This is a genomic window from Candidatus Pseudothioglobus sp. Uisw_050_01 (genome assembly GCF_048085775.1).
In the GTDB taxonomy this organism is placed as follows: Bacteria; Pseudomonadota; Gammaproteobacteria; order PS1; family Pseudothioglobaceae; genus Pseudothioglobus.
This window is the reverse complement of the sequence record NZ_CP159804.1, coordinates 1,610,620-1,668,290: the sequence shown is the minus strand read 5'-3', so window position 1 is coordinate 1,668,290 and position 57,671 is coordinate 1,610,620. Positions and strand designations below refer to the sequence as shown.

Genomic DNA, 57,671 nt, shown 5'->3' with positions numbered 1-57,671 from the left:
CATATTTGGTATTATTTGCAACGGCAATTGCTTCATCAAATGACTTGACAGTTATCACCGAGAGAATAGGGCCAAAAATCTCTTCTTGTGCTAATTTTGAATCAGGATTAACGTTATCAAAAATTGTTGGAAGCACATAATTCGGTTTTTCAGTTTCTCCACCAGTAATCATGTTGTCATTTTTTAGATAACTAGTTACTTTTTTGAAGTGCTCAGAGTCTACTAATGAACCAAGGTAATTTGATGGATCCAGAGGGTCTCCAGTTTTCCAGTCTCTAAGGTGGGCAAGCATTTTTTCTAATAAGGCATCTTTGATGTTTTCTTGCACTATGAGTCGGGAGGTTGCAGAGCAATTCTCTCCCATATTCCAAAATGCAGCATTGATAATATGTTCTGCAACTAAGTCTAAATCTTCAGCATCGTCTAGAACAATTGCTGGATTTTTACCACCGCACTCAAGAACAATTTTCTTTAAATTTGAGTCCGCTGAATAGCGTAGAAAGCGACGCCCGGTCTCAGTGGAGCCCGTAAATGAAACCATATCAACGTCAGGATGAAGACCGATTGGTTCTCCGACATCAGGACCCATTCCAGGTATGACATTTAATACGCCTCTTGGGATACCCGCGTCTATGGCTAATTCAGCCAACCTTAGGGCGGTTAGACTGGTTTGCTCAGCGGGCTTTACAATGACAGAATTTCCAGCAGCTAGTGCAGGTGCTATCTTCCAGGCCATCATTAACAGTGGGAAATTCCAAGGCAGGACGCAGCCAACAACACCAATTGGCTCTCGTAAAATAACTGCTAAAGCGTCTTCACCTGAAGGCGCAGTTTGGTCGTAAATTTTGTCAACCGCTTCAGCATGCCAAAGAAGGCAAGCAATGGTCTCTGGAAGGTCAATTGTTTCGCAATCTCGAATTGGTTTTCCGGAGTCAATACTCTCCATGACTGCGAGTTCATGAATATTTCTTTTAATGAGCTTTGATAATTTAATAAGTCCTTCTTTTCTTTCACTTGGGTGGAGTTTCGACCAATGTCCTTGATCAAAAGCTTCCCTTGCTTTAGTTACAGCGTGGTCAACATCTTCTGAGTTGCATGCAGCAATATTAGCGATAACTTTTCCAGTAGCTGGATTGATTGTTTCAAAAATGTTTCCTGATTTAGACGACTTAAATTGCCCATTGATGAACGCATTTGTCGGGAAATCAAGTGACTTTTCAATAGCTTTGTATTCTTTGTGGGTTAGTAGGCCTGACATTTAGCTATCCTCCTGTGTAATTAAATTAATAGTATGATTCATAACTCTGATAACCTGTTCAAGTTGACGCTTATCATCTTTATTAAGTGGTTGTAATGGTTTTCTTGGAGGTCCAACTGGAAGTCCTCTCATGGTTGCACCATGCTTTATACATTGGATAAATTTACCACCTTGCTCTAGCACTCTCATTAGAGGCAACATTGTAGACATGATTTGCCTACCTTTATCAAAGTCACCTTCAACTCTGCAGGCTTTATAAAGGGCAACATGAGCTTCGGGCGCAAAGTTGGATCCAGCACATACCCATCCACTCGCGCCCCAAGCAAAAAATTCTAATGCTTGATCATCCATTCCACAGCAAAGCTGGATATGGGGGTAATCTCTTGCTAACAAGTGAAGGCGATTAATGTCACCACTACTTTCTTTGATCGCACAAAAATTTGATGATCTTCCAACTCGATCAAGATACTCTTCTCCCATCATCGACCCCATTCGTCCTGGATAGTTATAGAGCATAATCGGTAGGTTTGCAGCCCGATCAATTGCAAGAGCATGAAGTGCATTCTCTCTTTCAGTTGGCAGTGCATAGGGGGGTGTTGCAACCAAAATTCCGTCTGCCCCAATTTTGGCAGCCTCTTCTGCATAAAAAACAGAGTCTTCAGTGCGAATCGCACCAGTTCCAACTATATATGGAAGTCGACCATTAATGATATCTTTGCAAACCTTCATTACCTCTAGTCGCTCGTCGACATCTTGAGCATAGTACTCACCAGTTGTTCCTGCAATAACTAGCCCATGAACTCCGCTCGCAATGAGGTCTTCAATAATAGCCTCAATAGCATCAAAATTTATTGAACCCTTGTCATCATAGGGCGTAATTATGGGTGTGTATATTCCTTCAAACTTCATATTTTCTCCTAAGGGCTGGGGAGGCTAATTTTTGCCATCCTTCCACCATCAATAGTATATACCTGTCCAGTAACAAAACTTGATTCTGAAGATGCAAGCCACAAAACTAGGGAGGCAACTTCTTTAGTTTTACCGGTTCTATTGAGTGGGTGGATACTACCAATGTTTCGTCTAAAGTGTTCTGAGTCTGGCATTGTATTTATAAAATCCTCATTGAGTTCAGTGTCTATCCAGCCTGGTGCAACTGCATTACAACGAACCCCATCTTTTCCATGGTCAACCGCAATAGCTCTGGTAAGTCCATGAAGACCAGCTTTACTTGCAGAGTATGCTGCATGTTTTGGGTTAGCTCCAATTCCTTCAATAGAGCCTATATTTACAATGCATCCTTTAGAGGTAATAAGAAAAGGCATAGCAAACTTACTTAATAGAAATGGCGCCGTCAGGTTTACCGCTAGCGTTTGATTCCAGTCCTCTATACTTGTATCTTGAATGGACGATTCCATCATCATTCCAGCATTGTTGATTAAGACATCAATACAACCATACTTTTTAATAATTTTCTTAATACTGTAAGAGCATTCTTGCTCTTTACTTAAATCACACTCAATAGATTCAAATAACTCCGATTTTCCTCTTTGAATAGTACAAATTTTTGCACCTTCTTCTTGAAAGCGCTCCGCACATGCCAAGCCAATGCCTCTAGTAGCACCTGTGATAACAATAATTTTATTAGAAAACCGCTTTTCCACCATTTATCTCCACTAAAGATCCACAGACATAGCGCGCTTCATCTGAGGTTAAAAATGCAACAACATCAGCAATTTCCTCTGGCTCTGCTATGTGTCCAATTGGTACTGATTTATTTAATTCATTTATCGCATCATCAGGGTTTAGTCCTCTTATTTCAAAACCAGTTCTGAGCATTGGGGTATTTACTTCATTGGGGCAAACTGCATTAATGCGAATATTTTGATGAGCATGATCTCTTCCTAGGCACTTGGTCATTGCTGCTAAGGCAGCTTTCGTTGTACAGTACACTAGATGATTTGGTCCTGGATTTACTCCCCAACAGGAGGATACATTCACAATAGAGCCTCCTCCTGCTTTTGTCATTAGAGGTATTACGGCTCTGATTAAGCGAAAAGGTGCCTCAACATTAATCTTCATCGATAATTCGAAATCTTCATCAGTTGCCTGGGTAATATTTCCTCGACGCATTAGACCAGCATTGTTGATAAGGATATTAATAGCACCAAGTTTGTTTTGAACTTCCTTTGTTAGATTGTCGCAGTAGTTTTTATCTAACAGATCACCAGGAAATGCCACCGCTTTTCCACCTATTTTTTTTATTTCATCAGCAAGAAAGTGAGCTTGATCCTGGGATTTTTCAGCGATTGCTATTGTGTGGCCTTGACTTGCATATTTATTGACAAGCGCTTTTCCAATTCCTCCACAGGCACCTGTTATAAGAACAACTCTCGATTTATTATTCATAGCCTAATACTCTTGATTTAGAGCTTCCATTGTTGGAATAATTTGCTCTCTTCTGGCAATAAAATCAAGCAGCTCTTCGTCCTTACCTTCATCTAGTTTTGGTTCTTGGTAATCAGCCAGTAGTTTTTTTGCCCCCTCAATTCCCCTTTGAATGGTGTCCTTACTCCCATCAGCTTGCCACTGTTCAATGGAGTTATTGTCAAATAATTTAGGCATAAAAAATGCTCGCTGAAAATTATCCATAGTATGCTGGTGTCCGAGATAGTGACCCCCAGGACCAACATCTCTGATTGCTGCTAAGCCCTCCTCAAAATCATCCCAGCGAATACCTTCTGCCATCCTATAGCCCATTTCGCATTGCTCAGCATCGACTACAAATTTTGCCATTGAGCAGTGCATTCCAGCTTCATTCCACCCCGCAGAGTGCCAAATATAGTTTGCTCCAGATAAAAGAACGGCCATCATGGTAGATGCGCTCTCATAGCCTGATTGGGCATCAAAAACTTTAGATCCACCAAGTGTATTAGAGCTTCTCCATGGAACCTTATAGTGCCTAGCCATTTGGCCAATCATAAAATTCATAAGTGAAATTTCTGGAGTTCCCGCCATTGGAGCGCCAGATTGCATGGAGACGGTAGCTAAGTAGTGACCGTAGATAGCTGGCGATCCTTTCCTTATGACTTGTGTGTATGCTAGCGCAGAGAGGGCTTCAGCATTTACCTGAGCAACAGTTGGTGCGACACTCGCTGGTGTGTTTGCGCCTCCAAGTACAAAAGGAGAACAGAGTACGGGCTGATTATGTGCAGAAAATACCCTTAATGCTGAGAGCATGGTTTGATCCCAAACAAGTGGAGAGTTTCCATTAATATTCCCAGTAACTACTTGATGAGTATCCATGTATTTCTCTCCAAATAGAATCTTGCACATCTCAATTACATCTTCCGCATTCTTCCCACTACTTGTCATGCCCATAAAAGTTTTATCTGAGTGCTTCATAGAAGAATAAGTAATTCTTAGGTGACGATGCGAGATTGGATGGTCCATTGGTTCAACGATATGGTGAGCGCTTGAATGAATGGCAGGAAGCATATGAGATAGTTTGTGAAAGTTAGCCAGATCTTCAAGTTTTGGCCAGCGCCTTTTGTTTTCAAGATCACATATAAAAGGGGCACCAGTCATTGGAACAAAAATAGAGTTATTGCCACCAATTTCTAGCGATTTTTCTGGGTCACGGGCATTCATAGTGATGCTTTCTGGGATGCTTGAGATTAGTTCACGAATAAGGCCTCTATCAAAACGAACGCGCTCACCTTTGATGTCAGCGCCAGCCTTCTTCCAATCTTCGAGGGCAATTGGGTCATGAAACTCAACGCCTACATCTTCAAGAATTGATAAAGATGCGTCATCCATTTTTAAAATCTGCTCTTCACTCATTGGCTCTGTAAGTGGGATTTTGCGCTTCAAAGTAGGGAGCATTTCAATCTTGACTTTTAGTCGATCTGTTCTTCTTGCATCCCTACCAAGTCTTTCAGAAGAGTTAGCCATAATAGTTTGATTACAATATATTTAATATATGTATCGTAGATTAAATATTTGTTAAATGCAACATTAATTTTTCATACAAACATGAAAAATACTATATTTACTTATTGCCTTATATTCTTGATAAATCAGCAATAAAGAGTAAAATTTAATATTTTAAAATTAAATAAAAAATAATGTCAAATCTGTCTAATAACTTTATAGCTGGCGACTGGGTCAAGGGTTCTAGTTTGATATCTAACATAAATCCTTCCGACACTAACGATGTCATTGGTGAGTATGCGCAAGCAAATAATGCTCAGCTAGAGGACGCCCTTAACTCTTCTCAAATTGCGCAAAAGCAATGGGCTGCTAATGGTTTGGAGCAGCGACAAGCTGTGTTGATGAAGATTGGTGAGGAGATGATGGCTCGAAGTGCTGAGTTAGGAGAGCTACTTTCTCGTGAAGAAGGCAAACCGGTAGCTGAAGGCAAAGGGGAAATTTATAGAGCTGGTCAATTTTTTACTTACTATGCTGCTGAAGTGCTTCGTCAAAGTGGGGATACTGCAGATTCAGTTAGGCTAAACATTGAAATTGATGTTCGACGAGAAGCTATGGGGACTGTTGCAATTATTTCTCCTTGGAATTTCCCAACTGCGACTGCAAGCTGGAAAATTGCCCCTGCATTAGCATTCGGTAATGCAGTTATTTGGAAGCCTGCTAACCTAACTCCAGCGAGCGCCGTTGCATTAACAGAAATCATTGCAAAGCAAGATATTCCAAAAGGATTGTTTAATTTAGTTATGGGGTCTGGATCATCTATCGGTCAGGCTTTAGCTGAAAGCCCAAAAGTCCATGCTATTAGTTTTACTGGGTCCTATGATGTTGGCCTTCAAATAGCTGGCGCGGCGGCAAAAAACTTAACGAAGTTTCAATTAGAACTTGGCTCTAAAAATCCATTAGTAGTAATGGACGATGCAGATATTGATGTTGCTGTTGCTGCGGCTACTAGCGGTGCTTTTGGAAGTACAGGTCAAAAGTGTACTGCCTCATCTAGGCTAGTGGTTCATGCATCAATTCATGATGAGTTTGTTGATCGAATGAGTCAATCTACTTCAGCTCTTAAGGTTGGACATGCGCTCCACGAAGGGACTCAAATTGGCCCAGTAGCAAGTCAACAGCAACTTGACTCAAATCTTAAATACATGTCTTTAGCTAAACAAGAGGGCTGTGAAATAGTATGTGGCGGTGAAAAACTGGAGCTCGATAATCCTGGCTTTTATATGCAGCCTGCCTTATTAGTTGGCGGTAATAACGCTATGCGAGTGAACCGAGAAGAATTATTTGCGCCTATGGCTTGCGTTATTAAGGTTGCGGATTATGACGAAGCTCTATCAGTTGCCAACGACACAGATTTTGGTCTTGTTTCAGGCATTATTACTCAGTCACTATCACGAGCAAGTCATTTTCGAAGAAACGCAGAGAGTGGATGCGTAATGGTGAATTTACCAACGGCTGGTACTGATTATCATGTTCCTTTTGGTGGTAGAAAAAACTCAAGTTTTGGTCCTAGAGAGCAAGGATCATATGCAAAAGAGCTATATACTCAAGTTAAAACTTCATATATTTCTAGCGGAAACCCATAATGGCTCATCCATCACTTTTTATTGACGCACTTCAGTATAACAATTGGAGTGAAGAGGTCTTCAAACAAATTAATGATGGCGGTCTTAGTGCGCTCCACGTTACAATTTGTTACCATGAAGACTTTCAAGAGATGGTGAAAAATGTTATTGATTGGAATCGCCGTTTTGAAAGTTTTTCAGATTTAATTTTTCATGGTAAGTCTGCAAGTGATGTTCTTAAAGCTCAAAATGAGGGACGAACTGCAATATTTTTTGGGTTTCAGAACTGTTCACCAATTGAAGACGATATTGGATTGGTCGAAATATGCCATCAATTGGGTGTTAGATTTATGCAGCTCACATATAACAATCAGAGTTTATTGGGCACAGGTTGTTATGAAGAAAATGACCCAGGTATAACCCGAATGGGTAAGCAAGTAATTAAAGAAATGAATAGAGTTGGCTTGGTGGTTGATATGAGCCATTCTTCAGAGATTTCTACGCTTGAGGCGATTGAAATCTCTGAGCGCCCTATTGCAATTACCCACGCTAATCCAACTTTTTGGCATCCTGCATTAAGAAATAAGCCTAATAAAGTTCTTAAGGCTTTAGGTGAAAGTGGCAGTATGCTTGGCTTTTCAGTCTATGCGCACCATCTTAAAGATGGTACTAACTGTTCACTAGAGAGTTTTTGTAATATGGTTGCCGACACTGCCGAAATTATGGGTGTTAATAATATTGGTATTGGAACTGATTTATGCCAAAATCAACCTGACAGTGTTGTTGAATGGATGAGAAATGGAACCTGGACAAATGAGCGTGACTTTGGAGAGGGCTCTGCAAGTTTTGCAGGTTTCCCTGATCAGCCAAAGTGGTTTCGTGATAACCGTGACTTTTTAAATATTGCAACTGGCCTAAAAAGTGCTGGTTTTAATAGCAATGATATTGATTCAATCATGGGTAAGAACTGGCTAAACTTTTTTGAAGCATCATTTGAACCTTTATAATTGGAATTATGACTACAGAAACTGCAATTATTGATATTGAATCTGATTTTATGAGATCACCTGAAAAGGTTATGCGTCTTGAGAGAATGGGTTCTTCATTCCCTACTCGTTTAAGTTTTATGCGAACTCTTATAAGACGAATGGCTCGTGAGAATTGGAAATTTGAGAGAACTCGTCGAGAAGTTGATAAGGATGGTTATGGTTTAAGTATTTATGCTGTGACGACTCCACATAGGACATATTCATTGGTTGCCTTTACTCAAAAAATACCAGATGAAATGAGAACTGATAGAGTTATTGCAGAAGTATGGGATGCAACTTTTAATCTTTTTGACGGTGTACCTACTCAAGAAGATATTGACTATTTAGCAAATAATACCCCCAAGCAGGAAGGAGGTCGATATAGACCAAGTGAGCTTGCTTTAGCAAGAGCAAACAAAAGTTTAAGAGTATTTAAAAATGCAGTTGACTCTCTATCAAAAGGTCACCAACCAGATATCGATTTATTAACTTCTGTAGGTTATTTAATGAGAACTTCTGCGGTTTATGGAAGTGGAAAGTTTGGCTGTGCCGATAGAGCTAAGATTGCTGATCGAGAGGAGTGTAAAGCGCCATTTCAAATGGAGTTGTTAACTGTTTATTTAATTCGCTGGTTTACGATTGATTCAGTTGAAGAGCTTGCAAAAGAAAGAGGCGGTAAAAAAGCAGTTAAACTTGATAAAACTACACGACAATTTATTGGTGTGGGAAATGCAACAGGCTTGGGTATGGCTCCATTTTTACTTAAACACCCAGCATTAATTCATAATTGGGTTGTTGCAAAAGAAACCGCATTAGCAAGAGTAAGATCAATTGAAACTCCAATTGAAGGTACTCTTAAAGTTTTCTTAAAGTCACTGCTTCAGGTTAGTCAGCATGTTGATGAATGGAATGTTGAGGATACTGTCCAGGCTGATAGAATTTCGTGCTTAACTGACGAAATACAATCGCTCAGGATTTGGTGTGAAGATGAGTTTAATATATCTAGACCCTATCCTTGGAATGGAATTTATCAGTTTGTAGAGGATAATTTTTCATTAGAATGTCAAGAGATGGTCGTTTCTTTAATTATTGAGCCTCATGGTTCACTAGTAGATGATCTCGCAGAGACAATGTCAACTAATTTAATTCCAAAATTTAATGCAGATATGTCATTAGCCCAATTAAAAGAAGTTGTTGAAGATTCTTATCAATGGGCTACTAGTATTGATTTTTCTTTAAAAGAATCACAGCACCATTTTTGGTACTATTCTGAAGATAAGTTGGAGCCTAGGTTTGGCTCTAAAGGAATCGATGATGGCGTTGAGCAAGAGATGCCACTGGCCATTGGTAGAGATGTAGGTCAGCTCAATAAAGTATTGTTATCCACTTCTAATGATATTTCAATCAGTGAGTTTGTAATGATGTACCCAGAATTTAGACATATCATTCGTCGAATTCAAAATACTTTTGTAAGGCCTTATTCTGAAGTTCAGGATAATTTATTAAGTGAATCCATGAGGCCACTAGATTTATTACGTTTTAAGTTAGCCTTTTTTGGGGCTTCAAAGTTTGATCCAAAGTCCGACTTATGGACTCGGATATCAATGTATCAAGGTGCTCCAATGCCTGATCAACTGTCAGAGCCAAACCATGATTGCTGGTCATTTCCAATTGCGGGAAGACCCCAGTCATTTCCGTGTATAAATTGTACATGTCAGAAAGTTATTTAACAATTTCATTAAATGAAGTTCTTTTTTATTTCACTAGAGCAGCCTTTGGTGTAGAAGCTCCTATTGGTCTTTCAGAAGACTTTGCAAGAGCCAATATGTGGATTTCAGAAAATGGTTTTGACCCTTCGCTATGTAGCTTAAAAGCGCTTGATAATCTAGATAGTCAAGCAAGTAGTCTATCGATTAAATTTGAAAAAACAAAAGCAGGGGGGCATTTATTTTGTCCAGAAGAGAAGCTCTTATCTTCTTTAGAGGCATCTTCAAGCAGTGTTGATTGGGTTGAGATTAATAGTAGAGTCAGTGAATTAAAAATTAGTAATGTTGATTCTCCATTTTTAGTTGTTTCTGCTCTTGGTGCTAATAAATGTAATGGGCTAAAAGTAGTTTGGACTGATCAAGATAAAAATCAATTTCAAGTTAACTTAACTGATAATGAAGAGTGGGAGGTTTTAAGCGCATCATCTAATCCTATAGAATTAAGTAGCAATGCTGATGTGTTAATTTCACCTCTAGAAATGAGTGATAAATCCTATAAAGGTAAGAGTGTTAAAAAATTTAAGTTAGCTGAAGAGAAATTAAGAGTACTTCATTATGGCGTTAAAGTAGAGGAGAATTGGCAGGCAATTTATAGTTACTTTTCACGCTGCTTGGTTAAATCAAGTGCTGAGTCTAGAGCTTCAGGTGCAGGCGCAGGGCTAGTTGATACAGACTAATCTAGCATTCAATAAAGCTTACGGCCAAGCCGCCTAATGACGTCTCTTTATATTTTGTAGACATATCAAGGCCAGTTCTTTTCATAGCAGCAATACACTGATCTAGCGAAATTAAATGTTCACCACTTTCTCTAAGCGAAAGTGAGCTTGCAGTATACGCCTTAACTGCGCCAAATCCATTTCTTTCAATACAAGGAACTTGAACAAGACCCTTGACTGGGTCGCACGTCATTCCAATATGGTGTTCTAGCGCCATTTCTGCAGCATTTTCAATTTGCGCTGTTGTGCCACCTCTAACAGTGCATAAAGCCGCAGCAGCCATTGAGGATGCTGAACCTACCTCCCCTTGACAGCCAACCTCAGCTCCTGATATAGAGCTGTTATGTTTTATTAGCCCACCAATCGCAGATGCTGTTAATAAGAATTGACGAATTTGTTCTTGAGTTGCCGACTTATGTTTATAGAAATAGTAAAGAGTTGCTGGAACGACACCTGCTGCTCCATTAGTGGGCGCAGTCACTACCATGTGACCAGCAGCATTTTCTTCATTTACTGCCATAGCATATGCACAAAGCCAGTCACTAGAATTTGTATTTTCTGGATCACTCTCCAGACTTTCATGCAATTTTTTTGCGCGCCTCTTGGTATTTAAACCACCCGGCAATATACCTTCAGTTGCAAGACCACTCTCAACACAAGTTTTCATTGCGTCCCAGATAGTATCAAGCTCCTTATTCAGAATTTTTTCAGGAATATTTTCTATTTCATTGGCGAGCTTCATTTCCCAAATAGTCTTATCATGCTTTTTAGACATTTCCAGCATTTGATCTGAATTATCAAACGGGAATGGATAGGCTGAGCTTGGCTCCGCTGCAATGGGCGCTTCAACATTATCTATTTCTGCTAATGTAGATATAAAACCACCACCGATAGAGAAATAAGTATGTGATATTAGAATTGAATCTGTCTTGTCAAGAAGCTCAAAAACCATACCGTTAGGGTTTTGCTTTAATGAGTTCCTAGTATCAAAAATGATATCATCTTCCGAAAAGAATGCAACTTTCTGAGTGTTGTTGATAACTATATTTTTTGAGTTCCAAGTTCTCTCAATGACTTCATCCATATTCTCTTTAATGATGGTATTTGGAAGATATCCATTAAGTCCAAGAGTGACAGCTTTATCTGTTGCATGGCCAACTCCTGTGTAAGCTAAAGAATTCTTTAGAGTACATCTAATATGATGCATTTCACTAGCAGGATTTGAATCTAAAAATTTTTTGACATGCGTCATAAAATCATTGGCAGCAACCATGGGCCCCATTGTGTGGGAACTTGAAGGCCCAACACCAACTTTAAATAAGTCTAAAACACTGATAAACATAAAAAAATTAGATAAAATTTATTACTAACATTCTACATTAATATTTGATTTTAGCTATTAAAAAAATTCATGATACCGTGAATTTCTTAATAACTATTTTTAAGAGTACTGTCTTAATAAGTAAATTAAAATATCAACATTAATTAGAAAATAACTATGGGTTAAATTATGTCAATAGTATTAGCGTCTACAGACTTCTGGGAGGATATGGAGGTTTGGTCAAATGGCCTGCAAAAGGCTGTGCCAGAGATGGATATAAAAGTTTATCCGGATGATGGCGATGTTAATGAGGTTGAATTTGCTGTTGTCTGGAAGCATCCTCGAGGTATATTAAAAAATTATCCCAATTTAAAGGCAATTCTATCCTTGGGGGCTGGAGTAGACCATATTATTAGTGATGCTGAGCTGCCTGAAGGGATTCCTATAGTTCGCCTAGTTGATAAAAAATTAACTCATGAAATGTGCCTCCATGCACTTCACTGGGTTTTGCATTTTCATAGCGACCAGTATCTTTATAGATCTCAACAACTTAAACGCCAGTGGATTCAGCAAAGCTCTATTCAGACAGAGGACCGAACAATTGGCATTATGGGCCTAGGCAATATTGGCATAAGTATTGGTGAATTATTAGTTACTCAAAGTTTTAATGTCATTGGCTGGGGTGCTAATCAAAAATCTTCACTGACAGATATTAAATATTATTATGGTCAGGATCAGCTTTCTGATTTTTTAGGCAGGACGAACATTCTAATTAATGTCCTTCCCTTAACATCGGATACTACCAACATTATTACAAAAAAAGAGCTTAGCCTTCTTCCAAAAAATTCATTTATTATAAATATTGGTAGAGGTGGAATAATTAATGAAAATGATTTATTGACTCTTCTTAGTGACGGACATATTAAAGCAGCTGCTTTGGATGTATTTACTCAAGAACCGTTGCCAGAAAATAATTCACTTTGGGACCATCCCTCAGTTTATATAACGCCACACATTGCAGGCCAAAGTAATCCAAACTCAGCAGGACAAACTATTTCTGAAAACATCCATCGAATTCAAAAAGGAGAATTGCCTTATCCTATATATAGTAAGACTAATGGGTATTAATTCTGATATAAAACTTTGTGATTAACTAAAGGAAGACTGGGTGAGTCTTGTAACCATTATGTTGATATTCACATAATTACGCTATTTATATCAATTCAAGACGAATTGAATTCAACTAAATAAACTATTCTTATATAATATGGCTTTTTGAGACAAATTTTAATGTCTAAAGATACGCTAATTCGAACTACTCCTTTGCACCAAATGCACTTAGATGCTGGAGCAAAGATGGTACCATTTGCTGGGTATGATATGCCTGTAAGTTATCCTCTTGGGATAAAAAAGGAACACAACCACACACGTGAAAAAGCAGGACTTTTTGATGTCTCTCATATGGGACAAATAAGGTTGAGTGGTGAAAATGCAAAAAAAGCACTTGAGTCTATAGTTCCAGTTGATATTATTGATTTACCCTTAATGAAATTGCGCTATGCTTTATTTACAAATAAATCTGGCGGTGTAATGGATGACTTGATGGTTACCAATCTGGGCGATGAAGATTTGTTTTTAGTGGTTAATGCCGGCTGTAAAAATGCTGATTTTGCTCATTTGCAAAGGACAATTGGTGATGACTGTAAAGTAGAGTTTCTTGAAGATGCTGCACTTTTAGCATTACAAGGCCCTTCAGCCCACAAAGTTTTATCTGAGATTGCACCTTCTATTAGTGAAATGATTTTTATGACCGCTAAACAAGTAGTTATAAATGGAATTGAATGCTTGATAACAAGGTCTGGGTATACAGGAGAAGATGGTTTTGAAATTTCATTAGCAGCCAAAGATTCTGAGGAATTAGCAAAACTTTTACTTTCTAACATAGAAGTTGAATGGGTTGGCTTAGGTGCAAGAGACTCTCTTCGTTTAGAAGCTGGATTATCTCTTTATGGACATGAGCTTGATATTCATCATAGTCCTGTTGAGTCTTCATTGGGCTGGGCCTTATCCAAGGTAAGAAGAACTGGTGGAGAAAGAGAAGGTAATTATTTAGGCTTCGAAACTATTATGAGGCACCTGAATGAGGGCTCTGAATTAAAGGTTGTTGGCCTTCAACCAGAAGGAAAAATGCCTGTTCGAGATGGAGCCATGATTGAAGATGAGTTGGGTAATAATGTGGGAAAGGTAACAAGCGGTGGCTTTGGCCCTAGCATAAATAGGCCAATAGCTATAGCAAGGTTAAAAAAGAGTTATATAGAAAAAAATTCCAAGCTTTTTGCATTAGTTAGGGATAAAAAAATTGCAGTTGAGGTTGTAAGTCTGCCATTTGTTAAACAGAACTATTACAGAGGTTAAATATTAATATGAGGAGCAGTAATGAGTATTAAATTTTCAGAAGATCATGAATGGATTCAATCGCAAGGAGATGATCTAGTAGTTATTGGGATAACAGATTTTGCCCAAGAGCAATTAGGGGATCTTGTTTATGTTGAGTTACCAGAAGTTGGGGATGAGTGTAGCCGCGGAGAGAATATTTCCGTAATTGAGTCAGTTAAAGCTGCTTCAGATCTTGTTGCACCAGTTTCTGGAACTATTGTTGAAGTTAACAGTCGTTTAGAAGATGAGCCAGAACTTGTCACTGAAGATTCTATGGGCGAAGGTTGGTTTATCAAGGTGAAATTATCAAGTCCTGAAGAATTAGAAGAGTTAATGGATGAGGTCGCGTACAACAGTTTTATTGAAGAATAAGGAAAGAGTTTAATGGCTAAAAAAATTGAAGATTTATTAAATAATGATGCCTTTACTACTAGGCATATTGGTTCTTCAACTGAGCAGAAAAATCAGATGCTTGATTACCTTGGTTTTGACAACTTAGATAAGTTAATTGATGAGATTGTGCCAGATGTTATTCGTCGTAAAAAGCCGATGAATATAGCTAAAGGTATGTCGGAGTTGGCAGCCCTTAAAAAATTAAGAAATCTAGCTAGAATGAATATTCGTTATAAGTCATTCATTGGCCAGGGTTATTACAATGCAATTACACCACCAGTAATTCAGCGAAATGTCCAAGAAAATCCTTCTTGGTACACTGCGTATACTCCTTATCAGCCAGAAATATCTCAAGGCCGGTTAGAGGCATTAATGAATTTTCAAACAATGGTCTCAGACTTAACAGGGATGGATTTAGCAAATGCATCAATGCTAGATGAGGCAACTGCTTGCGCAGAAGCTATGACTTTATGTCATCGAGTTAGTAAATCTAAGAGTAATATCTTTTTTGTAGCTAATGATTGTTTTATTCAAAATATTGAAGTAATTAAAACTCGAGCTGAGCCACTAAATATTGAGGTCGTTGTTGGTGACCCTCTGACTGATCTAAAAGAGCTTGATTGTTTTGGAGTGTTATTGCAATATCCTAATACTTATGGCGGCTATAGTGATTACTCAAGCTTAATAGAATTAGTTCATCAAAAAAAAGCTCTCGTTGCAGTTAGTGCAGACTTACTTTCTTTAACACTTTTAAAGCCACCTGGTGAAATGGGTGCAGACATAGTGGTTGGTAATACTCAAAGATTTGGAGTGCCAATTGGTTATGGTGGTCCACATGCTGCCTTCATGTCTATCAGTGACAAATACAAAAGGTCTATGCCTGGGCGTATTATTGGAGCATCGGTTGATACTAAAGGGAGGCTTGCTTATAGACTTGCGCTTCAGACTAGAGAGCAACACATTCGCCGTGAAAAAGCGACAAGTAATATTTGTACTGCTCAAGCTCTTTTAGCAATTATGGCAAGCATGTATGCTGTTTATCATGGACCAGAGGGACTTAAAAATATCGCTGATCGAATTTTTCGCTACTCAAGTGTTTTTGCTGACGGGATGTCAGAAATGGGATTTCGTATTTTAAATGAGACATTTTTTGATACATTAACTATAGAAGTTGAGAACTCTGATGCAGTAGTTATGCAAGCTGAAAAGAATGGATACAACATAAATGTTTTTAGTAAGACACTCGTTTCAGTTTCATTTGATGAGCTGAGTGCTCCTGAGGATATAGAGTGCTTATGGAAAATATTTAATACAGAATCTGGCCTAAATACTCAAATTATATTTGAAAAAAATAAGATTCAAATTCATAAAAGTCTTAAAAGAAAATCAAGCTTCTTGACACATGATGTTTTTAATACCTATCGATCAGAAACAAATATGATGCGCTATATTAGGTATTTGGGGGATAAGGACATTGCACTTGATCGCTCAATGATTCCTCTTGGTTCATGCACAATGAAGCTTAATGCTGCAGCAGAATTAATACCAGTATCTTGGCCAGAATTTTCTCAGATCCATCCAGCAGTTCCAATGAATCAAGTCATAGGTTATCAGGAGATGATTAGTGAGCTTGAAGAAATGCTTTGTGAGGCAACAGGTTATGCTGCAATATCACTGCAACCAAATTCAGGAGCCCAGGGTGAGTATGCAGGATTAATTGCAATTCGTGCTTATCACCGAAGTAGAGGTGAAGAAAACAGAAATATTTGTCTAATCCCATCTTCTGCCCATGGCACTAATCCAGCATCTGCACAAATGGCTGGTATGAAGGTAATCGTAATTGATAGTGCAGAGGATGGCAATATTGATCTTTTAGATTTAAAAGCAAAAGCAAAAGAGCATGCCAATAATTTAGCTGCAATAATGATTACATATCCTTCTACTCATGGAGTATTTGAAAAGGATGTAAAAGAGGTTTGTGAAATTGTTCATAATGCTGGAGGCCAGGTTTATATTGATGGTGCCAATATGAACGCAATGGTTGGTGTTTCTGCTCCAGGTGAATTTGGAGGCGACGTATCACACCTTAATTTACATAAAACATTTGCTATTCCTCATGGTGGCGGCGGTCCTGGAGTTGGGCCTATTGGCGTTAAAGAGCATTTAGTACACTTTTTACCAACAACGCCATTAAATAATACAGATGTTGGAAGTATTTCTGGGGCCCCATGGGGTTCTGGCAGTATTTTGCCTATCAGTTGGATGTATATTGCAATGCTTGGTAAAGAAGGCCTTTATGCTTCTACATGCAATGCAATTTTAAATGCAAACTATATATCAAAGAGACTTGAAGAACACTATCCAATACTTTATAGTGATGAAAATGGTAGGATTGCCCATGAGTGTATTATTGATATTAGGCCCATTAAAGACACAGTTGGTATAAGTGTAGATGATGTAGCTAAGCGACTCATTGATTACGGTTTTCATGCCCCAACTATGTCATTTCCAGTTGCTGGAACGTTGATGATTGAACCAACAGAGTCTGAGTCATTGGATGAGCTTGATCGATTTTGTGATGCTATGATACAAATCAGAAAAGAGATACTAAAAGTTGAGTCTGAAGAATACTCTACAGAAGATAACCCGCTAATTAATTCTCCACATACTCTAGAAATGGTAACATCTACTGAATGGAATTTTTCATACTCCAGGGAAGAGGCAGCATATCCTGTCGAAAGTTTAAGGCGAGTTAAATACTGGCCGCCAGTTTCGCGAGTGGATAATGTCTATGGTGATAAGAACTTAATTTGTTCTTGTCCAAGTGTAGAAGATTATAAATAAAAATTTTATGACATCATTTTTGATTAGTGTTTTAGGTGACGATAAACCTGGGCTTATTGACGGTCTTTCAAAGATTATTGTGGCCAATAACGGTGACTGGATTGAGAGCAACATGTCCAGTTTTGAAGGAAAGTTTGCAGGGATTCTAAAGGTTAATGTGCCATCAAAGAATGCTGCTCAATTAAGTAAAGAGTTGGTTTCATCGTCTTTAGGGTTGCAAATAGCGTGCGAAGAAACTTCTCCATTAAAACAAGTCAATGTAAAGAGTTATAACATTGAACTTATTGGTCAAAACCATGTCGGTATTATCAATAAACTGTCTCATGTTCTAGCAGATGATTTGCAAGCAAATGTAGAAGAGTTAAAGACCGAGATAATTGATGCGTCGATGTCTGGTGAACAGCTTTTCAAAGCACAAATTACTCTTCATTTACCAGTCTCCCTTGACGAAAACCTTATCAGGGACAAGCTTGAGCTAATTGCAGATGAGATGATGGTAGAGATATATTCTTACGAAAGTTAGGACGGTTTAACTAATAAGAGTTATTATTTCTTTTGATCTAGAAACTTCCATAAGCAATAAATGGACCATTTCTGTAACTAGGTTTTCCATAGTTAAACGGTTTATTATTTGGAAGCTTAACTGACCCACCTGCACATCGTAATACAGCATCCCCAGCAGCAGTATCCCATTCCATAGTTGGTCCAAATCGAGGGTAAACATCAGCTTCGCCGCAAGCAACTAAACAAAATTTCAATGAAGAGCCAATAGATGTCGTATTCTTAATTTTATGATCATTTAACCAAGTATTTGTCAACTCATCACGATGAGAAACACTTGCTACAGCAACAGCTCCAGATTGAGGTATCGCTCGAATAGTGATAGGCTTAATTAAGCCATTTGATTCTTCGAAAGCACCTGAAGAAACTGAAGCAAAAAACATTCGATTGAGTGCAGGTGCATATACAACACCCAATGTTGGAATGCCATTTTCAATAAGTCCAATATTTACGGTAAATGAACCTAGTCCATCTTTTTTCAGGAATTCTTTAGTGCCATCAAGCGGGTCAATAAGAAAAAACTGTTCAGTAGCTTTTGCGCCATGGCTGCTAGAATTTTCTTCTGAAATTATGAGAATTTCTGGGACGATTTCTTTAAGTTTATTGAGAATTACATGCTCGGCAGCTTGATCTGCAAGGGTTACGGGTGACCCATCTTCTTTGTAGTCGACCTTTATTGAATTGGCATAGATTTTCATAATCTCATTGCCAGCTTCTCGAGCTGCTATCTGCAACTCTTGTAATAGGTAAGAATAATCAATAGTATCCATTTATCTGAGTTTTAGAGCTTTATTAAAACTACTAAGTAATAATATTATGCTCTGGTCCAAATGGAAATTTAGTTATGTCATAGGCGCTATCTTCAGTTAATACCATAACGTCATGCTCACGGTAACCACCAGCACCTGGCTGACTTCCTGGAATCATAATCATTGGCTCCATAGAAACAACCATATTTTTTTGCAGCACTGTATCTATATCCTCTCTTAGCTCAACTCCAGCTTCACGGCCATAGTAGTGAGACAAAACTCCAAATGAATGACCATATCCAAAAGTTCTACTTTCAAGTAAGCCATACTCTTCAAAAATTTTATTAAGTTCAAGTGCGATGTCTTTGCATGCAACTCCTGGCTTGATAAGTTTCATTCCTTCCTCATGTACCTTTACATTAATTTCCCACAATCTCAGGGATTCATCATCAACATGATCATAAAATAATGTTCTTTCGAGTGCAACATAGTAGCCTGCAATCATTGAAAAACAATTAAGACTAAGAATATCACCTTTTTGAACTTTCCTAGTAGTCACGGGGTTGTGCGCGCCATCAGTATTAATGCCAGATTGAAACCAAGTCCAAGTATCCATTAGTTCTGAGTTTGGAAAGCGCTTAGCAATCTCTCTAACCATGGCTTGTGTTGAATGAAGAGCTACCTCATGTTCTGGCGCACCTTCTTTAATCGCCTCCACTAGTGCTGCGCCACCTATATCACAAACATTTGCCCCCTGAATAATATGAGCAATTTCTTCATCTGATTTGATAGAGCGCATCTTCATGCAATCAACTGAAATATCAATAAAGTTTGATTTGTTAAATGCAGCTTGAAGCTTATCTAAGCGTTCTTTAGTTATATGATCATACTCTATGCCAATTTTATCGCCATTACTTACGAGCTGCTGCAGGGCATAAAAGAAGCTATCTTTTTGCCAGTCTGTGTAGACTAAGTTTTCACCAAAAGTTCGGCGCCAAGGTTGACCACCATCAATATTTGCAGTTACTGTTGTTGCTTTATCCTGAGTCACAACAAGCGCGTAAGGTCTCCCAAAAGAACAATAGAGGAAGTCACTGTAATAATTAATACTATGAATAGATGTAAAAATTACACTATCAATATTATTTTGTACCATATGACTTCTAAGGCGTTCTTGACGGTTTTGGAATTCCTTATCACTGAATGTATGAACTATATTGTCACCATTTGGTATAAGTATTGTTCTTGGCATATTCATAGCGACTCCTGTGCATGAGTTAATTTGTGCGGATGTTAATCAATTACCTTTAGTATAGCAAGCTTTTTTAATAGATATTTTTTTAGTTTCTTTCAAAAGAAGTTAGCGCCATGATCTAAAACTTTAATCTCATTGCGGTTTATTTAAAACTGTTTCACGTATGAATGTATAAAATCCTGAAGCTACAACAATTGTTGCTCCAATCAGGGTAAGGCTATCTGGTCTCTCCCCAAGAATTATGATTGCAAGAAGCATTGCAAATACTATTCTTGAATATCGAAATGGGGATATAACTGACATTTCGCCAATCCGAGAAGAAATAACAAGTGAATAATAAGCAATTACTCCAAAGGTAGACGCTCCAATAAAATAAATCATTTGATTTGATGTTGGAATTATCATTGGTGAGTTGAATGGAATAATCAAAATACCTGAAATCCCAAAAGCTATAAAGGCATATAAGGCAATCGTTACCGAGGGAAGGTCAACCTTCATTGCGCGAGTAGCTAGATCTCTGGCAGCTAAAAATAAAGATCCAAGCAGTGCAAAGATTGATGCTGGCATAAAACCTTCAAAGCCAGGACGCACAATCAGTAACACACCCATGAAGCCAATAAATACTGCAGTCCAGCGCCTCCATCCTACTTTTTCCCTAAAAAATATGACAGCTCCAATGGTTACTAGTAATGGCGTTATTTGTAGGATTGCTGTGGCAGATGAAAGTGGCGTTAAGGCAATTGCTGTAACAAAAAATACCGCTCCCAGAAGCTCACAAATTGTGCGAATTATTACATGCTTATTTAATAACTCTTTATGAAAAATTGGCGCACGCTGAAGAAGTGCAATAATTAGAAAGACTATGCTTCCAGTAAAACCAAGAATTATTATTACTTCTGATATTGGAAAATAAGCCGATAGCATTTTGATAAATAAATCTTCAAATGCAAACCCTGCCATAGCAAGAATCATGAATAAAATACCTCTCAAGTTTTCCATGATTTTTCTTTGATCCATAGGGCTAAAGTTGAATTTTAACTGCTACTATGATTTGAATCTACTTATTTTTTTGAACAAATAATATAAGTAGGCTAAATGTTTCAACTTGGCACATAAAAAAATGATTGACAGATATATATTTTAAGAACACAATGCGCAAATAATTAATGTCAATCATTATGTTTAATAGGGGTTTCATGCAGAATAGATATTTCCTTGGATTTGTATTAGTAGTTGTCAGTGGAATCATTTGGAGCTTTGGGGCTCCACTTGTTCGCCTTCTAGAAGATGCTGAAAACTATAGGCTTCAATATCTACTTTATAGAGGCTTAATAATTACATCAGTGATACTTATTTTTGTTGCTCTTAGAGAGGGAAAAAACTTTTTTAATACGTTCAAGAGGATCGATTCTTGGAGCTTAGTTGGAGGCGTAGTAATGTCAATTACATTTTTTGGTTGGATTTATGCACTAACAACCACCACAGTAGCAATTACCTTATTAATGCTTGCCTTGTCTCCAGTTCTTTCTGCATTTTTAGGCTACCTTATTTTAGGTGAAAGGCTAAGTCGTATCACTTTCATAAACATGTTGATTGTTGCTGCTGGAATTACAATTATGGTTTGGGATACTGAAAAATCAACTACATTATTAGGCGTTACTTATGGTTTCTTTGTAGCTTTGGGCTTTGCAATATACACAATTACAATTCGAAAAAATCCCGAAGTGCCTAAATTATTAACGCCTGCGCTTGCTGGCTTTTTTTGCATGTTATGGGCAACAGTTTTCATCCTAGTAAGTGGAGGCAATTTTGAAATGGCTCCAATCAATATTGGAATAAGCATGATGCATGGTTTAGTGGTTGGCCTTGGCCTTATATTATATGGCTTAGGGGCAAAATATTTGCCTAGTGGTGAGCTTGTAATGCTTTCATTGCTTGAGGTGGTTTTGGGTATTTTTTGGGCATGGCTTCCAATATTTGGCATTAACGAGGTTCCGAGTACAAATACTTTAATTGGTGGTTGCGCTATATTTATGGCAATTATTTTTCAGGGAATGAATGCTAGAAAAAAACATATAATTCCTATGCCTTAGGGTAATTTTTTTAATTGGGTTTTAAAAACAGTTTGTTTTTCTTTTGTTATTTATACAACCTTATAAGGCAATGATAAAATTGTAAATAATTATTTAAATATTGAGTTGAAGTAAGATGAGTGAATTAATTTTTCCTAATATAAATATTGAAAATCTTGATCGATGGGTGGGAGACCTTTCACCTCTAGAGTGTATTGAGATTAAAAATGAAACTCACAATGTTAAGAGTTTTACTTTTAAATCCAAGAAGGATGCATGGTTTCAGTTTTTGCCAGGACAGCATACAACTCTATTTTTAAATATAGATGGTATTGAGGTAATGAGAACTTATACCATTGCTTCCAGTCCAACGAGACCCCACACTATTACCATTACCAATAAAAGGATGCAAGATGGGGTCGTTACAAACTGGATGCATGACAGTTTGAAGGTTGGTGATTGCATTGATGCCCTTAATATTGGAGGGTCTTTTAGTGTTGCCCTTGACCAGCCTAGGCCCAAAATTTTACTCATGTCAGGTGGAAGTGGTATTACCCCAATGCTCTCAATGACAAGATATTTTATTGATTTATCTATAAATGTTGATTTAGTCTTTATCCATAATGCACAATCTCCCAAAGACCTAATTTCAAAAGAAGAGCTTGAGTTTTATGAGCTCCACCAATCTAATTTTAAAAGACATTTTATATGTGATGCACCAGATTCAAATTGGGAGGGGCCTAGTGGATTTTTGAGTTCTGAAATGCTTTTAGAGCTTGTCCCTGATTTCATTGATAGAGAGGTGTATTGTTGTGGGCCAGAGCCGTATATGCAAAATGCACAAAAGATTTTAAAGCTAAGTGATTTCGATATGTCTGCTTACCATCAAGAGAGCTTTGATATTGAGAGTTCAACTGCGCAAAGCAATATGGCAATTAATCAAGAATTGCCTGAGCATAAAGTTCCAAATAGTGGAATAAATGAATATAATGTCACCCTGTCGAAGAGTGGTGAGGTAGTATCTTGCGGCAGTAATTCGAGTATATTGGTTTCAATACAAAAACAAGGAATTACAGTGCCTTTTGCATGTTCTATGGGGCTATGTGGAACATGCCGTACCAAAATGATAAAAGGTACAGTTGAGATGGATGCTCAGGGCGGACTTTTAAAGTCCCATGAGGAAGAGGGTTACATACTTACTTGTTGTTCTTACCCCACAAGTGACGTAGTTCTTGATTTATAGTTTTATTGTTAGAGCTTAAATTATTATGCAAAAAAAATATTCTTGGTATTCTTTATTAAAGGCTGGATTGGGCAATCAGGAATGGGATCAAGCAATCCCTTTAGTTAAGCCTAAATCTAAGTATGATGTTATTATTATCGGTGGCGGTGGCCACGGTCTTGCAACAGCCTATTATTTAGCTAAGGAGTGCGGCATTACAAATGTTGCGGTTCTTGAAAAAGGCTATATTGGTGGTGGCAATACTGGCAGAAACACAACCATTATTCGTTCAAACTATTTAAGAGATGAGGCTTCTAGTCTTTATGAGCACTCCATGAGGCTTTGGGAGGGGCTTAGTGAAGATCTAAACTTCAATGTTATGTTTAGCCAGAGAGGCGTATACAACCTTGGGCACACTCTTCAAGATATGAGAGATATTGAGCGAAGAGTAAACGCTAATGTGCTTAATGGGGTTGATGCTGTAGTGGTTGACCATAAAGAAATAAAAGAACAAATTCCAATTATTAATACCTCTAAAAATGCAAGGTATCCAATTATGGGGGCCTCTTTCCAGGCACGCGCTGGTGTTGCTAGACATGATGGTGTTGCTTGGGGATTTGCTAGGGCTGCTTCAAATCTTGGTGTTGATATTATACAAAATTGTGAGGTTATTGATATTGAGATTGAAGAGGGCAGAGTCAGAGGCGTTAAGACAACACTGGGTGATATCATGGCAGATCGTGTTGGCTGCGTTAGCGCAGGGCACTCTTCGGTTGTGGCAAAAATGGCAGGATTAAGATTGCCAGTTGAAAGCCATCCTTTGCAAGCGTTTGTATCCGAAGCTATGAAACCAATTCTTCATACGGTAGTAATGTCTAATGCTGTTCATGGTTATGTAAGTCAGAGCGATAAGGGCGATTTAGTTATTGGGGCTGGTATCGATGGATACAACTCATATGCTCAAAGAGGCAGTGCAAAGATAGTAGAGCATTGTGCTGCTGCGATACTTGAACTATTTCCAATTTTTTCGAGAGTTCGTATGAACCGTCAATGGGGAGGCATAGTTGATGTTTGTCCAGATGCTTGTCCTGTTATTAGTCCTACAAAAGTTGAAGGGCTTTACTTTAACTGTGGCTGGGGAACTGGAGGCTTTAAAGCGACCCCAGGTTCTGGAAATGTTTTTGCTCACACTATTGCCCAAGATAAGCAGCATGAGTTAGCAGTTCCATTTCATATTGATCGTTTTACAAGTGGAGCTCTTATTGACGAGCACGGTGCAGCAGGAGTTGCACATTAGTTATATATAAAGGTAATATTATGTTTTTGATAGATTGTCCATATTGTAAAGAATCGAGAGATCAAAATGAATTTTCTCCTGCTGGAGAGGCTTTCATTGCCAGACCTCAAAATCCTGAAGAGCTTAGTGATGATGAGTGGGCTGATTATGTATTTTATCGCACTAATCACAAAGGAGATCACTGGGAGCAGTGGGTCCATACTAATGGATGTCGTAAATATTTCTTAGTTAAAAGATCTACGATTAGCCATGAAATTCTTGAGGTTGCGGCTTTTGGAGAGGTAATGAGCGAGAATCCATCATGAGATTAAAGAATCATAAGAGTGACTTTATAGATCAATCTGAAGCTCTAAGCTTTATATTTAATAACAAATCCTATAAGGGGTATAAGGGCGATACCTTAGCTTCTGCATTAATAGCAAATGACGTTCTGTTCTTTGCTAGAAGCTTTAAATATGGACGTAAGCGTGGCTTAATGGGTTCAGGTGTTGAAGAGCCTAACGCACTTGTTTCACTAGAAATTGGAGGGCGCTATACGCCTAATTTGAAGGCAACTGAAGTTATGCTTTATGATGGCTTAAGTGCAGTGAGTTCTAGTAATCCAAATTCAATTGATTTTCGCGCTTTAATTAAACCATTGCATCGATTTATGCCAGCAGGTTTTTATTATAAAACCTTTATAAAGCAAAAGGTTTGGGCAATGGTTGAAGATAGCCTAAGATCACTTGCAGGCTTTTCAAAAGCACCTACTGAAAAAGATGAGGATGTTTATGATCATGTTTTTCATCATACTGAGGTCCTTGTTGTTGGAGGTGGCGTAGCAGGAATAACTGCTGCATTAGAAATTCTCAATAACTCTAAAACAACAAGGGTTATATTGGTTGATGAGCGAGCGCATTTAGGTGGGGAGTTATTTAATGAATTTAAAAGTGATGATAATGCCATTAGTTGGCATCATGATAATCTTAATAAGTTACTTGAATTTAAAAATGTAGATAATAGTCGTTTGAAATTACTCTCCCGATCAACAGCCTATGCTTGGTATGACCATAACTATATAGAGGTATTGCAAACTAATGCTACTGGTGAGTCATTAATATCAGAAGGTACACAATCTGCTCGAAAAGTGCTTCATAAAATAAGAGCTAAAGAAGTTATATTGGCAACTGGTGCTCATGAGCGCCCCATGTTATTTGAAACGAATGATTTGGCAAATATAATGTTGAGTCAGTCTGTTAGGCGTTATCTTAATGAGTTTGGTGTAATCTCGGGCAAAAATGTTATTTTGTATGGCAATAATGACAGCATCTACAGCACAGCAATTGACATCAATAATAATGATATTAACTGTCAGGTCATTGATATTAGACCATATGGTGGTGAGAGTGAAACCGTTTTAAAGGCAAAAAAATTAGGCATTGAAGTTCTCCAGGGTTATGCTGTACTAAAAGCACACGGAACAAATCTTGTAAAAGGTATTGAGGTTTCTACGGTTGAAATGCAAGGCAAGAAGTGGAGGCTTACCGGTCCTTCAAAAAGATTAAATTGTGACTTATTGGCAACATCAGGTGGCTTTAATCCTGTGGTCCACCTTGACTGTCATTGTGGTGCAAAAACTTTTTTTGATGAAGATTCCCAAGCTTTTTTGCCACAAAAGGAGCGAAAAAATAGACAAGTGTGTGGCTCAATTAGTGCCATTGGATTTTGGAAGGATGCTGTAATTGATGCAAAAAATAAAGCTCAATTGACTCTTTTATCTTTGGAAGAAATTAAGAAATCTACTCAAGATAGCATGAGTGAAAATTATTTAGATTACTACAATGCAAGTCAATTTTTTGTGCCAATAGAAATTTTGAATAGGCCAAAAGTGTTTATTGATATGCAAAATGATGTGACTACTTTAGACGTTGCTCTGGCAATTAGGGAGGGGTATCGCTCGATTGAACACATTAAGCGTTACACTGCTATGGGATTTGGAACTGATCAAGGTAAAACTGGTAATATCAATGGTATTGCTGTTGCAGCCCAGTTCCTAGATGTTCCTTTGTCTGAAGTTGGAACAACTACATTTCGTCCAGCTTATACTGGAGTTGATTTTGGCGCTATGGCAGGCAGGGAAGTGGGAGGTTTTTTTGACCCCCAACGGTATACAACAATCCACGACTCTCATTTAGAAAGTGGAGCAGAGTTCGAGGTTGTAGGCCAGTGGTACCGACCTTGGTATTATCCAAAGGGTGGAGAAGATATTCATCAAGCAGTTAATAGAGAGTGTCTTGCTGTTAGAACTTCACTTGGAATGATGGATGCATCAACTCTTGGAAAAATTGATGTTCAAGGGAAAGATGCTAGAGAATTTTTATCCAGAGTTTATACCAATGCTTGGATGAAGCTTGCTCCAGGAAGCTGTCGTTATGGGCTTATGTGTAATGAGAAAGGAATGATCATTGATGATGGAGTTTCAACCTGTATCAATGATGATCATTTTATTATGACTACTACAACCGGGGGTGCTGCAAGCGTTTACTCTGCTCTAGAGATGTGGCTACAAACCGAGTGGAGTGATTTAGATGTTCACCTTAGTAGTGTTACAGACCAATTTGCAACCGTCGCAGTTGTTGGGCCCAATGCTCGTAACTTGATGAAAGTTCTATGCCAAGATATTGACTTTGAGCGTGATAATTTTAAATTTATGCAGTGGCGACCTGGAACAGTATGTGGTGTAAAAGCAAGGATTATGAGGATTAGTTTTTCTGGCGAACTTGCTTATGAAATTAATATTGAAGCTAATTATGGTCGGTATATTTGGGATGAGGTTGCATTGGCTGGAAAGCCATGGAATATAACGCCTTATGGAACTGAATCAATGCACGTACTTCGCGCGGAGAAAGGTTATATTATTGTTGGTCAAGACACTGATGGTTCAATGACGCCAATGGATGTCAATATGAAGTGGATCCTTGCAAAAGATAAACCTTTTTCTTACATTGGCCGTCGTTCTTTTAGTATTTCTGCACTCAATACTGATGATCGCTTTCAACTAGTAGGTCTATTAACAAAAGATGCCCATGTTGTTCTTCCAGAAGGTTCTCACATAATTAATAATAAAGGAAGTTCCATAGGTTATGTGACCTCAAGTTATTTCAGCCCCATACTTAGAAGGTCAATTGCAATGGCCCAACTTAAGGGTGGCCTTTCAAAAATGACTGAAATAGTATTAGTTAAAATTGTTCAAGAGAAACAAGGTTTAAAGGAAATCCCTTGTGAAGTTTCTAGTAGTGTTTTTTATGATATTAAAGGTGAAAAGGTGGATGGTAATGAGTAGTTTAGTAGAAAACAATATTCCGGAATTTAGAACAACTTTTCAACCTGTTTTGAATCAGGATGGTTTTCTTATTAATCAGGATGACCTAGTTTGCCGTGAGATTATAGATTTATCTTTAATGGTTATAAGAACATCAAAAGATCATAAAAAAAATGCTAATAGTATTAAAGACATTTTTAATGCAGAGTCACCTAAATCTTTATCTGTAAGCCTCAATGACAATGGCGATAGTTTTCTATGGATAAGTCCAGATGAAATTTGGTTGCTGCATCATAGAAATAACAAAGATCAACTTCTTGAAAAGTTTAAATCACTCCCTAAAGGAATGTCAACGACAGACAGTTCTGGAGCTTATGGTATTCTGGAGTTTTCAGGAAATAATGTAGACACCTTATTGTCTAGATGGATGAGTTATGATTTAGAGGGCTCCTTGACTATAGGTAAAGTTGTATCAACTACTTGTGGGCAAGCGCCAGTTTGTATTTATCGAAATATTGAGGGAAATTTGTTGATGATGGTTAGACATTCTTTCTCTCATTATGTTGCTGGATTATTAAAGGATAGTGCAAAAAGAATATAAGGAAGAATAATTTATTATGAAAAAGGTTAGCTTTAAAAGTATGGAGAATGGAACTGCTGAAGAGTATGCTTTTCTAAATGACCTTGAAGATGAATTTAATTTAGAGCTTCCAAAGCGATTGATTGCTTCACTGAGGTCACTTAATTCAAGTCTTTCTGGTTATCAAATTAGTAGGCTTGAGCATAGTTTACAGGGTGCTACAAGAGCCCACTTTGCCGGGGAAGATTTGGAAATAGTAATAGCGATTTTATTTCATGATATAGGAGATGGTCTAGCTCCATATTCACATTCAGAAATGGCAGCAGCAATCCTTCGACCTTTTGTATCAGAGAAGACTTATTGGATTGTAAAACACCATGGTGTCTTTCAGATGTACTACTATGCACATCATTCAGGTGGAGATAGAAATGCTAGAGAATTATTTATTAATAGTCCTTGGTATCAAGATGCTATAAAGTTTTGTCATGAATATGATCAGAATTGTTTTGATCCAAATTATGAGACAAAGCCTCTAGAATTTTTTATTCCTATGATTAATGATTTTTTTTCAAGTCCCAAGTTCAATGAGCCTGAAAAACTTGTATGATAACTAATTCAAATTAATTTAATAAAATGAATACTTTTTTACTTCAGCTTCTACCAAGACAAATACACTTAATTATTTTTATACTAGTAGGGTCATTGCTTGGTTATGCAGCTTATAGTATGAAAGTTCTAGGTCTAGAGGCTTGCACGCTATGCATAACCCAGCAGTTTTTTTATTGCTTGATTGGTGTTAGTTCATTTGTAGCTTTTTTGCATAATCCACATATTCGAGCCAGCAAACTGTATTCTTTTTTTATAGCTCTTTTTGCTATTGCTGGTGTATGGATTTCTGGTCGCCAGGTTTGGTTGCAAGGACTTCCCGAAGATGAGGTTCCACTTTGTGGTCCTCCGCTTGAATACATTATCGATGTGTTTCCATTTGCCGATGTTTTAAATGCGTTATTTATGGGTGATGGTAATTGTGCTGAAATACCATGGCAATTTTTAGGTTTGAGTATGGCAGGCTGGTCCTTAATCTTTTTTATAGCTATTGTCGCTCTTAGCCTTTTTGCTCTATTAAGGACAAATTTTTCAAATTAAATTTCAAAGTTAGTTCACAATTTCCAAAATAATTAATTCTGTGGTAAGATAATATTTCGATAGAAAACAGAAGTATTTGAATATTTGACTGATTTTAAAAAAACAGTAGACAAACTATTTAATTCCGCTGATATTCAAATCAATGGGCCACGCTCGTGGGACCCTCAAATTAATAATGATTTATTTTATGCTCGCGTTTTAAGTGGAGGGTCTTTAGCGCTTGGTGAGAGCTATATGGATGGATGGTGGGATTGTGAATCATTAGATCAATTCGGAGATAAGCTGCTGAGTGCACGAATAGATAAGCAAGTCAAAATAACCAACCCTTATTTTTTAATGAATGTAGTTAGAGCCTACTTATTCAATGCCCAAACAACAAAAAGAGCTTATATAGTTGGAACAGAGCATTATGATATTGGCAATCATTTATTTTCATTAATGCTCGATGAAAGAATGAATTACTCATGTGGTTATTGGAGGATGGCAGAGAATTTGGAGCAAGCTCAAATCAATAAATTAGATTTAATTTGCAGAAAACTTCACCTTAAGCCTGGGATGAGTGTTCTGGAAATTGGTTGTGGATGGGGTAGTTTTGCAAAATATGCCGCTGAAAATTATGGAGTAAGTGTGCATGGGGTAACTATCTCAAAAGAACAAGTAAATTATGCAAAAAAATCTTGCGATGGCCTTGATGTATCGTTCGAATTAAAGGATTACCGTGAGCTTAAAAAAAAATATGATTGTATAGTGTCAATAGGAATGTTTGAACATGTGGGATATAAAAACTATAAAAATTACATGAAAGTTGTAAACAGATGCTTAAAGGATGATGGGTTGTTTTTATTACACACTATTGGAAGAAACAACCCAGGGCGTGCAACGGATCCATGGATTAATAAGTATATTTTTCCAAATGGAATGTCTCCCTCTTCCAGTCAAATTTGCAAATCTATCGAAGGCTTATTTGTTATAGAGGATTGGCATAATTTTGGACAAGATTATGATCCAACATTAATGGCATGGAATGAAAAGTTTCAAAAAAACTTTGATAAATTAACTGAATTATATGATGAAAGATTTAAGAGGATGTGGGAGTACTATTTGCTAATGTGTGCAGCTTCTTTTCGCTCTAGAAAAAACCACTTATGGCAGTTTGTGCTTTCAAAAAAGGGCTTAAAAGGTGGCTATAATTACAAAAATAATTCTAGACTTAATGACCAAAAAGACCCTCTATCATTGCAATAGAGTTACATCCTGCATCAAAGACACTTTGTTGATTTTCAAAAGTAATTCCCCCTATACCAACAATAGGAATATTAATATTTCTTTTAATATTTTGAATCATTGAGACCGAGCAATAAGCAGCATTTGGTTTAGTTTTAGATTTAAAAACAGCCCCTAAAGCAATATAATTTGCACCATTCTTTTCAGCTTCTACAGCAAGTTCAAGATTATTATGGCATGAAACACCAATAATAAATTTCTTGCCAAGCAGATGTCTTGCAGAAGAAGCATTCACATCATTTTGCCCCAAGTGAACTCCATCAGCACCAATTTTCTTACAAAGGTTAACATCATCATTGACTATAAATAAAGTATTATGTTGTAGGCATAGTTCAAGCAACTGTGTTGCTTCATCTAGCTTATGTTTTTCGTCTTGAGTTTTACGGCGGTATTGGAGAATATTTACTTTATGTTTTTTAATTGCATTCTCAATAAGGGTGATATTCAGGTCTTTGTCTGGGGTTATTGCGTACAGACCTTTTATTCTTTGATTTAGCATATCATGGCTTTTTTCCAAATTAAGAAAATTCAATCATTTATAGTATTTATTATAGCCTTAGTCTTTATTCTATGGATATTTCAAGATAATTTTCTAAAGCTGTCCTTCCTCCAAAAAGTTAATCCACAATTATCATCTATCAATGAGGAGGTTAAAGAAAGTTCCTATCTAGAAAAAATTGATAATTTTCTTCTTAAGGAATATTCAAAAGAACAAGTTCTATTACATACAATACAAGCTGAAACCTATTATAGTTATAAAAACTTACCAGTTAAGATTCTTGAAGTTGAGGTTAAGACATTTAATAATGCTCAAAAAGAAGGAGTTGTATTAACATCAAACCGTGCCAACATTCTTAAAACAGGTGAGATTTTATTTAATGGAGAAGTCAAAATTAATACCAAGACAGGAGCCCTGCATGAGCTCGGTACTGAGTCATTAATAGTTCTCAGTGATAATGGTCAAATTAAAAGTAATAAAGAGGTGACATATTTGGGTGAAACTTCAAAAATTATTGCACAGGGAATGGAGATGAGTATTGATAGTGATACAATGTATTTAAAAGGCATTGTTCAAATTATTGAAGACTCAGGAGCGATAGTGGACACAAAAAACTTATTTATTAGTCATGATGCAGGTGAAAAAATATATAAAAGTAAAGAGAAAACAGTTTATCGCTCTAAAGATATTATTGTTAATTCAGAAGATGGAATTGATATGGATATGAATATAAAACTAATCAATCTGTTAGGAAAAGTTGAGGTTGTGATTGAATCTGGAGGTATTCTTAAGAGCTCTAATGTTGTAATTGATCAATCCAATGATGGTGAAGTTTTAAAATCTAACTCATCATCTCACTTTAAATCAAATATTGTTGACATCAAGGCAAAAAAAATGCATTATGATGCTGTTACAAAAAAACTTGAATTAATGAATAGGGTTCTGGCTGTTTATGAATAAAATTATTTTATTAATTGCCATCTTTTTTACGACGTTTGCTTTTGCTCTCTCAGAGGATGCAAAGCAACCCATTGAAATTGAAGCTGAATCTGTAATAGTTGATGAGGCATCTGGCTTTAATGAATTTAGTGGAAATGCTGAAGTTAGGCAGGGTTCACTTTTGATGACTGCAGAACTTATCCAGGTTCAAACTAATACAGATGGTGTTGAAACAATGAAAGCAACTGGTTCAGTTGAGAAGCCTGCTAAGTATATTCAAAGTCAAGAAAATCAGGTACGCTTAATAGAGGCAACTGCAACATTAATCACCTATGATGTGAATGAAGGTATGATTTTTTTGGTTGGGAATGCCTTCTTAATTCAAGGATTTGACTCGTTTAGTGGTGATAAATTAACCTATGATATTAATAACGATAAAGTTATTGTTAAAGGTTCAGAGGATGGGACTAAAAGAGTAAAGTTTAAAATCGATCTTTAAAGAATTATAATTTAACTAATGAGAGCTGATGTAATCCTATCTTTGACCTCATCAAGTGAACCTACGCCACTTATAGCGATAAACTTTGAGCCTGAAGCAGCAATTTTTGCATCATCACGATAGTATTTAACAAGAGGTTCAGTTTGTTTGTGGTAAATTTTTAAACGTCCTCTAACAATAGTTTCATCATCATCAACACGCTGAATTAAATCTTCACCAGTTAAGTTGTCCCTGCCTTCTAATGTTGGTGGGTTGAAGGCAATATGATATGTTCTTCCTGAAGGTAAATGAACGCGGCGACCAGACATTCTTACTACTATGTCATCATCTGGAACTTTAACCTCAACAACATAGTCAATCTTAATCCCTTGTAATTTTAGAGCATCAGCCTGATTGATGGTTCTAGGAAATCCGTCAAGTAAATACCCATTACTACAATCTTTTGACTGAACTCTTTCTTTAACCAAAGCAATAATTATCTTATCAGGGACAAGGTTTCCTGCATCTATAGTTTTTTTTGCTTCGAGTCCAATAGAATTTCCTGCATTTACTGCTGCCCGCAGCATGTCACCCGTAGAAATCTGGGGGATATTAAATTTTTCACAGATATGAGCTGCTTGGGTGCCTTTTCCAGCACCAGGCGGCCCTAATAAAATAACATTCATATGGACACTTTGTAGTTAAACTTCAAAAGGCGGTAATTTTTTCTTAACTTTTGATTTTTGCATTACGACATAATCGGGTAACCCATTATTATACGGTGGATAGTTCTCACCTTCAATAAGTGGAAGCAAATATTCACGACATGATTTAGTAATTGAAAACCCATCTTCTGAAATATAGTTTTCTGGCATCATTTTTTCGACATTAGCAATGTCTTTTAATTCACCGTAACCTATTTCCCATTTATATGGGTTATTAGATAACCTGACAATTGAGGGCATAATGGAGTTCTTACCATCTAGTGCCATTTCAACTGCAGCCTTGCCAAGAGCATAAGCTTGTTCCACATCTGAATTTGAGGCTAAGTGACGGGCTGATCGCTGAAGATAGTCTGCTACTGCCCAGTGGAATTTATAACCTAAGGCTTTTTTTACTATATTTGCAACAACTGGCGCTGCGCCGCCTAATTGAGCATGTCCAAAGTCATCACGTGTTCCTTGCTCAGCTAAAAATTTTCCATCAGGCCATTTTGTTCCTTCTGAAACGACAATAGTGCAGTAGCCAAACTCTTTCACATTTTTATCTACTTTTTCTAGGAATTTCCCTTCATTGAAGTCAATTTCTGGAAAAAGAATTACAACGGGTATTGACGAGTCAACAAGCCCCCCAGCTGCTGCTATCCATCCAGCATGACGCCCCATAACCTCAAGTACAAAAATCTTTGTTGACGTAGCAGCCATTGATGCGACATCAAAACTGGCCTCCATCGTAGAGACTGCAATATACTTAGCTACCGAGCCAAAACCAGGGCAATTATCTGTAACAGGAAGGTCGTTATCAACAGTTTTAGGAATATGAATCGCTTGAATCGGATACCCCATGCTTTCTGAGAGCTGAGATACCTTTAGGCAGGTATCTGCCGAGTCTCCGCCACCATTATAAAAAAAATAACCAATGTTATGGGCCTTAAAAACCTCAATTAAGCGTTCATATTCAGCTCTATTTGCTTCAAGAGACTTCATTTTATAGCGACAAGATCCAAACGCACCTGAAGGAGTATGAGTTAGTGCTGCTATATCTGCATCAGTTTCAACTGACGTATCAATCAAATTCTCAGTTAAGGCTCCAATTATTCCATTCTCACCTGCATATACAGTTCCAATTTTATCTGGGTGTTTACGAGCTGTTTCAATAACGCCACAAGCAGAAGCATTTATTACTGCTGTGACTCCTCCAGATTGAGCATAAAAAGCATTTTTCATAATATTTTATTGTTAGTTTGTAGTTAAAATAAAAAGGAGATAAGTTTAAGGGCACTGCTCTAATCAGCCCACATATAAATTTCTCTTCAAACTTCATAGAAGTATATCATTTGAAGTAAATATAGCCTTCAATAATTCTATAGTGCAGTTTAATTATATTAATATTAAGTACTCTTAAAGAAATATAATTTTATAGAGGGTAAATTAAGATTTTGTGTCAATTTGTTTCATTAATAATTTGCAAGTTGCTAATAATACTTTCTATGGCATTACTTCAAGAAAACTCTCAATATTTATAAAGCCAGGAACTATTTTTTTATCAAGCATACTACTTGGTTTATTTATTGCGATTATATTCTTAATTTTAAATTTGGAAGCTGACTCTAGGACATCTAGTGAGTCATCAAAAAAAATTGTTCTTTCATTGTCAAATTGAATGACATTAGTCAATTGCTCCCAAAATTGTTGCTCCTGCTTTATAACTCCAAAATCATGTGAAGAGATAATTTTATCAAAGTAGCCTTCCAGCTTTGACATTTGCATTTTTAGCGCAATACCTTTTCGATGAGCATTAGTTACTAAGTAAATACGTTTTTCTTTCGATCTTGCTGTAATAAGGAAATTTAGAACATGATTATGAACTTGAATTAAGTGAGCAACATCACCTTTTAATTTCATGATATCGAAATCCAGTTTTTCTTCCCAATAGTCTAGACAATACCAAGTTAATTTGCCTTCTTGAGAGTCAAGCATTGAAATTATTATATTTTTTGAATCCTCAAAGCTAGTATTGTGCTTTTCAGAATAAACTTTTGGAAGGTATTTAAGCCAAAAATGCAGATCGAAGTTTAAATCTAAGAGCGTCCCATCTAGATCTAGCAAAATGGTATCAATTTGATGCCAATCAACGTAGGAATTTATTTTATTTTCTTCGCCAGGATGTGCCATCTATGCTATCTTCAAGAATAATACCAAGTGTTAAAAGTTCCTCACGAATCTGATCAGACATTGCAAAGTTTTTTGAGGATCTAGCCTCTTCCCTCTGGTTTATTTTTATGGAAACTTCAGCCTCTGATAGTTCTGAGCCTTGCTGGAGGTAAGCCTCAGAATCATATTCAAGAATACCAAGGTAGTTACCTAATTTTTTTAGTAATTGAGCTAAGGATGCAGCATGCTCAGAATCTTTTGAGCGCTCAATATTTACTTGCTTAGCAATTTCAAATAAAATACTTAATGCAATAGGAGTATTAAAGTCATCATTTAATGCGGCATTAAATCTATCTTCATAATCAAAAGTCTTGCCTACTTGGGCGTCTATTTTTTTATTAGAGGAGAAGCCTTTCATTGCAGTATAAAGTCTTTTTAATGCAGATTTTGCACTTTCAATATTCGTGTCGCTAAAATTTAGTGGGGAGCGATAATGACTACTTATAAGAAAATATCGAAGAGTCTCACCATCATATTTATCTAAAACACCACGAATAGTAAAGAAATTTTTAAGTGACTTACTCATTTTTTCGTCATTAATATTAACGAATCCAACATGCATCCAAGTGTTGACAAATTTGCAATTATTAGCACCCTCTGATTGGGCTATTTCATTTTCATGATGGGGAAATGTTAAGTCCATTCCGCCACCATGAATATCAAAATGATTTGATATAAAGTGAGTCGACATTGCTGAGCATTCTATATGCCAACCTGGCCTTCCTTCTCCCCATGGCGAAGACCATTTGGGCTCACTTGGTTTCGCTTTTTTCCAAAGAACAAAATCAAGAGGATCTTGTTTATTACTCTCAATATCTACTCGAGCACCAGCGACCAGATCGTCTAAATTTTTCCCAGAAAGCTTGCCATAATCTTTAAATTTTCTAACAGAATAAAAAACATCACCATTTTTGCCTTGGTAGGCAAGACCTTTCTTGGAAAGTAATTCAATCATATCTATCATTTGATCGATTGAGTCAGTAGCGCGTGGCTCAATATCAGGACTGAGAACTCCTAGCGCATTTTCATCTTCATGCATAGCATCGATAAATCGATTTGTCAGAGAGTAGATATCCTCATTATTTTCTATTGCTCGACTAATAATTTTGTCATCAATATCAGTAATATTTCTTATGTATTGAACGTTTGGGTAGTTTCGCCTCATATGACGCGTAATAACATCAAACATAACTAATACTCTAGCATGTCCCATATGACAAAAATCATAAACAGTCATTCCGCAAACATAAACTCCAATATTGTTTGGATCTATTGGACGAAAGTCTTCTTTTTGGTTAGTAAGCGTATTATAAATTTTGAGCATTGAGATATTTTATACTGGATTATCTTAATTAATACTAATACCAGTTATATTTGTTCTAACTATGATTATCAATTAATGACTTAAAAAATGTATAATTATTTTTTAATTTTTTATTAGCTAAGCTTTGTCTAGCTATCTTTACAGCTCTTCTAAAATCATTATGAAAAAATATAAATGTAATATGTGTGGCTGGATTTATGATGAAAGTATAGGAGTTCCTGATGAAGGAATCAGTCCTGGTACTATATGGGAAGATATACCTAATGATTGGGTTTGCCCACTTTGTGGCTCTGGTAAGGAAGATTTTGATATGGTAGAAATTTAGATTCAATACAATTGAGCAAGCGTAAAATAAATTAATTAAAGTTTTAACTTCAAACCAAATATGTCAAAAATATTAATTCTCCCCGGTGATGGAATAGGTACAGAAATTGTTGATCAAGCGGTCAAAGTAATTAATTCATTAAATTCTAACCATGAAATGGGGATGACTCTTGTTAACGGGCTGATAGGCGGAATCGCATATGATGAAACTGGATCACCTCTTCCTGATGAAACTATAAAGACAGCTAAGAGTTGCGACTCAATTCTATTAGGCGCAGTTGGAGGGCCAAAATGGGAGGTACTAGAAAGAGATTTAAGGCCAGAGCGTGGACTGTTAGGTATTCGATCTGAGCTTGATTTATTTTCTAATTTAAGGCCTGCAATTCTCTATCCACAGTTAGCGAGTGCATCGAGCCTTAAAACTGAAATTGTATCGGGTTTGGACTTAATGATTGTGCGTGAGCTGGTTGGTGGTATTTATTTTGGTAAGCCAAGGGGAATAGAAATCAGAGATGGAGAGCGCTTTGGGATTAACTCAGCGACCTACTATGAATCTGAAATAGCCCGTATCGGACACTCGGCTTTTCAAATCGCTCAAAAAAGAGGAAAGCGAGTTTGCTCTGTAGATAAGGCAAATGTTCTTGAAGTTTCTGAGCTTTGGAGAGAAGTCATGGAAGAAGTTTCATCAAGCTATCCAGACGTAACTCTTTCCCATATCTATGTCGATAATGCAGCAATGCAACTTGTAAGAGATCCCAAGCAATTTGACGTTATGGTTACAAGTAATCTTTTTGGGGATGTTTTGTCTGATTGTGCTGCAATGCTCACTGGGTCAATTGGCATGCTTCCATCAGCTTCTCTTGATAAGAATAATTTTGGAATGTATGAGCCTATCCATGGCTCAGCACCTGATATTGCTGGAAAAGATATTGCCAATCCACTAGCAACTATATTATCTGTTTCAATGATGCTTAGGTATTCACTTAATCAGTTGGAGCTTGCTGATAAAATTAATTTGGCTGTTAGCGAAGTACTTGATAAAGGTTATAGAACCAAGGATATTTCTGTAGCTGGAGATAAAGTTGTTGGAACTGAGGAGATGGGTGATTTAATTGTTATGGCTTTAGAGTCTTAGTAGAGCACCTCTTCACTATCAATAGATCGCCATAAAAACCAACAGGCAACGGATCTGTAAGGGCGCCATGTATCTGAAATTTCTATAATTTTATCTATATCAAGTTTTTTGCCATTATTGTAGAGTTGGTTCATAGCCCTTATAACCCCAACATCTTTCAGTGGAAAAATATCTTTTTCTAGCAAGTGAAACATGCCAAACATTTCTGCAGTCCATGGGCCAATTCCTTTAATAGTGATGAGTTCTTCATAGATACTAAGATAACTTCGTCCTTCCCAATATGCATTATTCTCAATATTGTTAGCAATAAAATGTTCAGAAATGTTATAAATATATTGTATTTTTTGCTTGGACAAGCCGCATAGCTTTAAATTTTCCCTACTTGTTAATAGAACCTTATTGGGCTCAATAGTTTTAACTTGTACAACTATTTTATTCCAAACACTTGACGCTGCTTGAATAGATATTTGTTGACCAACTATGGAGCGAAGTAAGGTTTCATAAGCTTCTCCTCGAGATGAAATAGAGTAGTCTTTGAATTGGCTAATAAGATTTCCAAGGGCTTTATCAGTTTTAGTTAAATAGTTGAGTGAATCTTGCCAATAATCTGGGTTTGTCATAAAAAAATAGGGTTATTTATATTAAAAGAATTTTATTTGATAAATATTTACTATATCTGATTATATGTTTAAAACGCAGTATCGTATAATCTGATTTATAACATTAACCAGTAATCAAGGAATCTAATGAGTATAAAAAAAAATGTAGCGTTTATTGGACTTGGAACTATGGGCTATCCTATGGCTGGTCATCTATCTAAGTCAAATCTATTTAACTTAAAAGTATTTAACCGCTCTTCTCAAAAGGCTGCTGCATGGAGTAAGGACTATGAGGGCGAGGTTTCCAGCTCAATTAAAGAGGCAGTAATGGATGCCGACTTTGTTGTTACATGCACTGGAAGAGACGAAGACATGATGGAAATTGTGTTTGCTGAACAAGGGATGATTACCCATCTTAAAAAAGGATCAATCTTTATTGACCATACGACAACCTCTTATAAATTAGCCAAGCACTTAAATGAGTCCCTAGCTGCAATAGGAGTGTCATTTATAGATGCCCCGGTTAGTGGCGGTGAGGCAGGAGCAATTAATGGAGTACTTAGTGTCATGGCAGGTGGAAGCAAGGGAGTCCTTGATGATTCAGAAGAGTTGATAAATACCTATTCAAAAAATGTTACTTATATGGGAGAATCTGGAAAAGGGCAGCTTGCTAAAATGGTAAACCAGATTTGCATTGCAGGTTTACTGCAAGGGCTGTCTGAAGGCTTATTATTTGCAGAAGCTGAAAATCTTGATATGAATAGTTTGTTATCAGCAATCTCTGGAGGAGCAGCACAATCCTGGCAAATGGTAAATCGAGCTGAAACAATGCATCAAAGAGAATTTGATTTTGGGTTTGCTATTAAGTGGATGGTAAAAGACTTGGGCTATTGTATTGATCAATCCAGCTCTAATAATTCAAATCTAGAATTTACCAAGGAAGTTTATGATCGATATGTTAACTTGATGGATAAAGGTCATACTTATAGTGATACTTCAGCTTTAATGTTATTTGATGGCTTGAATAAATAACATTCATGTAGTTCAAAAAAATATCATTATTGCTTCACTTAATGAAAGCTTATTACTTTATTTTTTTGATGAATTATTATTTAGAATAGTGTCCATACCTTCCAACCATGATGATAAAGCTTCTTTTTGATCTAATTGATTAACTAAGCTCTCAGTAATGCCTCCAGGTGTTGCTACTTTAGATATGATTTCACTTAAAGTTTCATCACTCTCTAGTGCAATTTCTATATTTCCTTTAAGGGTTTCTAAAAGAAGGTTTTGAGAAAATTTTGAAGATAAATTATTATTTTCAAACCATTTTGAAAGAGTTTCAAAGAGAACAAAACTTGCTCCTGAGACGGCTCCAATAATTGCAGCAACATTAAATTCTTTTTCTGTTTTGCACTCAAATACAGGACCTAAAAATAATAGAAATTCATGCCATTCAGAGTTTTCTGGAAATAAAAGACTGGGTCCTTTATTAGATGCATTTGCATATCCTGGCATCATTGAAGTGTGAACTGCCTTGCAGTTAGTTGTTCTGCAGATTGCCGCTCTTGTTATTCCTGCAATTGCAGATAAAATACTATTTTCTTTTCGAAAATTTAGATCACTTAAGATTGAGAGTGAATTATTTGATGGCAAACAGATAAATACCATATCACAGCTATCTAGGAGATGCTGATTACTTTCTGCAATTTCTAAATTAAATTTATTTTTTAGTTTTAATCCTCTTTCATGAGATCTTGGTGACAACATAAAATCGAAAGGAGCACTTACCTTGTCTATTCCAGTGATAATAAATTCGGCAAGTTGACCAGCACCAAGTATTCCAATTTTCTTTAGTGCTTTAGGCATTTTTAAGGCATTTCATCAAGCGTTTCAGATATTGCACGAGCAGTAACTTCAATGTCCTCTTCTGTATGGACAATTGAGGATAATGAATGTAATGTAGCTGATGGATTCATATAAATTCCTTTATCAAAAAGTCTCAACGCAAAATTTCGAAATTTTAAACGATCTACACTTCTACAAAAGTCACGATAGTTAGAGATTTCTTTTTGGTCAGTGAAGAAGATTTGAAACATGGAATTCACACCTTGGCAAACCATCTTATGTTTATTATTTTTTTTAGAAATAGATTGGATTTCTTCTGTAAGTTTAATGCCAAGATCTTTAATTTTGACAAAACCTGCCTGATTGTCATCTAACATTGTTGTAAGCATCGTTTTACAAATATGTAATGCTAATCGACCTGCATTATGTGTCCCAAAATGTAGAACCTTTCCCCATTCAAGGCCAGACATTATTTCGTCAGATCCACCAATCGCTGCCATGGGAACCCCAGAGCCTAGTGCTTTTCCATAAGTAACAATATCTGGCTTTAAGCCATAAAGTTCAGCACATCCACCAGCAGCAACCCTGAATCCTGTAACAGTTTCATCTAAATAAAATAAGGCACCATGTTCATTGCAGAGCTCTTCAATTCTATTAAGGTACCCTGGTTTTGGTACTATTACGCCCATATTTGACATAATTCCTTCAGTCACAACACAAGCAGCATCACGGCCATGAAGAGCCATTGCTCTCTCTAGTGCATCAAAATCATTCCATGGAACAATAATGGTATCCATCCAACTTTCTTCTGTCATCCCAGAACTATCTGGAATTCTTATTGGAGAATTAGGATGCCCTAACGAGGTTATTGGCTGAGGGTTGCTATTAATTAATACAGCATCCCACCACCCATGATAGTGACCTTCAAATTTAATAATTTTTCGACGCCCAGTATGACCTCGTGCAAGTCTAATTGCTGCCATAGCTGCTTCTGTTCCTGTGTTAGCAAATCTTACTTTATCAACATGCGGCAGTAAATTTACTAAGATTTCTGCAACTTCAACTTCAACTTCTAAAGCAGTTGCAAAATGACTTCCACGTGCAATTTCTTTTGTAACTGTGGTCACAATTTTTGGATGTGCATGCCCTAATGGAAGAGCTCCAAATGCCATCATCCAGTCTATATATTCTCTACCATCTACGTCGTATAATCTAGATCCCTCGCCATGAGACATATATCTAGGGGTTGTGCCAAATGCTGCAGGGCCTCTGGAGGCTGATGAAACTCCTTCTATCAAAACTTTAGAGCCTCTTGCAAAGAGACTTTCAGATGTATTTTTTTTCATTTATTAGGCCCCAAAAGCGAATATATTGTAATTTCAATATGTTTTATAAAAGTTTTATAAGATATTTTTAATGACTACTAAAGCCCATTAACCCTATGTTAACATTTTCTTTTTTATTACAAGATTAATAATTACTTAAATTTATCTTTGTTATTAAATCGCACTAAACCAATGGCATAATATTGCTATGCGAAAAAAGCCAAAACTAACAAATATTCACACTGTTGCACAAAGCCGTATTTTCAATCTTGAGTCTATGGATGTTGAATTTTCAAATGGAGCGACTCGAATTTATGAAAGGTTAATGTCTAGAGGAAATGGTGCGGTTTTGGTTATTCCAATGCTTGATGATGATACTGTTCTAATGATTTATGAATTTTCTGGTGGAACTGAGCGCTATGAGCTAGGCCTAACAAAAGGCAAGATTGATAAGGGCGAAACTCCTATAGAAGCTGCTGGAAGAGAGTTAAAAGAAGAGATTGGTTATGGTGCTCGTAAGCTTACTTTTCTTAAAACCATTACGCTTGCTCCAGGCTATCAATCAAATGCAACTCATATTGTTCTTGCTGAAGATCTTTATGAGGAGTCGGCTGAAGGAGATGAACCAGAACCACTAGAGATAGTTCCTCATAAGCTATCTGAACTAGAAACGCTTACCTATAATGAAGATTTAACAGAAGCAAGAAGCATACTTGCTTTGTATATGGCAAGAGAGATTATTCGAGGTCGATAAAGGGTGAGCGAAATACCACCTTCTTTTTGGCTTGATGAAAACAACTCTGAATTTCCAAAACTAAGTCTTGCACTAACAGAGCCTAATGGACTGATTGCAATTGGCGGTAATTTGTCCGTTGAAAGATTACTGAAAGCTTATTCATTAGGAATCTTTCCTTGGTATGGCAAGGATGAACCTATACTTTGGTATTCGCCTGACCCAAGAATGGTTATTACACCTGAAAAATTTCATCTTTCAAAGAGCTTGAAGAGAGTCATTCAATCTTCTAAATTTGAGGTTTGTATTAATACCGCCTTTAAAAATGTCATAGTTCAATGTCAAAAAATAGCGCGACAAGGACAATCTGGTACATGGATAAATGATGAAATGATTGAGGCTTATTGTAAACTTCATGAGTCTGGCCACGCCCATTCATACGAAGTTTATGAAAATGGAGAGCTTGTTGGTGGGCTTTATGGCGTTGCTTTGGGAGATGTTTTCTTTGGTGAGTCTATGTTCTCATTAGTGAGTAATGCATCAAAAGTTGCTTTTGCTTACTTACTTCAACAGAGCTCATATCAATTAATTGATTGTCAAGTTGAGAATAATCATTTAGAAAGTTTAGGTGCATTCAAAATGCCTAGGGATTTGTTTATACAACAGCTGAAGGCCTTTGTGTAAAATACTAGTATTAAAGAAAGTATCAGAGGCCCCATGAAAATTTTATTTAAATATGTTGTATTACTAGCGTTTGTATTCACTTTGTCCGCATGTGGCAGAATGGGTGATTTAACTTCGAAAGAAGGTGGCCAGATAGATTCTGGAGAGTCGACATCTAGCACTTACTAGACATATAATTAATTGAATTCATTTTATTTTCAAAATAAAGTATTACACGCTGAGTCTGTTCCTGTTTCAGACTTAATGGACGCGTATGGTTCTCCCCTTTACATTTATTCTAAAAGTCAAATAGAGTTTAACTGGCAACAGTTTGAAAAATCCTTTGGTTCGCATCCTCATTTAATTTGTTATGCTGTAAAGGCCAACTCAAATTTGGCAGTATTAAATGTTCTTGCTAACCTAGGTTCAGGATTTGATATAGTTTCAATTGGTGAGCTTGAAAGAGTAATTGCTGCAGGTGGTAATCCAAAAAAATGTGTATTCTCTGGAGTTGCTAAAACAGAGCAAGCGATTCAAAAGGCACTTGAATACGGAATTTACTGCTTCAATGTTGAATCAGTAGCTGAGTTAGACCGAATTGAGTCTGTTGCGGCTTCACTAAAGATGAATGCACCAATATCTATTCGCGTGAACCCGAATGTAGATGCAAAGACTCATCCATATATCTCGACAGGCTTAACTGAAAACAAGTTTGGAGTAAGCGTTGAGATTGCTCTATCTTTGTATAAAAAGACAAACCTTTCAGATCATCTTGAAGTTTTTGGTTTAGATTACCATATAGGGTCGCAAATTACAGACATTTCACCTTTCTTAGAGGCTCTTGATAAAGCACTCGAACTTATAGCAAGGCTTGAAGAAGAGGAAATTTATTTAAATCATATCGATATTGGTGGTGGAGTAGGAGTGACTTATGACAAAGAAACACCTATAAGTATTAATGATTACATGCATTCAGTAATTCAAAAAGTTGGTGATCTGAAGATTATGGTAGAACCTGGTCGATCCATTGTTGGGAACGCAGGAATCTTTGTCACCAAGGTTGAATATTTAAAACAGAATGAATTGAAATCATTTGCAATTGTCGATGGTGCAATGAATGATTTACTTCGACCTGCTCTTTATGGCTCCTATCATCAGGCGGTTACAATTGAAGATAATTCAAAAGGCATAAAGGATTCATGGGACATAGTTGGACCTGTATGTGAGACTGCAGATTTTTTGGCAAAGAGCAGAAGTCTTACTCTTGAGCAGGGAGACTATATTGCACTAATGACCGCTGGTGCATATGGATTTGTTTTAAGCTCTAACTATAACTCTAGGCCAAGAGTTGCGGAAGTAATGGTTGATGGTTCTGTGCATCAATTAGTGCGAATGAGAGAAACTACTGAATCACTTTTTAAAAATGAGAAGATATTAAAAAATGAAACTAACTAATAACCAGAAAAAATATTTGCGTTCTATGGCGCATGACTTAAAGCCCTTTGTAATGATTGGTCAGCATGGATTAAGTGAGTCGGTGCTTGCTGAAATGGAATCAACAATGCTCAAGCATGAGCTGATTAAAATTAAGTTAAGAATCAGTGATCGTGAAGAAAAACTAAAGATTATTAATAAAATTATAGAGCTTTCTAAGGCTGAACTAATTCAAGTGATTGGAGGGGTGATTGTTATTTATAGGCCTTTTGAAGATAATCCTGATATTATTCTACCAAGATCATAAAGATTAAAAAGCTTTAGATAAATCCTGTTAATGCTTAGATAAAATGAAAATTGCCATCAGTGCTGCAGAAACTTCTGGCGACCTTGTCGCATCATCACTAGTGAGTGCACTGAAGTTGTACCGACCTGATTATGAAATAGAAGGATTAGCAGGTGACAAGATGGCTGCTGCTGGATGTAAAAGATTATGGCATACTGACCAAGTCAACGTGATGGGCCTTAGTGAAGTTTTAAAGAAACTGCCCACTATTTTGAGGCTTAGACGATCTATCATTCAATACTTTTCATCCAATAGGCCTGATGTTTTTATTGGAGTTGATTCTCCTGATTTTAATTTTAAGATTGAAAGAAAACTTAAAAAAAATGGAGTTAAAACGGTTCATTTTGTTAGTCCTTCAGTATGGGCATGGCGAGCAAATCGGATACATAAAATTAAAAAGTCAGCCGATTTAATGCTTTGTCTTTTTCCATTTGAGGTAGATTTTTATCGCACTCATCAGCAAAAAGCTATTTTTGTTGGACATCCATTGGCTGAAAAATTAAAGCCTCGAAAAAATCATATGCCAAATAAGCAAGTTTTATTAATGCCAGGATCAAGAGAGGCTGAAATTAAAACTTTATTGCCTAAGCTTTTGTCGGCTGCTAAATTGATGCGTAAAAAAGATCCTGAGATTCAATTTAGCTTGTCACTTGCAAACGAACGTCTAAAGGACTGGGTAGAAGATAAGATTCAAGGACTGGATATTGTTCTAAGTTCTGGTGATGCACATGAAAAGATTAAAAATTCTGATCTAGTTATTGTTGCCTCAGGAACTGCCGCCTTAGAAGCGGCATTACTTGCTGTGCCGATGGTTGTGGTATATAAACTTTCAAAGGTAAGTTATCAGATTGTTAAGCCTTTACTAAATACTAAAAATGTTTCACTGCCAAATAAAATTTTAGGGAAAGATATTGTTCCTGAATTACTTCAAAATGACGTAAATGGTCAAAACATTTTTGAACAGGCTATGAAGTTAATTGAATCAGATAATACAAAACTAGTTAAAGAATTGGAAAAAATTCATGGTCTTTTAAATCAAAAAGCAAGTGTTAAGTCTGCCCAAGCAATCATTGAGTTCTTAGATGGATAAAGAGTTAAAAAAAATAGTTGAGTTAGCACTTTCAGAAGATATAGGTTCTGGAGACCTATCTTCAAGCCTTCTTGATGACGTCATTATAAACGCTGAAATAATTTGTAGAGATCGAGCGATTATCTGTGGAACAGAGTATTTTGACTTATGCTTTCTATCTCTTGATAAAGACATACAAATAAAATGGAATTTGAAGGATGGTGACGAGGTTCAGCCTGGCGAAGTTATTTGCAATATTAAAGGAAAATCTCGAGCAATCATTACTGCAGAAAGGACGGCACTTAATTTTCTTCAAATTTTAAGTGGTACGTCAACTAAAACGAACTATCTAGTTAACCTTATAGGTAAAACAAAGGCGCAATTACTTGATACAAGAAAGACAATCCCGGGCTTAAGAAAAGCACAAAAATATGCTGTTAAGTGTGGCGGTGGAGTGAATCATAGGATGGGGCTTTATGACTGTATTATGCTAAAAGAAAATCATATTTTATCAATTGGTTCCCTTGATAAATCCATAAAGAAAGCTCTTAAAAAATATCCTGAAAAATCAATTGTGGTTGAAGTAGAGACTATGGAGCAGCTTCGTTCTGTACTATCAATAAAGGGAATAACGAGAGTTCTTTGTGATAACTTTAGTCTTATAGATCTTAAAGAGGCTGTCAAAATTGCGCAAGGCATATATCCAATTGAAGCCTCAGGTGGAGTGAATGAAGCAAATATTGTTAGTTATGCAGAGACTGGTGTTGACTATATTTCAATAGGCTCAGTTACAAAAAATGTTGCTGCGGTTGATTTATCTTTGAGATTTTCTTGATACCCTACTGCTTTAAAGGCTGGGCTTAGATTATCTTCTCTGAAATTATAAGTTAAGGGATTATTATTTAAATCAAGAACTGTGCCGCCTGCGCCCTCAAGAATATATACCCCAGCTGCAGTATCCCATTCTGAGCAGCGCCCAAATTTGGGGTAGTAATCATAAATCCCTTCTGCAATTAAACAAAATTTAAGCGCACTTCCAAGCTTAAAAGTTTCAAAATTTGTTTTAGATCTAAGATGATTTTTAAGAGGTTTATTGTTATTTGAGTATCTTCCTACTACGATTTTTTCCCACCTATTAGGTTTTTTTGTAGAAATTTTATGAGGCTTGTTTCCAAACATCTTTATTGATGATTGATTTGGCAACCGATAGTAGTGCACTTTGTGAAATGGAGAATAGATTAAACCAAAATCTGGGTAATGATTACGAATAAGAGCAATGCTAATACAAAAGTCTGGTGAGCCATCTATAAAGTCACGAGTTCCATCTAAAGGGTCGATTAGCCAATATTCATCCCAAGATTTTCGAGATGAAAAAGAGATGTTAGATGATTCTTCAGAGAGTATTGGTATGTTAGGAGTTAGTTTTTTTAAAGTATTTATGATTAACTCATTTGATTCTTTATCAGCCTGAGTTACAGGGGTATTGTCGCTCTTCATGCTGAAGTTTCCTGAATTTTTGCGATGAGACATAATAATTTCTCCCACATCGACAGTAAGAGTTATAAGTTCTGAAAGAATTTTATCTAGCATAAGCCAAATTATATCATTGACAGTTGTATTTATTTTTTACTAAGAAGATAACTTAAGTAAAATTTATTTCTATTAATAAGGTGAAGCTGAGATTATGAAAAAACAGATATTAACTATGGGTGGTGGTGGATTTACTTCTAAGCCAGAGAATCTTAAATTGGATAAGTATTTATTGTCTTTGTCAGACAAAAAAAATCCTAAAGTTTGTTTTATACCTACCGCAAGTGGAGATGATGAGAGTTATAAAAAACGTTTTTATTCTTCCTATAAAAAGCTTAATTGTGAAACGAGCCATTTATCTTTATTTAGTCCACCTGAAGGTGACTTGAGAGATTTTGTTTTTGAAAAAGATGTTTTTTATGTTGGTGGTGGTAATACAAGAAACCTTTTGGTTCTTTGGAAAGAGTGGGGCCTTGATAAGTATTTGCATGAGGCCTGGTGTAATGGGGCAATAATGGCTGGACTAAGTGCAGGATCTATTTGTTGGTTTGAGCAAGGCCTAACTGATTCAAAGACTGGTAAATTGCTTCCACTAGATTGTTTAGGCTTTCTTCATGGAAGTAACTGCCCACATTTTGATACTGAAATTCAAAGGCGACCTGAATATCATAAAGCTATTTTAAATGGTACTATGAAGCCTGGAATTGCCTGTGATGATGGAGTTGCTGCTCACTTTATAGATGGAAACCTTGAGCGCTGTGTATCGTCTTTATTAAATGCAAAGGCTTATAGGATTAAAAATGATAATGGCATTATTAACGAGTCAGTTATTGAGCCAGTATATCTTGATGACCACTTTTAATTCGTACAATAAAAAACCTAGTATTAAACTAGGTTTTATATATATGGTGGGCCTACTTGGACTTGAACCAAGGACCAATCGATTATGAGTCGAGTGCTCTAACCAGCTGAGCTATAGGCCCGTAAAAGATTTATTCTAAAAAACTTTGAAGTTTGTGTGCACGAGAAGGATGCCTCAACTTTCTGAGCGCTTTGGCTTCAATTTGGCGAATTCTTTCACGAGTAACATCAAATTGTCTACCCACTTCTTCAAGTGTGTGATCTGTGCTCATGTCTATTCCAAATCGCATTTTTAAAACCTTTGCTTCTCGAGGTGATAAGTTAGCTAAAAGATCACCAGTAGTTTCTTTAAGACTTTCACGGGTTGTTACTTCCACAGGTGAAGAAAGGTTTGTATCCTCAATAAAATCACCAATTGTGGAGTCTTCATCATCACCAACTGGGTTCTCCATTGATAAAGGCTCTTTAGCAATCTTAAGAATTTTATTAATTTTATATTCTGGTAATTCCATCTCAACAGAAAGCTCTTCAGGAGTTGCCTCCCTTCCAAACCTTTGAAGAAGTTGACGTCTTACTCGGTTCAATTTGTTAATAGTTTCAATCATGTGAACTGGAATACGAATAGTACGTGCTTGATCAGCAATTGATCTAGTGATTGCTTGGCGAATCCACCAAGTTGCATAGGTTGAAAACTTATAACCTCTGCGATATTCAAACTTGTCTACCGCCTTCATTAGCCCAACGTTTCCTTCTTGGATAAGGTCTAGGAATTGAAGGCCACGATTTGCGTATTTTTTAGCAATTGAAATTACAAGCCTTAAATTAGCTTCAATCATTTGACTTTTGGCAACTTTAGCCTTTCTATCGCCCTTTCGAAGTCTTTTATTAATTTCTTTAAGCTCTACAACTGTTAATTTCATTGCCTCTTCATGCTCTAAAAGACTCTTTTGTGAGTAATAAATTTCTTTTTCAGTTTTTTCCAATGATTTTAGAGTTGATTTATTAAGATCAATAGATTTGAGCCAATCAAAATTAGTTTCATTTCCTGGAAATGATGCATAAAAAAGCTCTGAGCTCATTCCAGCATCAAGGCAGACTTGACGAATAAGTTTTTCTTCTTTCTTTACCTTGTCTACTCGATTTGCAACAAGCTCCATCATTGTGCTAACAAGTTTTGGCGCAAGTCTAAGTTCAGAGATGCAGCTAGAAAATTTTTGTCTTGCTTTAACAGTCTTATCATCAAGATAGCCATTTTTCTCAAATAATTTAACATAGCTATTATGAGATTTTTGTATTTTATCAAAACGTTCATATACCATTCCTTCATCAGGACCAGTATATTCTAACTCATCAAAATCTTCTTCATCCTCATCAATCTCTTCTGAGAGCTCATCTGTATCCATTGCATCAAGTTGTGCTTGTTTTTCATCAAGTAAGGCTTGTTTTTCCTTAATAAGTACCTGTTTTTCTTCAAATTCTTCAGCATCACCTTGGTAACCAATAACAACGTCAGTCATCTTACATTTACCTTCTTCCAGTCTCGTATATGCCTTGAAGAAATAGTCAGAGATTTCAGGATAAAGGGAAATCGCTTGTAAGATTTGATAAACACCCGCTTCAATTTCTTTTGCAATACGTACTTCATCTTTTTGTTCTAAAAGCTCAACTACTCCCATTTCTCGCATATACATTCTAACAGGATCAGTAGTTCTTCCAAACTCTGAATCAAGTGCGGCTAGGGCAGCTGTTGCAACTTCAGCAGAGCTAGCCTCTGCTTTACCGCCCGACTTCATTACCAGCTCATCAGCATCTGGCGCTTCATCAGCAACCAATATGTCCAATTCTTCTAAGATTGTTACAATTGGCTCAACCTGTTCAGGAGTTAATAAGTCTTCTGGTAAGAGATCATTGATTTCAGAATAAGTTAGGTAACCTTGTTCTTTTCCAATTGTTATTAGACTATTAAGGGCTTTTTTGTGAGCTTCAGTAGTTGTTTTCATAATTTGATTTTTTCAAAACAGAGAGGAAATTATACCTAAAAGAGTGGATTGTTTACACCATTAATTCAGCCCCAAAGGGGCCTAGGATTAATCTGAATCTGCAAAAATTGTACTGATGGATTGTTCATCACTAATTCTTCGAATAACGTCTGCAAGGGTTGTGGCAATTGACAATTGCCTAATTTTACTGCATTTACTTGCTTGATTCGTTAATGGAATTGTATTTGTAATAACCAATTCATCCAGCTTGGAGTTTGATATGTTTTCAATAGCACCTCCAGAAAGAACTGCATGAGTTGCGTATGCAACAACTTTCTTTGCGCCCTTTTCTTTTAATATTTCAGCAGCTTGGCAGAGCGTTCCGGCGGTATCAACCATGTCATCAATCATAATGCAGGTACGTCCTTCTACATCACCAATTACATTCATGACTTTAACTAAGTTTGGTGCTGGACGCCTTTTATCAATAATTGCAAGGTCTGCGTCATTAATTCTTTTTGCTGCTGCTCTTGCTCTAGCTACTCCACCAACATCTGGAGATACTACGACTACATCTTGATAGTTATGATCCAAAATATCTTTGACAAGGACAGGTTGAGCATATATGTTATCAATTGGAATATTGAAGAAGCCTTGAATCTGATCTGCATGTAAGTCCATTGTCAATATGCGGTCTACACCTGACGTTTCAATTAATTGAGCGACAAGTTTTGCAGTTATTGGAACGCGAGTTAGTCTCGAGCGCCTATCTTGTCTAGAGTAGCCAAGATATGGAACTACTGCTGTAATTTTTCCGGCAGAAGAGCGCCTCAGAGCATCAACCATTATTAATAACTCCATTAAAGTTTCAGCCGATGAAGGGCCGCAGGTTGGCTGAATAACGAACACATCACATCCACGCACATTATCAAGGATTTCAACTTGAGCTTCACCATCACTAAATTGTCCTACAAAGGCCTTACTTTGGGTGATATTGAGATTAGTAATAATTTCGGATGAGAGATCAGGATTTGCGTTTCCGCTAAAGATCTTTATTCTTTCTAGAGACATCCAATTAGACTTTTATTGATGTAGGATGCAATTATACAAACAAATTACGTGGCTAAGCACAATAGTTTTGTAATTGAATCGAGATTTATAGTACTTCCTCTATTGATGCTGCAATATCTTCCGGCTCAACAGTTGAACTAAAACGTTTAAAGGGTATACCATCACGGTCAATTAGAAATTTACTGAAATTCCATTTGACGCTATCGTTTAGTTTTCCTTTCAACTCGCTTTTTAAATATTTGAACAGGGGATGAGCGTTTTTACCATTGACATCAACTTTTGTTGACATAAGAAACGTAACGTCATAATTTAGGTTACAAAAATCTTTGATTTCTTCAGAAGTTCCAGGCTCTTGTTTACCAAATTGATTGCAAGGAAAGCCAATTATCACTAAACCTCTTTCTTTGTACTTTTGGTAGAGTTTTTCGAGTCCAGAATAGTGATAGGTTAGACCACAGAAGCTTGCAGTATTTACAATTAAAATTGCTTTACCTTTAAATTGGCTCAAAGAGATTTCTTCCCCATCAAGCTGACTAAAGTTAAATTGATATGCATTTTCATTCATGATTCTTACCTTATGCTGGTTAATTTAAATAATATGGCTGGGGCGGATGGATTCGAACCATCGGTACACGGGATCAAAACCCGATGCCTTACCACTTGGCTACACCCCAATTATATAATGGTGATTTATCAATCGCTTTTGCGATAAAACCAGTCCATTTTGATGGCAATTTATTAATTGCTATCGATGCATCTTTTTCTTTTTCAAAGGCTACAAAAACACAACATCCACTTCCAGTCATTCTTGCAATTCCGATGTGGTTATCAGTTGAGTCTAGATGAGCTATAGCCTCTTCTAAATCAGCTTCTAAATGAATTGCAGCATCTAAGCAGTCGTTATGAGGATTTGATACCATTGAAAAGTCTGCCATTTTCCTTTGTACTGGAGACATTGTCAATGCTTTGTGTGTGAAAATTTCTTTCGTGGATATATGTTTACCAATTGTAACAATTAAATAAAAGTATTTTGGTAGGCTTAGTGGTGTAAGTATTTCACCTATACCTTCGCCCCAAGAGCTATGACCATTAATAAATACGGGAACGTCTGCACCAAGATTTTGACCAATATCTACTAATTCTTCTTTAGGTAAATTAAGATTCCAAAGCTTATTAAGAGCAATTAAGACAGTCGCTGCATTTGAGCTGCCACCTCCTAAGCCACCTCCTATAGGTATTTTTTTTACTATAGCAATATCTGCCCCACCCTTTGATCCTGTGATTTTTTTTAGGAGAGTTGCGCTGCGTATTGTTAAATCCTGATCATTTGAAATATTTTCATTGCCACTAATTCGGCTAATTAATCCATCACTTCTATAATTAATATTTATCTCATCACAGTAATCTACAAGTTGAAAAATGGTCTGAATGTTATGATAACCATCAGACCTTTTTGAGGTTACATGCAAAAATAAATTAATTTTAGCGGGTGATAAGTAAGTCAATTTAAGCTTTAATGAAATGCTCTTTGTAGTGCTTTAATTCATCAATTGAGTCGTAAACATCTGATAATGCTAAATGCCTAGATTTTTTATATGTGGAAGAAATAATGCTTGGCTTCCACCGAACAGCTAATTCTTTTAATGTGGAGACGTCGATATGTCGATAGTGAAAAAACTTTTCTAGTTTTGGCATGTAGTTATACAAAAACCTTCTATCCTGACAAATCGAATTCCCACACATGGGAGATGCGCCTTGGTCGACATATTTAATAAGAAAATCTAGGGTTTGAGATTCTGCCTCAGCAGTGGAAACTTTGCTTTCTAGTACTCTTTGGACAAGTCCAGATTGATTATGTTGATTTGTGTTCCAGTCGTCCATTCCATCAAGTAGATCGCTATTTTGATGAATAGCTAACGAAGGGCCTTCTTCTATTACATTTAGATTGGCATCGGTAACTACTGTTGCTATCTCAATAATGACATCACTTTCAGGAATTAATCCTGTCATTTCAAGGTCTATCCAGATAAGATTAGTTTTTTTATTCATAATTAATTTAATTATTACTAGCGAAAATATATTCTTCAAGTTTTTCTTTTGCACTTCCATCTGATAATACTTTGGAGGCTTTTTCAATCCCTGAGCTCAGTGTATCTTCGAGACCACTTACATAAATAGCAGCTCCAGCATTTAAAGCAATGATATTTTTTGCAGTACCATTATGCCCAGAAAATGCTTCATAAATTAGAGAGAGTGACTCATCAGCATTTTCTGCTTTAATATCATTAAGGTTACCTAGCTTTAAACCAAAGTCATCTGGATGAACACTATAGGTTGAGACTTCATCATTATATAATTCAGCTACAAAGGTTTTATCAGCTACAGAAAATTCATCAAGTCCATCTGCAGAATGAACTACCATAACATGTCGAGATTTAAGGCTTTTTAGGACGTTAGCGATTGGCTCAACTAGGTTTCTGTCATAAACTCCAATAACTTGATTAGGGGCTTTAGCTGGATTAGTAAGGGGGCCTAAAACATTAAATATAGTTCTGACTGCCAGTTCTTTACGCGGACCAATTGCGTGTTTCATTGCACTATGATGTGCTGGTGCAAACATAAATCCAACGCCTATTTTTTCAATACATTCGCTAATGACTTCGGGGCTTAAGTTAAGATTTATTCCAGCTGCCTCCAGAACATCTGCACTTCCAGATTTTGATGAAATGGAACGATTACCATGCTTAGCAACCTTTCCACCTGCAGCTGCAACAACAAAGGCAGAGGCGGTCGATATATTAAACAATCCTAGACCATCTCCACCCGTTCCACAAGTATCTACAAGGTACTCAGTGCTACTTAATTCAACCGAAGTTGCTAGTGAGCGCATTACCTTTGCACTGGCAGTAATTTCTTCAATTGTTTCGCCTTTCATGGATAAGCCAATTAAAAAAGCACCAATCTGTGCATCCGTTGTTTGGCCAGTCATAATGCTATTCATGACATCAAGCATTTCACCTTCATTTAGATCTTTTTTTGAAATAACAGCTTTGATGGCTTGATTTATATTCATGGTTAGCTCTGGCTCATTAGATATTCAATATCATCTACATTTTTAATAGCTGCTTCAGATAGAACATGGTTTCCATCAATAGTAACTAGAACATCGTCTTCAATCCTGATTCCAATATTCCAGTATTTTGGATCAATTTTATCATCCTTGCGGATGTAGATTCCAGGCTCCACTGTTGTTACCATACCTACTTCAAATTTTCGAAAAGAATTGTCAATTTCTTTAGCTCCAACATCATGAACATCTAAACCTAACCAATGGCCTGTTCCATGCATATAGAATTTTCTTAAATTACTTATACCATCCATTATCCCTAGCTTCATAAGCCCCCTTGAAATAATTTCACATGCAATCTCATGAGGCTTATTTACATCTCCACCTGGAATAATTGAAGCGATAGCCTGAATCTGGGCATTTAAAACAATTTCGTATATTTCTTTTTGAGGGTTACTAAACTTTCCATTAACCGGAAAGGTTCTTGTAATATCAGATGCATAACCAAGAATTTCACAGCCAGCGTCTATGAGAAGAAGGTCACCATCATTTAATAATTTATTGTTTTCATTGTAATGAAGTATGCAAGCATTTTCTCCACCTGCAACAATTGGAGGGTAAGAATGTTCTGAGTTTTCGTTTTTGAATACGGAGTCAAATTCAGCAGCAATGTTGTACTCATAAAGTCCAGGCTGAGTTTTTACCATAGCCTTCATATGTGCTTTTGAAGCAAGATCTGCTGCGGTTTGCATATTTTTTACTTCAGAAGCATCTTTAATAATCCTCATTTCCGACAAATATGGGTTTAAGGGTTGAATACTGCTACTAAAAATTGAAACAATAGTTTTATTAAGAATATTAGTACTTGCTCTATTTTTCCAGCCATCAGAAGTTGGCTGATCAAAATATAAAGATGATTCTTTATTTATGAGTTTCTTAATTTCATCTGTAAAAGTATTAATATCATAAGCATAGTCGACTAATAAAGTTTCAGGTGCGAGATCAACTCCAAGTCTCACTCCATTCCAGATTTCCTGAGTTTTATCTTTGGGCCTTAAAAAAATGCTGTAATTATTTTTAGAAAAAACTGCGATTGCATCAGGCTCTATAAAACCAGTAAGATACCAAAAACTGCTGTCTGGTCGAAAGGGGTAGTTGACATCACTATTTCTTTTTTGTTCACTATTTGTAGATACAATTACTACTGCATCATCTCCTAGTATGCTTAACAACTCTTCTCTTCTTTTTTTATGTATCATTTTGTTAGGTGCATTAATTCATTGATAAATAACCCAAGAAAGATACCATGAAAAAGATACGACTTTATCAAAATACTGCTCTATCTCTGGGCAATAGTATTGAGTTAAGTAAAGATAATAGCCATCATCTTAACAAAGTTTTGCGTTTTCCAGATGGTAAAAATATCACTATATTTAATGGTGATGGTTTTGATTACGACGCAAAAGTTCAAAGATTAAAAAAAATAACCAGCATTAGTATTGTTTCAAAGTTAAAAAATGATTCTGAATCCAAGCTAAATTTAACGCTAGCGCAGGGGATTGCTAAAGGTGAAAAAATGGATTTTTTAATCCAAAAAGCCATAGAATTAGGTGTATCAAGTATTATCCCAATGCAGCTTGAGCGTTGTGTAGTTCGATTAAAAGGTGACCGAGCTCAAAAAAAAATAGAGCATTGGCAAAAGATAGCAAACCATGCGTGTGAGCAATCAGGACGAGCTGTAATTGTTAATATCTGCCAACCTACTTTACTCAGTGATTTGCTTGAAAATCAAAATCATAATGGCTTTGTTCTGCATCATCATGCAAATATAAGTCTTGCTCAAATGCCTGAGCAATCAAGTGCAACAATTCTCATTGGACCAGAGGGGGGATTAACGGAACAAGAGGTTGCTGATTCAACAAACGCTGGATTTCAGTCACTCTTATTAGGTAAACGAGTTTTAAGGACCGAAACTGCATCACTAGTTGCTATAGCTAATATGCAGCTTTTATGGGGTAGCTGAAAATATTTTTAATTTTCTTTTTTTACTCAACATCACCTAGGTCATTACTAAGTTCCCGGGCTCGGTCATAAGCAGCCCTTGTAGCTGCTGCAACTATTCCCTCAAAGTTTTGATCTTGAAAGCTTTCAATAGCTGCTTGGGTTGTTCCATTGGGGGAAGTAACTTCTTTCCTAAGTGTCTTTGAATCTTTACCACTTTTAGTTGCCATTAGGCTTGCACCTAAACTAGTTTGAATACTTAAAGAGTTTGCAGTTTTTTCATCTAAACCAAGAGCAGTTGCTGCTTGCGTAATTGATTGCATCAATAGAAAAAAATAAGCCGGCCCACTTCCAGATATGGCAGTAATTGCATCTATTAATTTCTCATCATCTACCCAGAAACATTCGCCCACAGACGATAAGATTGAAGTTACTAATTCTTTTTGTTGATTGCTGACTAAATCATTTGCAAAAAGACCTGTAACGCCACTTTTAAATAGTGCAGGTGTATTAGGCATTGTTCTTACGAGGGCAAAATTACCTCCTAACCAACGATTAATATCATTACCTCTAATTCCGGCTACGATAGAGACAAAAAGGTGGTTTGGTTTAACTTTATTTTTTAATTGAAGGCAAACTATCGAGAGTACTTGAGGCTTTACTGCAAAAACAACAATATCACTATTATCTAGTAAAGAGTTATTATCAGAATATGTTGTGATTTTAAGTTCA

Annotated in this window: 58 protein-coding genes and 2 tRNA genes (2 of these 60 only partly in view); 32 read left to right on the top strand and 28 right to left on the bottom strand. The window is 36.6% G+C overall.

The window, feature by feature from the left end:
* The 5 genes in view from ABXT51_RS08455 to ABXT51_RS08435 are tightly spaced (at most 8 nt apart) and all read right to left on the bottom strand, a layout consistent with a single transcriptional unit that may run on beyond the window.
* Positions 1-1,258: the 5' portion of an aldehyde dehydrogenase gene (locus ABXT51_RS08455; protein WP_416695346.1), read on the bottom strand. It extends 245 nt beyond the left edge of the window; the window shows 1,258 of its 1,503 coding nt (coding positions 1-1,258); the start codon lies at positions 1,256-1,258; its stop codon lies beyond the left edge, outside the window.
* On the bottom strand, positions 1,259-2,167 hold the full coding sequence (locus tag ABXT51_RS08450) for a dihydrodipicolinate synthase family protein (protein WP_416695344.1): 909 nt from the start codon (positions 2,165-2,167) through the stop codon (positions 1,259-1,261).
* Between the two features lie 8 nt (positions 2,168-2,175).
* Positions 2,176-2,922, bottom strand: coding sequence for an SDR family NAD(P)-dependent oxidoreductase (locus tag ABXT51_RS08445; RefSeq protein ID WP_416695342.1), 747 nt, complete (start codon positions 2,920-2,922; stop codon positions 2,176-2,178).
* Positions 2,900-3,664: an SDR family NAD(P)-dependent oxidoreductase gene (locus ABXT51_RS08440; protein WP_416695340.1), complete on the bottom strand. Its 765-nt coding sequence runs from the start codon at positions 3,662-3,664 to the stop codon at positions 2,900-2,902. The genes ABXT51_RS08445 and ABXT51_RS08440 overlap by 23 nt, the downstream gene beginning before the upstream one ends.
* 3 nt (positions 3,665-3,667) lie before the next feature.
* A complete protein-coding gene (locus ABXT51_RS08435; protein ID WP_416695338.1) occupies positions 3,668-5,209 on the bottom strand; it encodes a trimethylamine methyltransferase family protein in 1,542 nt (513 codons plus the stop codon).
* Between the two features lie 173 nt (positions 5,210-5,382).
* On the opposite strand from ABXT51_RS08435, the gene ABXT51_RS08430 reads away from it, so the two are divergent.
* Genes ABXT51_RS08430 through ABXT51_RS08415 form a run of 4 tightly spaced genes read left to right on the top strand, consistent with a single transcriptional unit; the run spans position 5,383 to position 10,281 of the window.
* Complete coding sequence (locus ABXT51_RS08430; protein WP_416695336.1) at positions 5,383-6,831, top strand: aldehyde dehydrogenase family protein; 1,449 nt, start codon at positions 5,383-5,385, stop codon at positions 6,829-6,831.
* Positions 6,831-7,817, top strand: a complete 987-nt coding sequence (locus ABXT51_RS08425; protein ID WP_416695334.1) for a membrane dipeptidase — start codon at positions 6,831-6,833, stop codon at positions 7,815-7,817. The genes ABXT51_RS08430 and ABXT51_RS08425 overlap by 1 nt, the downstream gene beginning before the upstream one ends.
* An 8-nt stretch (positions 7,818-7,825) precedes the next feature.
* Entirely contained in the window at positions 7,826-9,568 is a 1,743-nt protein-coding gene (locus ABXT51_RS08420) for a hypothetical protein (RefSeq protein ID WP_416695332.1), read from the top strand.
* Positions 9,550-10,281 carry a hypothetical protein gene (locus tag ABXT51_RS08415; RefSeq protein WP_416695330.1) on the top strand — a complete coding sequence of 244 codons (732 nt, stop codon included), beginning with the start codon at positions 9,550-9,552 and terminating at the stop codon, positions 10,279-10,281. Before ABXT51_RS08420 ends, ABXT51_RS08415 begins: the two co-directional genes overlap by 19 nt.
* Position 10,282: 1 nt before the next feature.
* Here the strand turns inward: ABXT51_RS08415 and ABXT51_RS08410 are convergent, their stop codons facing one another.
* Complete coding sequence (locus ABXT51_RS08410) at positions 10,283-11,662, bottom strand: L-serine ammonia-lyase (RefSeq protein WP_416695328.1); 1,380 nt, start codon at positions 11,660-11,662, stop codon at positions 10,283-10,285.
* Positions 11,663-11,830: 168 nt separating this feature from the next.
* Between ABXT51_RS08410 and ABXT51_RS08405 the strand changes: the two genes are divergently transcribed.
* From ABXT51_RS08405 to ABXT51_RS08385, 5 genes are all read left to right on the top strand, one after another.
* On the top strand, positions 11,831-12,769 hold the full coding sequence (locus tag ABXT51_RS08405) for a 2-hydroxyacid dehydrogenase (protein ID WP_416695325.1): 939 nt from the start codon (positions 11,831-11,833) through the stop codon (positions 12,767-12,769).
* A 162-nt stretch (positions 12,770-12,931) separates the two neighbouring features.
* The gene (gcvT, locus tag ABXT51_RS08400) at positions 12,932-14,056 is read left to right on the top strand and encodes a glycine cleavage system aminomethyltransferase GcvT (protein WP_416695322.1); all 1,125 of its coding nucleotides are present in this window, start codon (positions 12,932-12,934) and stop codon (positions 14,054-14,056) included.
* Between the two features lie 21 nt (positions 14,057-14,077).
* On the top strand, positions 14,078-14,449 hold the full coding sequence (gcvH, locus tag ABXT51_RS08395) for a glycine cleavage system protein GcvH (RefSeq protein WP_416695319.1): 372 nt from the start codon (positions 14,078-14,080) through the stop codon (positions 14,447-14,449).
* A gap of 12 nt (positions 14,450-14,461) precedes the next feature.
* The gene (gene gcvP / locus ABXT51_RS08390) at positions 14,462-17,314 is read left to right on the top strand and encodes an aminomethyl-transferring glycine dehydrogenase (protein ID WP_416695316.1); all 2,853 of its coding nucleotides are present in this window, start codon (positions 14,462-14,464) and stop codon (positions 17,312-17,314) included.
* Positions 17,315-17,321: 7 nt separating this feature from the next.
* The gene (locus ABXT51_RS08385) at positions 17,322-17,837 is read left to right on the top strand and encodes a glycine cleavage system protein R (RefSeq protein WP_416695314.1); all 516 of its coding nucleotides are present in this window, start codon (positions 17,322-17,324) and stop codon (positions 17,835-17,837) included.
* Between the two features lie 37 nt (positions 17,838-17,874).
* Here ABXT51_RS08385 and cysQ (ABXT51_RS08380) read toward each other — a convergent pair whose 3' ends face one another.
* From cysQ (ABXT51_RS08380) to ABXT51_RS08370, 3 genes are all read right to left on the bottom strand, one after another.
* Complete coding sequence (gene cysQ / locus ABXT51_RS08380) at positions 17,875-18,645, bottom strand: 3'(2'),5'-bisphosphate nucleotidase CysQ (RefSeq protein ID WP_416695311.1); 771 nt, start codon at positions 18,643-18,645, stop codon at positions 17,875-17,877.
* Positions 18,646-18,676: 31 nt separating this feature from the next.
* Complete coding sequence (locus ABXT51_RS08375) at positions 18,677-19,882, bottom strand: M24 family metallopeptidase (protein ID WP_416695308.1); 1,206 nt, start codon at positions 19,880-19,882, stop codon at positions 18,677-18,679.
* A gap of 129 nt (positions 19,883-20,011) precedes the next feature.
* Positions 20,012-20,896 (bottom strand): DMT family transporter, encoded by an 885-nt coding sequence (locus ABXT51_RS08370; protein ID WP_416695306.1) that lies wholly within the window; start codon positions 20,894-20,896, stop codon positions 20,012-20,014.
* A gap of 179 nt (positions 20,897-21,075) precedes the next feature.
* On the opposite strand from ABXT51_RS08370, the gene ABXT51_RS08365 reads away from it, so the two are divergent.
* The 9 genes from ABXT51_RS08365 to cfa all read left to right on the top strand — a co-directional run bounded on the left by ABXT51_RS08365 (position 21,076) and on the right by cfa (position 30,742).
* A complete protein-coding gene (locus ABXT51_RS08365; RefSeq protein ID WP_416695304.1) occupies positions 21,076-21,972 on the top strand; it encodes a DMT family transporter in 897 nt (298 codons plus the stop codon).
* 115 nt (positions 21,973-22,087) lie between these two features.
* Complete coding sequence (locus ABXT51_RS08360) at positions 22,088-23,194, top strand: 2Fe-2S iron-sulfur cluster-binding protein (RefSeq protein WP_416695302.1); 1,107 nt, start codon at positions 22,088-22,090, stop codon at positions 23,192-23,194.
* A 25-nt stretch (positions 23,195-23,219) separates the two neighbouring features.
* On the top strand, positions 23,220-24,470 hold the full coding sequence (locus ABXT51_RS08355) for a sarcosine oxidase subunit beta family protein (protein WP_416695300.1): 1,251 nt from the start codon (positions 23,220-23,222) through the stop codon (positions 24,468-24,470).
* 20 nt (positions 24,471-24,490) lie between these two features.
* A complete protein-coding gene (locus ABXT51_RS08350) occupies positions 24,491-24,775 on the top strand; it encodes a sarcosine oxidase subunit delta (protein ID WP_416677895.1) in 285 nt (94 codons plus the stop codon).
* On the top strand, positions 24,772-27,792 hold the full coding sequence (locus ABXT51_RS08345) for a 2Fe-2S iron-sulfur cluster-binding protein (protein ID WP_416695298.1): 3,021 nt from the start codon (positions 24,772-24,774) through the stop codon (positions 27,790-27,792). Before ABXT51_RS08350 ends, ABXT51_RS08345 begins: the two co-directional genes overlap by 4 nt.
* Positions 27,785-28,372: a sarcosine oxidase subunit gamma gene (locus tag ABXT51_RS08340; RefSeq protein WP_416695295.1), complete on the top strand. Its 588-nt coding sequence runs from the start codon at positions 27,785-27,787 to the stop codon at positions 28,370-28,372. The genes ABXT51_RS08345 and ABXT51_RS08340 overlap by 8 nt, the downstream gene beginning before the upstream one ends.
* A gap of 16 nt (positions 28,373-28,388) precedes the next feature.
* Positions 28,389-28,958, top strand: coding sequence for an HD domain-containing protein (locus ABXT51_RS08335; protein ID WP_416686841.1), 570 nt, complete (start codon positions 28,389-28,391; stop codon positions 28,956-28,958).
* A gap of 26 nt (positions 28,959-28,984) precedes the next feature.
* Positions 28,985-29,497 carry a disulfide bond formation protein B gene (locus ABXT51_RS08330; protein ID WP_416695293.1) on the top strand — a complete coding sequence of 171 codons (513 nt, stop codon included), beginning with the start codon at positions 28,985-28,987 and terminating at the stop codon, positions 29,495-29,497.
* Positions 29,498-29,581: 84 nt separating this feature from the next.
* Complete coding sequence (gene cfa, locus ABXT51_RS08325; RefSeq protein ID WP_416695291.1) at positions 29,582-30,742, top strand: cyclopropane fatty acyl phospholipid synthase; 1,161 nt, start codon at positions 29,582-29,584, stop codon at positions 30,740-30,742.
* Here cfa and thiE read toward each other — a convergent pair.
* A complete protein-coding gene (gene thiE, locus ABXT51_RS08320) occupies positions 30,708-31,280 on the bottom strand; it encodes a thiamine phosphate synthase (RefSeq protein ID WP_416695288.1) in 573 nt (190 codons plus the stop codon). The genes cfa and thiE overlap by 35 nt on opposite strands.
* Before the next feature lie 3 nt (positions 31,281-31,283).
* On the opposite strand from thiE, the gene lptC reads away from it, so the two are divergent.
* Both lptC and lptA read left to right on the top strand, forming a co-directional pair.
* Positions 31,284-32,240: an LPS export ABC transporter periplasmic protein LptC gene (gene lptC, locus ABXT51_RS08315; RefSeq protein WP_416695286.1), complete on the top strand. Its 957-nt coding sequence runs from the start codon at positions 31,284-31,286 to the stop codon at positions 32,238-32,240.
* The gene (gene lptA / locus ABXT51_RS08310; protein WP_416695284.1) at positions 32,233-32,718 is read left to right on the top strand and encodes a lipopolysaccharide transport periplasmic protein LptA; all 486 of its coding nucleotides are present in this window, start codon (positions 32,233-32,235) and stop codon (positions 32,716-32,718) included. Before lptC ends, lptA begins: the two co-directional genes overlap by 8 nt.
* A gap of 11 nt (positions 32,719-32,729) precedes the next feature.
* Here the strand turns inward: lptA and adk are convergent, their stop codons facing one another.
* The 4 genes from adk to cysS all read right to left on the bottom strand — a co-directional run bounded on the left by adk (position 32,730) and on the right by cysS (position 36,954).
* Positions 32,730-33,383, bottom strand: a complete 654-nt coding sequence (gene adk, locus ABXT51_RS08305; protein ID WP_416695282.1) for an adenylate kinase — start codon at positions 33,381-33,383, stop codon at positions 32,730-32,732.
* Positions 33,384-33,398: 15 nt separating this feature from the next.
* Positions 33,399-34,643: a 6-phosphofructokinase gene (locus ABXT51_RS08300; protein ID WP_416695279.1), complete on the bottom strand. Its 1,245-nt coding sequence runs from the start codon at positions 34,641-34,643 to the stop codon at positions 33,399-33,401.
* Positions 34,644-34,904: 261 nt separating this feature from the next.
* Complete coding sequence (locus tag ABXT51_RS08295; protein WP_416695277.1) at positions 34,905-35,591, bottom strand: HAD-IA family hydrolase; 687 nt, start codon at positions 35,589-35,591, stop codon at positions 34,905-34,907.
* A complete protein-coding gene (gene cysS, locus ABXT51_RS08290) occupies positions 35,566-36,954 on the bottom strand; it encodes a cysteine--tRNA ligase (RefSeq protein WP_416695275.1) in 1,389 nt (462 codons plus the stop codon). The genes ABXT51_RS08295 and cysS overlap by 26 nt, the downstream gene beginning before the upstream one ends.
* Positions 36,955-37,114: 160 nt before the next feature.
* On the opposite strand from cysS, the gene rd reads away from it, so the two are divergent.
* On the top strand, positions 37,115-37,279 hold the full coding sequence (rd, locus tag ABXT51_RS08285) for a rubredoxin (RefSeq protein ID WP_416695273.1): 165 nt from the start codon (positions 37,115-37,117) through the stop codon (positions 37,277-37,279).
* Positions 37,280-37,339: 60 nt separating this feature from the next.
* The gene (gene leuB / locus ABXT51_RS08280; protein ID WP_416695270.1) at positions 37,340-38,413 is read left to right on the top strand and encodes a 3-isopropylmalate dehydrogenase; all 1,074 of its coding nucleotides are present in this window, start codon (positions 37,340-37,342) and stop codon (positions 38,411-38,413) included.
* On the opposite strand, the gene ABXT51_RS08275 is transcribed toward leuB, so the two are convergent.
* On the bottom strand, positions 38,410-39,033 hold the full coding sequence (locus ABXT51_RS08275; RefSeq protein WP_416695268.1) for a DNA-3-methyladenine glycosylase family protein: 624 nt from the start codon (positions 39,031-39,033) through the stop codon (positions 38,410-38,412). The genes leuB and ABXT51_RS08275 overlap by 4 nt on opposite strands.
* Positions 39,034-39,159: 126 nt before the next feature.
* On the opposite strand from ABXT51_RS08275, the gene ABXT51_RS08270 reads away from it, so the two are divergent.
* Positions 39,160-40,044, top strand: coding sequence for an NAD(P)-dependent oxidoreductase (locus ABXT51_RS08270; protein WP_416695266.1), 885 nt, complete (start codon positions 39,160-39,162; stop codon positions 40,042-40,044).
* 57 nt (positions 40,045-40,101) lie between these two features.
* On the opposite strand, the gene ABXT51_RS08265 is transcribed toward ABXT51_RS08270, so the two are convergent.
* Together ABXT51_RS08265 and ABXT51_RS08260 are read right to left on the bottom strand one after the other, a co-directional pair.
* On the bottom strand, positions 40,102-40,881 hold the full coding sequence (locus tag ABXT51_RS08265; protein WP_416695264.1) for a pyrroline-5-carboxylate reductase dimerization domain-containing protein: 780 nt from the start codon (positions 40,879-40,881) through the stop codon (positions 40,102-40,104).
* A gap of 2 nt (positions 40,882-40,883) precedes the next feature.
* Positions 40,884-42,206, bottom strand: coding sequence for an aspartate aminotransferase family protein (locus ABXT51_RS08260; RefSeq protein WP_416695262.1), 1,323 nt, complete (start codon positions 42,204-42,206; stop codon positions 40,884-40,886).
* A gap of 187 nt (positions 42,207-42,393) precedes the next feature.
* Between ABXT51_RS08260 and nudE the strand changes: the two genes are divergently transcribed.
* The 7 genes from nudE to nadC are packed head-to-tail and all read left to right on the top strand — an operon-like array spanning position 42,394 to position 47,265.
* The gene (gene nudE, locus ABXT51_RS08255; protein ID WP_271558695.1) at positions 42,394-42,939 is read left to right on the top strand and encodes an ADP compounds hydrolase NudE; all 546 of its coding nucleotides are present in this window, start codon (positions 42,394-42,396) and stop codon (positions 42,937-42,939) included.
* 3 nt (positions 42,940-42,942) lie between these two features.
* Positions 42,943-43,602, top strand: coding sequence for a leucyl/phenylalanyl-tRNA--protein transferase (gene aat, locus ABXT51_RS08250; protein WP_416695260.1), 660 nt, complete (start codon positions 42,943-42,945; stop codon positions 43,600-43,602).
* A gap of 33 nt (positions 43,603-43,635) precedes the next feature.
* Complete coding sequence (lptM, locus tag ABXT51_RS08245) at positions 43,636-43,770, top strand: LPS translocon maturation chaperone LptM (protein ID WP_416695258.1); 135 nt, start codon at positions 43,636-43,638, stop codon at positions 43,768-43,770.
* A gap of 12 nt (positions 43,771-43,782) precedes the next feature.
* On the top strand, positions 43,783-45,036 hold the full coding sequence (gene lysA, locus ABXT51_RS08240; protein WP_416695256.1) for a diaminopimelate decarboxylase: 1,254 nt from the start codon (positions 43,783-43,785) through the stop codon (positions 45,034-45,036).
* Positions 45,023-45,322, top strand: coding sequence for a ribosome assembly RNA-binding protein YhbY (gene yhbY / locus ABXT51_RS08235; protein WP_416677863.1), 300 nt, complete (start codon positions 45,023-45,025; stop codon positions 45,320-45,322). Before lysA ends, yhbY begins: the two co-directional genes overlap by 14 nt.
* A gap of 43 nt (positions 45,323-45,365) precedes the next feature.
* Positions 45,366-46,451, top strand: a complete 1,086-nt coding sequence (gene lpxB / locus ABXT51_RS08230; RefSeq protein ID WP_416695254.1) for a lipid-A-disaccharide synthase — start codon at positions 45,366-45,368, stop codon at positions 46,449-46,451.
* Positions 46,444-47,265 carry a carboxylating nicotinate-nucleotide diphosphorylase gene (gene nadC / locus ABXT51_RS08225; RefSeq protein ID WP_416695251.1) on the top strand — a complete coding sequence of 274 codons (822 nt, stop codon included), beginning with the start codon at positions 46,444-46,446 and terminating at the stop codon, positions 47,263-47,265. The genes lpxB and nadC overlap by 8 nt, the downstream gene beginning before the upstream one ends.
* On the opposite strand, the gene cysQ (ABXT51_RS08220) is transcribed toward nadC, so the two are convergent.
* Positions 47,199-48,020 (bottom strand): 3'(2'),5'-bisphosphate nucleotidase CysQ, encoded by an 822-nt coding sequence (gene cysQ / locus ABXT51_RS08220; protein ID WP_416695249.1) that lies wholly within the window; start codon positions 48,018-48,020, stop codon positions 47,199-47,201. The two genes, nadC and cysQ (ABXT51_RS08220), sit on opposite strands and share 67 nt — an antisense overlap.
* A gap of 94 nt (positions 48,021-48,114) precedes the next feature.
* Between cysQ (ABXT51_RS08220) and ABXT51_RS08215 the strand changes: the two genes are divergently transcribed.
* Entirely contained in the window at positions 48,115-48,822 is a 708-nt protein-coding gene (locus ABXT51_RS08215; RefSeq protein ID WP_416695247.1) for a Type 1 glutamine amidotransferase-like domain-containing protein, read from the top strand.
* Positions 48,823-48,866: 44 nt separating this feature from the next.
* On the opposite strand, the gene ABXT51_RS08210 is transcribed toward ABXT51_RS08215, so the two are convergent.
* The 9 genes from ABXT51_RS08210 to ABXT51_RS08170 form a co-directional block, all read right to left on the bottom strand.
* Positions 48,867-48,943 (bottom strand) — tRNA-Ile (locus tag ABXT51_RS08210).
* A 9-nt stretch (positions 48,944-48,952) separates the two neighbouring features.
* Positions 48,953-50,821: an RNA polymerase sigma factor RpoD gene (rpoD, locus tag ABXT51_RS08205; RefSeq protein ID WP_416695245.1), complete on the bottom strand. Its 1,869-nt coding sequence runs from the start codon at positions 50,819-50,821 to the stop codon at positions 48,953-48,955.
* An 87-nt stretch (positions 50,822-50,908) separates the two neighbouring features.
* The gene (locus ABXT51_RS08200) at positions 50,909-51,871 is read right to left on the bottom strand and encodes a ribose-phosphate pyrophosphokinase (protein WP_416695242.1); all 963 of its coding nucleotides are present in this window, start codon (positions 51,869-51,871) and stop codon (positions 50,909-50,911) included.
* Positions 51,872-51,956: 85 nt separating this feature from the next.
* Positions 51,957-52,436, bottom strand: a complete 480-nt coding sequence (locus tag ABXT51_RS08195) for a glutathione peroxidase (protein ID WP_416695239.1) — start codon at positions 52,434-52,436, stop codon at positions 51,957-51,959.
* Positions 52,437-52,470: 34 nt separating this feature from the next.
* Positions 52,471-52,545: transfer RNA gene (locus ABXT51_RS08190), tRNA-Gln, on the bottom strand.
* Positions 52,525-53,376 (bottom strand): 4-(cytidine 5'-diphospho)-2-C-methyl-D-erythritol kinase, encoded by an 852-nt coding sequence (ispE, locus tag ABXT51_RS08185; protein ID WP_416695237.1) that lies wholly within the window; start codon positions 53,374-53,376, stop codon positions 52,525-52,527. Before ispE ends, ABXT51_RS08190 begins: the two co-directional genes overlap by 21 nt.
* A gap of 1 nt (position 53,377) precedes the next feature.
* A complete protein-coding gene (gene orn / locus ABXT51_RS08180; RefSeq protein WP_416695235.1) occupies positions 53,378-53,920 on the bottom strand; it encodes an oligoribonuclease in 543 nt (180 codons plus the stop codon).
* 7 nt (positions 53,921-53,927) lie between these two features.
* Positions 53,928-54,944, bottom strand: a complete 1,017-nt coding sequence (trpD, locus tag ABXT51_RS08175) for an anthranilate phosphoribosyltransferase (protein ID WP_416695233.1) — start codon at positions 54,942-54,944, stop codon at positions 53,928-53,930.
* Between the two features lie 2 nt (positions 54,945-54,946).
* Complete coding sequence (locus ABXT51_RS08170) at positions 54,947-56,197, bottom strand: aminopeptidase P N-terminal domain-containing protein (RefSeq protein ID WP_416695230.1); 1,251 nt, start codon at positions 56,195-56,197, stop codon at positions 54,947-54,949.
* A 47-nt stretch (positions 56,198-56,244) separates the two neighbouring features.
* Here ABXT51_RS08170 and ABXT51_RS08165 point away from each other — a divergent pair, with 47 nt between their 5' ends.
* The gene (locus tag ABXT51_RS08165) at positions 56,245-56,961 is read left to right on the top strand and encodes a 16S rRNA (uracil(1498)-N(3))-methyltransferase (protein ID WP_416695228.1); all 717 of its coding nucleotides are present in this window, start codon (positions 56,245-56,247) and stop codon (positions 56,959-56,961) included.
* Positions 56,962-56,983: 22 nt separating this feature from the next.
* On the opposite strand, the gene proC is transcribed toward ABXT51_RS08165, so the two are convergent.
* A protein-coding gene (gene proC / locus ABXT51_RS08160) for a pyrroline-5-carboxylate reductase (protein ID WP_416695227.1) crosses the window boundary here: on the bottom strand, positions 56,984-57,671 show its 3' portion. 143 nt of this gene lie beyond the right edge of the window; the window shows 688 of its 831 coding nt (coding positions 144-831); its start codon lies off the right edge, out of view; it ends in the stop codon at positions 56,984-56,986.

Coding starts and splice junctions, on each gene's coding strand:
- ABXT51_RS08430 (WP_416695336.1), top strand. CDS start 5,383: ATGTCAAATCTGTCTAATAACTTTATAGCTGGCGACTGGGTCAAGGGT.
- nadC (WP_416695251.1), top strand. CDS start 46,444: ATGGATAAAGAGTTAAAAAAAATAGTTGAGTTAGCACTTTCAGAAGAT.
- ABXT51_RS08360 (WP_416695302.1), top strand. CDS start 22,088: ATGAGTGAATTAATTTTTCCTAATATAAATATTGAAAATCTTGATCGA.
- ABXT51_RS08420 (WP_416695332.1), top strand. CDS start 7,826: ATGACTACAGAAACTGCAATTATTGATATTGAATCTGATTTTATGAGA.
- lptM (WP_416695258.1), top strand. CDS start 43,636: ATGAAAATTTTATTTAAATATGTTGTATTACTAGCGTTTGTATTCACT.
- cysQ (WP_416695249.1), bottom strand. CDS start 48,020: ATGCTAGATAAAATTCTTTCAGAACTTATAACTCTTACTGTCGATGTG.
- ABXT51_RS08365 (WP_416695304.1), top strand. CDS start 21,076: ATGCAGAATAGATATTTCCTTGGATTTGTATTAGTAGTTGTCAGTGGA.
- cysS (WP_416695275.1), bottom strand. CDS start 36,954: ATGCTCAAAATTTATAATACGCTTACTAACCAAAAAGAAGACTTTCGT.
- ABXT51_RS08165 (WP_416695228.1), top strand. CDS start 56,245: ATGAAAAAGATACGACTTTATCAAAATACTGCTCTATCTCTGGGCAAT.
- rd (WP_416695273.1), top strand. CDS start 37,115: ATGAAAAAATATAAATGTAATATGTGTGGCTGGATTTATGATGAAAGT.
- ABXT51_RS08295 (WP_416695277.1), bottom strand. CDS start 35,591: ATGGCACATCCTGGCGAAGAAAATAAAATAAATTCCTACGTTGATTGG.
- ABXT51_RS08445 (WP_416695342.1), bottom strand. CDS start 2,922: ATGGTGGAAAAGCGGTTTTCTAATAAAATTATTGTTATCACAGGTGCT.
- thiE (WP_416695288.1), bottom strand. CDS start 31,280: ATGCTAAATCAAAGAATAAAAGGTCTGTACGCAATAACCCCAGACAAA.
- ABXT51_RS08375 (WP_416695308.1), bottom strand. CDS start 19,882: ATGAATATGCCAAGAACAATACTTATACCAAATGGTGACAATATAGTT.
- lptA (WP_416695284.1), top strand. CDS start 32,233: ATGAATAAAATTATTTTATTAATTGCCATCTTTTTTACGACGTTTGCT.
- gcvP (WP_416695316.1), top strand. CDS start 14,462: ATGGCTAAAAAAATTGAAGATTTATTAAATAATGATGCCTTTACTACT.
- ABXT51_RS08425 (WP_416695334.1), top strand. CDS start 6,831: ATGGCTCATCCATCACTTTTTATTGACGCACTTCAGTATAACAATTGG.
- ABXT51_RS08170 (WP_416695230.1), bottom strand. CDS start 56,197: ATGATACATAAAAAAAGAAGAGAAGAGTTGTTAAGCATACTAGGAGAT.
- gcvT (WP_416695322.1), top strand. CDS start 12,932: ATGTCTAAAGATACGCTAATTCGAACTACTCCTTTGCACCAAATGCAC.
- ABXT51_RS08260 (WP_416695262.1), bottom strand. CDS start 42,206: ATGAAAAAAAATACATCTGAAAGTCTCTTTGCAAGAGGCTCTAAAGTT.
- ABXT51_RS08300 (WP_416695279.1), bottom strand. CDS start 34,643: ATGAAAAATGCTTTTTATGCTCAATCTGGAGGAGTCACAGCAGTAATA.
- ABXT51_RS08440 (WP_416695340.1), bottom strand. CDS start 3,664: ATGAATAATAAATCGAGAGTTGTTCTTATAACAGGTGCCTGTGGAGGA.
- ABXT51_RS08405 (WP_416695325.1), top strand. CDS start 11,831: ATGTCAATAGTATTAGCGTCTACAGACTTCTGGGAGGATATGGAGGTT.
- ABXT51_RS08355 (WP_416695300.1), top strand. CDS start 23,220: ATGCAAAAAAAATATTCTTGGTATTCTTTATTAAAGGCTGGATTGGGC.
- lptC (WP_416695286.1), top strand. CDS start 31,284: ATGGCTTTTTTCCAAATTAAGAAAATTCAATCATTTATAGTATTTATT.
- ABXT51_RS08275 (WP_416695268.1), bottom strand. CDS start 39,033: ATGACAAACCCAGATTATTGGCAAGATTCACTCAACTATTTAACTAAA.
- ABXT51_RS08435 (WP_416695338.1), bottom strand. CDS start 5,209: ATGGCTAACTCTTCTGAAAGACTTGGTAGGGATGCAAGAAGAACAGAT.
- ABXT51_RS08340 (WP_416695295.1), top strand. CDS start 27,785: ATGAGTAGTTTAGTAGAAAACAATATTCCGGAATTTAGAACAACTTTT.
- ABXT51_RS08410 (WP_416695328.1), bottom strand. CDS start 11,662: ATGTTTATCAGTGTTTTAGACTTATTTAAAGTTGGTGTTGGGCCTTCA.
- ABXT51_RS08195 (WP_416695239.1), bottom strand. CDS start 52,436: ATGAATGAAAATGCATATCAATTTAACTTTAGTCAGCTTGATGGGGAA.
- ABXT51_RS08270 (WP_416695266.1), top strand. CDS start 39,160: ATGAGTATAAAAAAAAATGTAGCGTTTATTGGACTTGGAACTATGGGC.
- ABXT51_RS08350 (WP_416677895.1), top strand. CDS start 24,491: ATGTTTTTGATAGATTGTCCATATTGTAAAGAATCGAGAGATCAAAAT.
- ABXT51_RS08345 (WP_416695298.1), top strand. CDS start 24,772: ATGAGATTAAAGAATCATAAGAGTGACTTTATAGATCAATCTGAAGCT.
- ABXT51_RS08200 (WP_416695242.1), bottom strand. CDS start 51,871: ATGTCTCTAGAAAGAATAAAGATCTTTAGCGGAAACGCAAATCCTGAT.
- nudE (WP_271558695.1), top strand. CDS start 42,394: ATGCGAAAAAAGCCAAAACTAACAAATATTCACACTGTTGCACAAAGC.
- gcvH (WP_416695319.1), top strand. CDS start 14,078: ATGAGTATTAAATTTTCAGAAGATCATGAATGGATTCAATCGCAAGGA.
- ABXT51_RS08385 (WP_416695314.1), top strand. CDS start 17,322: ATGACATCATTTTTGATTAGTGTTTTAGGTGACGATAAACCTGGGCTT.
- ABXT51_RS08330 (WP_416695293.1), top strand. CDS start 28,985: ATGAATACTTTTTTACTTCAGCTTCTACCAAGACAAATACACTTAATT.
- leuB (WP_416695270.1), top strand. CDS start 37,340: ATGTCAAAAATATTAATTCTCCCCGGTGATGGAATAGGTACAGAAATT.
- ABXT51_RS08370 (WP_416695306.1), bottom strand. CDS start 20,896: ATGGATCAAAGAAAAATCATGGAAAACTTGAGAGGTATTTTATTCATG.
- ABXT51_RS08265 (WP_416695264.1), bottom strand. CDS start 40,881: ATGCCTAAAGCACTAAAGAAAATTGGAATACTTGGTGCTGGTCAACTT.
- ABXT51_RS08415 (WP_416695330.1), top strand. CDS start 9,550: ATGTCAGAAAGTTATTTAACAATTTCATTAAATGAAGTTCTTTTTTAT.
- ABXT51_RS08335 (WP_416686841.1), top strand. CDS start 28,389: ATGAAAAAGGTTAGCTTTAAAAGTATGGAGAATGGAACTGCTGAAGAG.
- rpoD (WP_416695245.1), bottom strand. CDS start 50,821: ATGAAAACAACTACTGAAGCTCACAAAAAAGCCCTTAATAGTCTAATA.
- lpxB (WP_416695254.1), top strand. CDS start 45,366: ATGAAAATTGCCATCAGTGCTGCAGAAACTTCTGGCGACCTTGTCGCA.
- ABXT51_RS08450 (WP_416695344.1), bottom strand. CDS start 2,167: ATGAAGTTTGAAGGAATATACACACCCATAATTACGCCCTATGATGAC.
- orn (WP_416695235.1), bottom strand. CDS start 53,920: ATGAATAAAAAAACTAATCTTATCTGGATAGACCTTGAAATGACAGGA.
- yhbY (WP_416677863.1), top strand. CDS start 45,023: ATGAAACTAACTAATAACCAGAAAAAATATTTGCGTTCTATGGCGCAT.
- adk (WP_416695282.1), bottom strand. CDS start 33,383: ATGAATGTTATTTTATTAGGGCCGCCTGGTGCTGGAAAAGGCACCCAA.
- cysQ (WP_416695311.1), bottom strand. CDS start 18,645: ATGGATACTATTGATTATTCTTACCTATTACAAGAGTTGCAGATAGCA.
- ABXT51_RS08215 (WP_416695247.1), top strand. CDS start 48,115: ATGAAAAAACAGATATTAACTATGGGTGGTGGTGGATTTACTTCTAAG.
- trpD (WP_416695233.1), bottom strand. CDS start 54,944: ATGAATATAAATCAAGCCATCAAAGCTGTTATTTCAAAAAAAGATCTA.